This window comes from Kordiimonas lacus (assembly GCF_001550055.1).
GTDB classification, from domain to species: Bacteria; Pseudomonadota; Alphaproteobacteria; order Sphingomonadales; family Kordiimonadaceae; genus Kordiimonas; species Kordiimonas lacus.
The window spans coordinates 1-57,671 of sequence record NZ_LRUA01000003.1 but is presented as its reverse complement, the minus strand read 5'-3'; the positions used below and the strand labels follow the sequence as shown (position 1 = coordinate 57,671).

The following is a 57,671-nucleotide window of genomic DNA, read 5'->3' as shown; positions in this document are numbered from 1 at the left end:
TGATGGCATCGACGGCTTTATCTCGGTCGAGCGGTTCGAAAGCCTGAAGCGGCCGGGCAAATATCTGTCGCTCAGTTTCTGGCGCGATGAGGCGGCGGTTCAGGCGTGGCGCAACCTGGAAGCCCACAGGGCCGGGCAGGCCCGCGGGCGTGGGGGCATATTCAGGGACTACCGCCTGCGTGTGGCCCATGTGGTGCGGGACTATGGCCTGAACGCGCGGGACGAAGCACCCGCGGATTCCCGCCATCATCACGAATAGCTGGGCCTACAGAGTTATATCTTGCCCAACCATGGATAGTTGGGCATGGTATCCGCATGACCGAGCCGGCGGAAAAAATGGTGCCAGAAGAACGCCTTATCCAGTGGATGGAGGCGCTTGAAGCCTATGCGCGCGACTGGGACAAGGTGTTTGAAGGCCACCCGCATTATTTCACGCAGGAATATTGGTATCTATTCGTGGGCGTTGTCACCAGCGCGTGGGAAGGCCGGTCGCTGACCATCAATGCAGCCTGCCAGATGATGAAAACCGGTTCCGCTCGAACCCGGGAAGACAGGCTGAAAAAAGCGGTGCAGGACGGGTATCTGTTGAAGGTGCGCAGTGAAAGCGACCGCCGCACCACTTATGTGATGCCGTCAGAGATGCTTGAAAGCAAAATCCGCGGGCATCTGGAACGCACCTATCTGCGCACTGCAGAAGCTTTTCTGCCTCACCAGAAGAATGGTCAGGCCTGACGGAAAAATATCCGCAGCTTTTGCGGATAAAATTACCCCAATCTTTTCGATTTTTTTGTTGTTTCCAATATGCAGGCTTAGGCGTGGGAGAGGCCCCCAAGGCCAAGGAAGTATGTTGGGAGAAACAACCATGCCTAAATTATACCGGACTGCTGTGTTGGGCAGCGTATCGGCAATTGCACTTGTGTCAGCAGTGCCCGTATCGGCGCAGGACACGGAACAGGATACCGGTTTCCAGATGGAGGAAATCACGGTTACCGCGCGCAAGCGGGAGGAAAGCCTGCAGGATACGCCGGTGTCTGTGACTGCCCTTGGAGCGCGCGCGCTGGCGCGGCTGCAGGCCACGGATGTCGGCGATATCCAGAACAGTGTGCCGGGCCTGACACTGCATGTGGGTGATGCGTCGAACGCTGTGGTGTATGTGCGCGGTATCGGCCAGGTGGACAGCCTGGCGTTCGCGGACCCTGGCGTGGGCATTTATCTGGACGATGTGTATCTGGGGCGTGCCCAGGGCAGTTTCCTGGATATTTATGACGTGGAGCGCATTGAGGTGCTGCGGGGGCCGCAAGGCACGCTTTATGGCCGCAATACCATCGGCGGCGCGGTCAAATTTGTCTCGAAGGCGCCAGCGGATGAGTTTGGCGTGACGGCCGAGGTTGCGGGCGGCAATTATGGCCAGCGCCGGGCCAGGGTGGCGGTGGATGCCCCCCCTTGTGGAAGGCAAGCTGCTGACCAAGGCTGTGGTGGCCTATAATGGGCGGGACGGCTATGCCACCAACAGCGTGACGGGCGAGGATGACGGCGACAAGGAGGCCCTGAGCGCCCGGTTCGCGGTGCGTGCCCACCTGAGTGACCGTTTCATGTTCGACCTGAACGCGGACATCAGTGACGACGACAGCGATACATCGCGCACGCCAAACCGGGAAACCAGCGTGTTCGGCGTGGTGCCGGCGAGCGACGAGCCCTTTGAAGTGGACGCCGATTTCAATGATCTGAACAGGCTGAAAACCAAAGGCATTTCGGGTGTCGCCACCTATGACGTGAGCGACTCGATGACGCTCAAGTCCGTTACCGCCTACCGGACCATGAATTATGACACTCATCTTGACCTGGACGCCACGGCCCTTGCCTTCCTGGGTGTGTTTGTGGACGAGGACCAGAAGCAGTTCAGCCAGGAATTCCAGTTGTCGTACGAGGCCGACAGCGGCCTGTCGTTCGTGGGTGGGCTGTATCATCTGCGCGAGCATGACATCACCATGTCAGGCATTTTTGGCCCGGCGATCGCCTTCATCACCAATTCCGTCAATGATCAGATCAACCGTAGCTACGCGGCATACGGCCAGGCGGATATTCCGGTGACCGACAAGCTGACGCTGACAGCGGGCCTGCGCTTCACCTATGAAGAAAAGGAGTTTACCCGGGTTCAGGAATTCTTCGGTGCCGACACACCGCTGGTGCCCGAGATCGGCCAGGGCCTGCGCGTGACGGATGTGGTCGTGGAGGAAAACTGGAATAACCTGTCGCCAAAAGTTGGTATGAACTACCAGCTGGATGACGACCATATGCTGTACGCCAGCGCCAGCAAAGGCTTCAAAAGCGGTGGGTTTGACGGCCGGTCCAACAGTGATACGGAAGCCGTGCCCTATGACCCGGAAACCCTGTGGGCCTTTGAAGTGGGCAGCAAAAATACGCTGGCGGGCGGCAAGGCCACGCTGAACATCGCCGCCTTCTATAACGATTATAAGAACCTGCAGCTTTCAAGCTTTACGGCGGATGAAGGCGGCGCCTTCCAGGCCCTGTTCACCAATGCGGGTGCCGCCACCATCAAGGGCGTGGAACTTGAACTGGCTGCCCGGCCCATTCCCGCCCTCAACCTGCAGGCGTCTGTCAGCTACACCGATGCCCAGTATGACGAATATATTGGCGAAGGCGGCGTGGACATCAGCGATGAGCGGCATCTGGTGAACGCGCCCGAATGGACGCTTTTCGCCGCTGTCGACTATGATATCGACCTCGCGAATGGGGCATCCATCCTGCTGCATGGTGACGCGGCCTACCGCAGCAAGACCTATCCCACCGTCAGCAGCAGCGAAATCCTGGCTGAGGATGGGTACGGCCTGTTGAACGCCCGGGTTGCCTACGAGGCGGCAAGCGGCAGCTGGAGCCTCTATGCAGGCGTCAAGAACATCACCGACACGCGCTACCGCACGCACGGGTTTGACCTGTCTGCGAGCCTTGGGTTCCAGATGGGATATTATGGCGCGCCCCGCACCTGGGCCGCGGGCCTTGAGTTCCGTTTCTAGGGCCGGGTGTATGAATAAGCCAATATTGGACGCTGATACCCAGCAGCTGCTGGCTGAGCTTGCAGCTGCTGAGGGCCCCTCATTTGATGACATGACGGTGCCGGAAAGGCGCTTGGGGCTGGAAGCCATGTTTCTTGAAACAGGGGCCCAGGCCCCCACCGTCGCAGTGCGGGAGTTTCAACTGCCAAGCCGTCAGGGCGTGCCCATCCATGGGCTGGCCCTGCAGCCTGATGGCGAAGCTGATGCACCGCTGCCGGTTCTTTTCATGATGCAAGGCGGTGGCTGGGCACTGTCAGGCGCGCGGCCCTATGTGCCCCTCGGTGCCTTGCTTGCAAATGCCCTTGGGCGGCTGGTCGTTCTGGTAGACTTCCGTCTGGCACCCGAACACAAGTTTCCTGCCGGGCTTGACGATTGCACGGATACCTATGCCTGGCTTCGGGAGAATGCCGGACAGCTGGGAGGGGACCCGGACAATATTGCCCTTTTTGGGGACAGCGCAGGGGGAAACCTGGCTGCGGCGGTGGCGCTGCGCTGCGCCCGCGCGGGTGAGCGTTTGCCCGAGGCGCTTGTGCTTGCCTATCCGATGATCGATGTGCGCATAGGGGCCGACCGGCGTTATCCTTCCCGTCAGATGTATGGGGGCGGCGACTATTTCCTGACAGAGGCCTCTGTCCAGGCCGCAACCCTTGACTATCTGGAATTTGAAGGGCTCAGGGATCATCCCCTGGTGTCCCTGGCCGGGAACCCGGATTTGGCAAAGTTGCCCAAAACCATTCTCGTATTGCCGGGGCTGGACCCACTGCGGGATGAGGGCCTGGCCTTCGCGGACCGGCTTGAGGCCGAAGGTGTGGAGGTTCATTGCCGGGTTTTTGAAGGCACCATCCATGCCTTCCTGTCGTTGTTCCACAGGATCGCCATGGCGCGGGATGCCGTGGCTTTTATCAGGTCGTGTCTATAACCCCTCCGATAGACTCGACAAAAAAGCCCCGACCGTTATGGCCGGGGCTTTTGCTTGTCTGTTCGTCACTCACCGGCTTGACCGGTTAGTCTATTTCGGGGGCGGTGCCCCTGGCTGTAGATTCGCCGATCAGGTGGCGTACCACCAGCTTCGCAAACGGTGAATGACGATACTTGATCGCTTTGGCTTAAAGCTCGTCAGCGTGCTTGCCGAGGTATGCAGCAACGCCCGCGGCGTCGGCTTTCATGCCTTCGTCGCCTTTGTTCCAGCCAGCCGGGCATACTTCGCCGTGCTCTTCGTGGAACTGCAGCGCTTCAACCAGACGGACGAATTCGTCAACGTTACGGCCAAGCGGCAGGTTGTTCACAGTCTGGTGCCACACCAGGCCGTCTTTGCCGATCAGGAAGGTACCGCGCAGTGCGATGCCAGCGTCCTCAATGAGAACGTCATAGTCGCGGGCGATCTGCTTCGTGACGTCAGCAACCATCGGGAAATCAACCGGGCCCAGGCCGCCTTCTTTGGTCGGCGTGTTGCGCCATGCAACGTGGCTGAACTGGCTGTCGATGGAGCAAGCCACAACCTTCACGCCAAGCTCTTTGAACTTGTTCATGCGGTTGTGGAACGCCAGGATTTCAGATGGGCATACGAAAGTGAAATCCAGTGGGTAGAAGAACAGCAGACCATAGTCGCCGCCAAGGTAGTCCTTGAGGTTGAATTCTTCGTTGATGGAACCGTCTTCCATGACTGCGACGGAAGTGAAGTCCGGTGCTTGTTTACCTGCGAGAACGGCCATGTGCCCCTCCTTGATTATGGGTGATAAATTTTCAAATCTCATGCGCGCGCGGTGAATGAAGCGTGCCTGATGGGGCGTGGAATCACCCCCGCGCTGGTGGGCCATACTGTATGCTTCTGCGGGGCAATTGCAACCGTGCGTTCTCGATTTCTGTAATCGATAAATACGATTTATGTCTTTATAAATAAATGTCTTAACCGTTTACAGAATTCGCGACCGCCATGCAAGGATGAAGGTCAACCGTGTTCTGGTCTGATAATCGGGACTGGCAATTGGAAAATGCTTTCCCATATATATTTGCGGTTCCGCTTGGGGAGGGTCTGGCTGTTGGAAACACTCGACGATATCATCCGGTATAATGCTGTTGGCATGCTTGTATGGCTGTCGGTGCTGATGGTCCGCGACTTTTGTGACCGGCTGGCCTGCTGGCTTGGCAGCTTGTCGGCCATCTGTTCGGCGGCCTACCTGCTCGCATCAAAGCCTGGGCTGACGCTTTTCGGTGTGGATGCGGACTATCTGTTTTTTCCGTTTGCCTTCATCAGCCCCGTTGCAGCCTGGCTGTTTTCCCTGTCGCAGTTTGACGACCACTTCCGTATCCGGCGCTGGCATGTGGCAGTTGCGGTGGCGAAAGTGGTCACCGGTGGAGTTGCCTTCTATGAATGGCGACAGCTGGAAGGCATGGCGCTGCATACCCAGATGACAGTCGCAGGCGCGCTGACCATTGCCATCGTCATTGGCATCCTGGCGCACCTGACCTACGTTGCCTGGCGTGGCCGCAATGACGACCTTGTTGAAGCACGGAGGCGATTTCGCACCGTTTTCGTTAGCGGGGTGATTATCATCAGTGCGGGTGTGATGGTCGCGGAGGTATTCCTCATCGGCTACGGTTTTGAACCCTACCTGCTTTTGTTGCAGTCCAGCTCGTTCCTGGCAATCGCGCTTTACCTGCATTGGCGCCTGACTGCGAGCGGTGGACAGGATCTGTTCTTTGTGGACAAAAGGCCCGTCACGGTTCCCGAAGTGCGCCCGTCGAACGGCAATGGCGATGCTGCCGACGCTGTGGACCTGGCGGTGATCCGAAAACTTGAGGACACAGGCTTTATCCTGGAGCCGAGCCTGACCATCGCGCGCATGGCAGAACAGGCCGGCATGCCCGAGCACCGTTTGCGGCGCCTGATCAACCAGGGTATGGGGTACCGGAATTTTGCCGACTATGTGAACCATCACCGCATCGCTGCAGCCCAGGAACGCCTGGCGTCCGTTGAGGACCGCAATCTGCCGGTCCTGACAATTGCCATGGATCTGGGCTATGGCTCGCTCGGCCCCTTCAACCGTGCTTTCAAGGAACGCACCGGCCAGACCCCCACCGAATATCGCAAAAATACCATCGCCGCCACGTAGGTTGTGCTGCGCCCTAGGCGGGCTGGCCGAAAGGTGAAAAAGCTGGCTGATTTCTGAAATCATTAGCTGATTTCGAATTCGATAAGACCCAAACCCCAATTCCTGTTGTTGTTCAGCTCATTGGCAAAACCCCGGCACAGGGGTGCCATAAAATGACGACAGCAGGAGACACAAACCTTGAACTTTTCCACGGAAACCCAAACCCTGATTGAGGGACTGATCGACTGGTTCCAAGTGATCCTGACGATCGATTTCGCGCGCTACCTGTTTGGGGCAGGGGGCGTTTTCCTCCTGACCTTGCTCGGGCGGCAGTGGCTGGCGACGCGGAAAATCCGCACCAAGTCCCCGCGCAGGCGGCAGATGATGCGCGAGTTCCGTGCGTCTCTGATTACCGTTTTTGTATTCGGTGTGGTTGGGCTTTCTACCAAATTCGGGCTGGAAGCAGGCTGGATGGAAATCTATGGCGACATTGACGATTATGGCTGGGGCTATTTCGCCTTTTCGCTGATTGCCATCATCATCCTGCACGATGCCTATTTCTATTGGACGCACCGGCTGATGCACCTCAAGGGCATGATGAAGCATATCCACTGGCTGCATCACCGGTCTCATAACCCCAGCCCCTGGGCGTCCTATAGTTTCGATATGCCGGAGGCTGCTGTGCACGCGCTTTTCGTGCCGCTTGCCCTTCTCCTTCTTCCCATGCACGGCCTGGCGATGTGGTTGTTCCTTGGTCATATGATCATCCGGAACGCAATGGGCCATTCTGGCTATGAGCTCTTTCCGCGTCGCTGGGCCGTGCACCCACTATTGGGGTGGCTCACGCTTGTCACCCACCACGACATGCATCACGCCAATGGCAATTATAATTTCGGCCTTTATTTCAGCTGGTGGGACCGGCTTATGGGCACCGAGCACCCGGATTATCTGGCCCGGGTAACGGGTGATCCAGACCGCTGCCGGGCCCCGCTGGGCGTTACGGGGGCCAAAGAAAATGCATAGCTCATACATTAATGAAAGTTCAGCTATGCGTTTATTGGGGGTGGTATTAAAAGGTCGCCCCCGCCATATGCAGCACCATGTAACCGAGCGCGTAATGAGCTCCTTTGTTGGTGTCGCACAGAAACGGCCCGTGGCCGCAGACATATCCTTCCCAAAGAACGCGAGGACAAAGAGATGAAAACTTTTGTAAAAACACTGGGCGCAGCAGCCCTTCTGACCGGCCTGGCAACCTCAGGTGCCACTGCCGCAGACGCAGACCTGGTAAAAGGCTTCTGGCTGACTGGCGATAAGGGCCAGGTTGTTGAAATCAAAGCCTGTGATGAAGGCTCATCCCGCCTGTGTGGCGATGTGGTCTGGAGCCCAGCGGGCACGCCTGACGAAACCCTGGTACTGCTGGGCCTCAAGCCATCGCGCGCCAACCTTTCCAAAGGCCACTTCTGGAACAAAGGCAAAGTGATTGACCTCGAAAGCGGCAAGAAACGTGGGGGCAGCATCGAGCTTCTCGAAGACGGCACGCTGAAGGTTGCCTCCTGCAAGCGCAACCTGTGCAACAATCAGGTTTGGGAACGCCCAAGCGCTGAGATGGCTGAACTGCCAGAGCATATCCGTCTCGCCAGCCGCTAAGCAGGCCTGACAGGAATAGAAAAGGGCGGACCCCAGCCGGGCCCGCCCTTTTTATTTGTCCGAACCTGACGCGTTGCTATTGCCGCACTGCGGTCAGGCCGTATTTTTCTTTCAGCAGTTCCTGCACCGAATCCTGACCTGCCAGGTGCGCAGCGCCAACCGCGATGAAGATTTTGCCTTCGCCGTCCATCATGGTTTTGATCTGGTCTGCCCAGTCCATGTTGCGGTTAAGGAGGAGCGCGTTGGCCAGCGAGTCCTGGCCCACCATGGCGGCTTGCATCTTGTCGCCAAGCGCGTCCATATTGCCGGTGAGCCATAGGTCAACAATCTCATCCAGCATGTCCGGGTCTTCCACCATCTGACGCACACTTTCCTCAAAGAAAGCCAGCTCGTCTTCGAAGCTCAGGTTGCCGAAGACCTGCATCTGCTGGTCCAGCGTCTCAAGGTAAGCAAGAGACTTGCCTTTTGCCTTTGCTTCCCGCCACAGGATGCTGTCTACGCCAGCTTCCGGGCTGCCGCCACGGGCCTGCAGCATCAAGGCCTGAAGGCTGATGCCGGCCAACCAGGGCCGGTAGGGCGCGAAGTTGTTCACAGCGGCAGCGGGCTGCCCCATGGACGTGAGAACCGCCTCAAAATTGCTGCGTGCTTCGGGGCTCAGTTTGGTCAGGAAGGATGGGCCGGACAGGTTGATACCATATGTTTGCACAAGTTTCATCTGGGTTGCGGGCGCAATATCCACAGCTGGCGCTTCTGTCACTAGTGTGTCAGCGGCATCAAAAGCCGCGCTGATCTTGTCCGACCGCCACTGGATGGTTGGGTTCATGATGTGAACCGTGCCCAGGAGCCAGATTTCACCGTCCGCGTCCGACAGCTTCCACAAGGGAACGTCTGCGGCCTGTGCGCGGGCCGGGGATGCAAAGGCGAAAATTGCCAGCACCACCATAGGCGCCAGAAGGGCACCGATTGTGCGTTTAAGGGTCAATTCAAAAGTCATTATCGTATCCTCAAAGTCTGTGTGTCGTGACCGGGCCACGGTTTCGTGTGCCATTTGTCTGTTCAGTCTTATGACGGCGCCAAAGCTTACAGACCAGACCTAAAAAATTTAGGTCAGGCTGATTTTACCGTCTGCAGATGAACTGATGATGACTGCCCCGGAAGGACGGCAGGCTATTTCTTCAATTGGGATTTGAGGGCGCGGGCGCAGGCTGTTGCGATTTCCGACTGCAGCCGTACCTGTGCGATGGCGCCCTTTTCCCCGGCGTCCGTCAGACGCGCGAGGGATTCTTCCAGCAGCTGCAGGGTTGCCAGGATTTCTTCCTGTGCTGCATCTGTTTCAGGCGCTTGTGGTGATGTATCGTCGGGTTCTGCCGACTGCTTGCCATACCGCGTGGCTTCCTGCTGCGGGGACAGCGGCGAAAGCGCATCAGAGACCGCCTCGCGCACCATGGCGGCCGCCGTGCTGTTGATCATGTCGGCAATGGGGTTCCGCTTGGGGGCATCACCCGCCGTCTCACCAGATGTGGCCTCGCTTTCCGCCATGCGTTGGTCGGTGGCCAGATCTGCTTCCCGTGTTTCCACGGCAGACTGCAGCACACTCGGGCTATCCGTGAAGGCGGCTGGCGCTGGTGCAGGCCTACGCGTGGCTGGTGCGGCCGTATCGTGCTCGTCGTCAAGGAACAGAGGCTGGTCGTAGGTCAGCGTTTCTGTGCTTTTGGTTTCACTTGCGGGCTTCACCGGCGTCAGGATGCCTTCAAAGCCTTCAAAGATACCGCTTGTGGGGTTGAACACCGGCGCAGCTTCAAGCGTCCAGTGCTGTAGCTGTGTATCCAGTTGCGGCAGGCTGATGGGCGCATCATGGATAGTGCTGCGGCGCTGGAAGGCCCGGCTTACAGGATGGTCCAGCTTGGTATTCAGGCCCAGCATATCCAGCATGGCTGTGCCGATCAGGCGTGCGGCACCACCATAAATCTTGGCGGCGAACGGCGACACCAGGGTGATAAAGCCGTCCCGGTCACTGCGCCAGGCCCAGCCGCCAGGGCCCGGGTCGCGCAGGAAGCGCTGTTTCACCTGTTCGGCGCCGTCGGTGGAAGCCGCAGTATCCGGGGCTGTTTCAGTTAACTGCCCCGTGGCAACTGGGGTGCTTGACTGCACGACAGTGTCGGTCAGTTGGTTCGGGCGGCCATCAGCGCCCTGGTCCGATGTGCCAACCATCTTGGTCTCTGGCGCATTGATGCGGTCGCTCATGCGCTCGGCAATCAGGTCTTCGTCGGTGCGCAGAATTCTGAGGCTGGCAGCCTTCTTTTCAAAACTCTCGACAGGACCGAAGCCTTCCGGGCGCAGCCGGGTCACGGTGGCGGCAAAACCTGTGTTGTCGCCGGTTGACCCTGCGGTCATGACAGCAGCGCTGCCGCCGCCCGCCGCAACGCGGCGCGGTTCGATTTCCTCAATGTGGTGGGTGTCCTGCTGCTCGTTCACGGCTTCGCTGGCGTCAGCCGTATCTGGCTGTGCGCCCAGGTCATCACGCCAGAGCGCGAGCGTGGAGCGGCCTTCAAACGGCGGCGCGGCGGGAGCGGCGCGGGCAAGCGCTATCCACACATTGGCGGAAAGGTCAGAGCGGGTTGCCAGAATCTGGTGATGTTCGCGGCCGGTCTGGCCGATCAGCTCAATGATGTCATCTTCATCGAACGGGGCGTTTTTCAGCAGGTCTTCCATCAGGCTGGCGCGGTCACGCACAAGGCGGTGCACCAGGTCCATTGGCGGTTTGGCCTGGCCGGCCAGAATTTCGGAAACAGTGCGGCGGCTGTCGGGCTCAACGTGGGGGATCAGGGCTTCAATCACATCCAGAAGCTGCGCACGCGTGGGCTCTTTCACAGGCGCCTTGCCTGTGAGGAACATGTCCACCAGCGACCGGAAAAGGGTTGTGCGGTCTTCGCCGTCGCGCTCACGCGCGTAGGCCACCAACTCCCGAATCCGACTGTCCAGTGCGTTCATGTCGAATGCCGACACTTTGCCCACTTCGATACCCACTTCAACTGTCACGCATCACGAAGCATATGCCGCGCAACGCCATGGCCGTCCCAGCCAGGAAAATTTTGTTTTTAAGTGGGGTGAAAATAGCTCCCGAATCACCCTGACTTCTATACTACTCAAAAAGAATCATGATGCTAGTGATGATTAACATTAGAAATATAATTGTTTGAAATTGGAACTTTATTTTAAAAACGCCCTTCTGTAGTATGCGGGTCAGTCCCTCGGGGGGATGTTTCGGGGGTTATTCAAGGAGTATAAGTATGGGGCGTGTCAAACTTGATGCGGTCGACCGCAAAATCCTGTCGTGCCTGCAGGCCGAAGGACGTATCACGAATGTGGAACTTGCGGAACGGGTGGGGATTACGGCCCCGCCATGCCTGCGTCGCGTGCGCGCACTTGAGGAAGAAGGGTACATCCGTGGCTACCACGCTGACCTGAATCAGGAAGCGCTGGGCTATGGCTTGACGGTCTTCGCCATGGTTGGCCTGCATAGCCAGGCAGAGGCAGACCTTCAGAAGTTCGAGGAACAGTGCAAAGGCTGGCCGATGGTGCGTGAATGTTTCATGCTCAATGGCGAGATCGATTTCATGCTGAAAATCGTCGCCCACGACCTGGCGGCCTTCCAGCATTTCCTGACCAGCGAACTTACGCCGGCGCCCAATGTGGCCAGCGTGAAGACGTCGCTGACGATCCGGACATCCAAGCACACGCCGGGTGTACCGCTGCCGGAAGTGTCGTGAAATTAGTTAGAGGCGGTCTTTAAAGACCCATGAAAAAGCCCGCTGGTGTCAGCGGGCTTTTTGTTTGTCTGCTAGCTGGCGCGGCTACCTATTTGAATTCCACCTTGGAAATTTCATAGTAGCGTTCGCCGCCTGGCGTTTTCACTTCCACTTCAACGCCCACGTTGCGGCCAATCAGGGCGCGTGCGATCGGGCTTTGGTAGGAAATCTTGCCGGCTTTGACGTCACCTTCATCGGCGCCGACAATCTGGTAGATCACTTCTTCGTCGTCTTCATCGATAAGCGTGACAGTGGCGCCAAACACGACCTTGTCGCCTGAAAGGCTGGTCGGGTCGATCACCTGGGCGCGCGACAGCTTGCCTTCAAGCTCCATGATGCGGCCCTCAATGTGGCCTTGGCGCTCTTTTGCCGCGTGATATTCAGCGTTCTCGGAAAGGTCGCCATGGGCGCGCGCTTCTTCAATCGCCGCCACCACAGAGGGGCGCTCAACGCTTTTCAGATTTTTCAGTTCTGCAGCCAGACGGTCGTAACCGTCCTGAAGCATGGGCACTTTGTCGTTCATGTGTCCCGTCCGTTGTTATTTTTCATTACAGGGCCAGCACAGTGCCGACCGTATACAAAACAGGAGCGCCGACCCGTTGGGGCCGGCGCACTTATTTCCATTTAGTCACAATTTGGCAAAAAATCAAGCCAGATCGGATGGTCGCGCCTAGGCCGCGAAATCCTGCAGGCGTTTGACATCAAGCGTTTTGGCCTTCAGGGCCTTCAGGGCCTGCACCGATGCTGCCGCCGCTGCCATGGTGGTATAGTATGGCAGTTTCATCAGAAGCGCGGTGTTCCGAAGCTCGAAGCTGTCCTTGATGGCCTGTTTGCCCTCGGTGGTGTTGAACATCAGCTGCACTTCGCCGTTTTTCATGATGTCCAGCACGTGCGGGCGCTGGCCTTCTGTCACCTTGAACACACGCTTCACTTCAAGGCCGTTGGTCTTGAGGTAATCGGCGGTGCCGCCGGTGGCAATGACGTCATAGCCCATGTCCAGAAGGTCGCGCACCAGGGGTACCAGCGCGTATTTGTCACCGTCCTTCACGGATACGAACACCTGGCCGCTTTCCGGCAGTTTCACGCCCGCCGCAAGCTGCGATTTGTAGAAGGCCATCGGGAAGTTGTCGGCAATGCCCATCACTTCGCCGGTGGATTTCATCTCTGGCCCCAGAAGCACGTCCACGCCCGGGAAGCGCGCCCAAGGAATTACCACTTCCTTCACCGCGACATGTTCGGTGATTGGGTCCTTGAGGTCGAATTCCGTCAGCTTGCAGCCGGCCATCACTTGTGCTGCAATGGCAGCCACGGGGTAGCCCACGGCTTTGGCAACAAATGGTACGGTCCGGCTGGCGCGCGGGTTGACCTCAATCAGGTACACATCGCCTTCCTTGACCGCGAACTGCACGTTCATCAGGCCAACCACATTCAGCGCCTTTGCAAGCTCGCGCGCCTGACGCTTCACTTCATTGACGATGCCAACAGGCAGGCTGTAGGGCGGCAGGCTGCACGCGCTGTCGCCAGAGTGGATGCCCGCTTCCTCAATGTGTTCCATGATGCCGGCGATATGGATGTTTTCGCCGTCAGAAAGCGCGTCGACGTCTACTTCAATCGCGTCCTTGAGGAAGCCGTCGATCAGCACGGGGCTGTCGCCGGACACATGCACCGCTTCAGCGATATAGCGGTCCAGGCCTTCCTGGTCATAGACGATTTCCATCGCCCGGCCGCCCAGCACATAGCTTGGGCGGATCAGAACCGGGTAGCCAACGCGGTCGGCCACCTTGATGGCTTCTTCGTGGCTGCGCGCCAGGCCGTTGCTTGGCTGTTTCAGGCCCAGTTTTTCTACCAGTTCCTGGAAGCGCTCGCGGTCTTCCGCCAGGTCGATGGCGTCCGGGCTGGTGCCCAGGATCGGGATGCCGGCAGCTTCAAGCGCATGCGCCAACTTCAGCGGCGTCTGGCCACCGAACTGCACAATCACACCCTTCACGGTGCCGTTTTCCTGTTCCTTGCGGATGATCTCAACCACGTCTTCGGCCGTCAGGGGCTCGAAATACAGGCGGTCCGAGGTGTCATAGTCGGTCGACACGGTCTCCGGGTTACAGTTGATCATGATGGTCTCATAGCCCGCGTCAGAGAGCGAGAAGCAGGCGTGACAGCAGCAATAATCGAACTCGATGCCCTGGCCAATGCGGTTCGGCCCGCCACCCAGGATCACGATCTTTTCGCGGTCGGTCGGGTTGGCTTCGCATTCAGGCTTCTCGCCCGCCGCGAAGGTCTCGTAGGTGGAGTACATGTAAGGCGTTTTGGCTTCAAACTCGGCCGCGCATGTGTCGATGCGCTTGAAGCTTGGGCGCACGTCCATATCCAGCCGCGCTTTCATCACCGCCGCTTCCGGCACACCGGCCAGCTTGCCGATGCGGGCGTCGGAGAAGCCGTGCATCTTCAGTTTCCGAAGCTGGCGCGCATCTGTCGGCAGGCCGTCATCAGCGATGCGCTTTTCCATGCCCACCAGCATTTCAAACTGGCGCAGGAACCATGGCTCATAGTGGGTGATGCTGTGAATTTCCTCGAGCGTCATCCCCTCGCGGATGGCCTGCACGATGCGCAAGAGCCGGTCAGGCTTGGCCACGGCCAGGTCACGCACGATCGGCGCGAAATCACCGCTGCCGGGCACATAGCCGTCGAACTTCACTTCATCCAGCCCCGAAAGGCCGGTTTCCATGGAGCGCATGGCTTTCTGCAGGCTTTCGGTGAAGTTCCGGCCCACGGCCATCACTTCGCCTACGGATTTCATCGCGGTCGACAGTACCTGTTTGGTGCCGGCGAATTTCTCGAACGTGAAGCGCGGTACCTTGGTGACCACATAGTCGATGGTTGGTTCGAACGACGCAGGCGTCACGCCCGTGATGTCGTTATCCAGCTCATCCAGCGTGTAGCCCACGGCCAGCTTGGCCGCGACCTTGGCGATCGGGAAGCCGGTGGCCTTGGACGCCAGCGCGGACGAGCGGCTCACACGCGGGTTCATTTCAATCACGATCAGGCGGCCGGTTTCCGGGTTCACGGCGAACTGCACGTTCGACCCGCCGGTTTCCACGCCGATTTCACGCAGAACCGCAAGCGATGCGTTCCGCATCACCTGATATTCCTTGTCCGAAAGCGTCAGGGCAGGCGCGATGGTGATGCTGTCGCCGGTGTGCACGCCCATCGGGTCCACGTTTTCAATAGAGCAGACAATGATGCAGTTGTCGTTTTTGTCCCGCACCACTTCCATCTCATATTCTTTCCAGCCCAGGATGCTTTCCTCAACCAGCACTTCGTTGGTGGGGGATGCGTCCAAGCCCGCTTTGACGATGGCTTCGAACTCTTCCTTGTTGTAAGCCACACCACCACCGGTGCCGCCCATGGTGAAGGACGGGCGGATGATCGCAGGCAGGCCGGTGATCTCTTCCATCACGGCAATGGCTTCTTCGTAGCTGTGGGCTGTGCGGCCGCGGCAGACCTCAAGGCCGATCTTTTCCATCGCGGCATTGAAGCGGCGGCGGTCTTCGGCTTTGTCGATCGCGTCCTCGGAAGCGCCAATCAGCTGCACGCCGTATTTCTCAAGCGTGCCGTCCTGCGCCAGCGCCAGGCCTGTATTCAGGCCGGTCTGGCCGCCCATGGTGGGCAGCAGTGCGTCGGGGCGCTCTTTCTCAATGATCTTGGCAACTACTTCTGGGGTGATCGGCTCTACGTAGGTTGCGTCTGCCACCTCGGGGTCGGTCATGATGGTGGCGGGGTTACTGTTCACCAGAATCACCCGGTAGCCTTCTTCCCTGAGCGCCTTACAGGCCTGGGTGCCGGAATAATCAAATTCACACGCCTGCCCGATGATAATGGGGCCCGCGCCGATAATCAGAATGCTTTTGATGTCGGTTCTTTTTGGCATTGGTAGGTCCCTTGGCTTACGCGGCGTTTTTATGTTTTTGGATCAGATCCATGAAGTCTTCGAACAGGTAGAAGCTGTCCTGCGGACCGGGCGATGCTTCCGGGTGCTGCTGCACCGAGAAGATCGGCTTGTCCGTGCATTCGATACCGCAGACCGTGCGGTCGAAGAGGCTGATGTGGCTGATTTTCACGTTCGAAGGCAGGCTGTCGCCATCGACCGAGAAGCCGTGGTTCATGCTGGTGATTTCCACCTTGCCTGAGCGGAGGTCCTGAACCGGGTGGTTCGCGCCCCGGTGGCCCTGGTGCATCTTGTAGGTCTTGCCGCCGAACGCGAGCGCCAGCAGCTGGTGGCCGAGGCAGATGCCGAAGATCGGCAGGCCGGTTTCAATCAGCTTGTGGATAACGGGCAGGGCATATTCGCCGGTGGCTGCCGGGTCCCCCGGGCCGTTGGAGAGGAAAATCCCATCGGGCTTCAGCGCCATGATCTCGTCGAAGCTTGCGGTGGCAGGCACCACGGTCACTCGTGCGCCGGTCGCGGCCAGGCACCGCAGGATGTTATCCTTGGCGCCGTAATCCACGGCTACAACGTGGGCTTTCGGGTCCTTGAGTTCGGCGTAACCGTGGGCGATGGTCCAGCGGGCGCCGGTCCATTCCCGGTTTTCCTTGCAGGTCACTTCTTTTGCGAGGTCCATGCCTTTAAGGCCGGGCCAGTCTTCCGCTTGTTTCAGAAGGGCCGCGATATCGAACTTGCCGTCTTTATTATATACAACCACCCCGTTCGGGGCGCCGTTATCGCGAATGTGGCGGGTCAGCTTCCGCGTGTCGATGCCGGCGATGCCCACAAGGCCCATCGCGGCGCACCAGTCGTTCAGGTGCTTCACGGCGCGGAAGTTGGCGGGCTCGGTGATGTCCTCGCGGATCACCAGGCCGCGTGAGGCCGCCGTATCGCGTTCCATGTCTTCGATGTTGGTGCCGACATTGCCCACGTGCGGGAAGGTGAAGGTGATGATCTGGCCGGCGTAGGATGGGTCTGTCAGGATTTCCTGATAGCCGGTCATGGAGGTGTTGAAGCAGACTTCACCAACGGCGTCGCCTTCCCTTCCAAATCCATATCCCCAGAAAACAGTTCCGTCTGCCAACACCAGAGCGGCGGTGATATCCTCAGCGGGTCGCTGGGTGGGGAGTGTGGAGTCGGTCATGGGGGCGGGTTCCTCCTGCCTATGGTTTCACACATGTTCCCTTGCGTATCAAGGGATTAGCCGGTAAAAGAGCGCGCTGTGCGCCCTAGTGGGCGTCGGCCAAATTGACGGGACAATAAGCAAAAGGGCCCCGGGGGTCAAGTAAAGAATTTAAAAAAATACTCAATAAAATCAATGGGTTACGAGGTGTTTCCGATTTGCCAGCTGGTAGGCAATGCGGTATGATGTGCGCTTCCGACTCGTAAAATCAGGGTGGTGTTTATGTTGCGGGACGAACTCAATCAGTCAATGAAGGCGGCGATGCGCGCGAAAGAAACGCGTAAGCTCTCTACTGTGCGCCTGATTCTGGCTGCGATCAAAGAAAAAGATATAGAACTTCGGACAACAGATGGTGGCGACCGCGATGACGACGCCATGATCACCGATATTCTGTCGAAAATGGTCAAGCAGCGCCGGGACAGTATCAAGGCCTATGAAGAGGGCGGTCGGTGTGAATTGGCGGAGCAGGAGAAGGCCGAGATTGCAATCATCGAGGAGTTCCTGCCCAAGCAGATGTCCGACGATGAGATCAAGGCTGCGTGCGAAGCAATTGTGGAAGAGCTTGGCGCCGAAGGCCTCAAGGACATCGGTCGCTGCATGGCTGCCATGAAGGATAAATATGCCGGCCAGATGGATTTCGCCAAGGCCAGCAAGACCATCAAGGGCATGCTGAGCTAACAGCGACCAAAGCATGAATTCAAGGAGAAGGGCGGCGCCGGTTTGGCAGCCGCCCTTTTCAGTTGACCGGGCGGTGTCACACCCGGTGGGGTAAAAACGTGTGGGCAGAATAGTGAAGTAAGGGGGTCTCCCTGCCGTACCGCGTTCCTAGATTTTGATCACCTGCATGGGGCGGATTTCGGGGTATGGCCGCTTCCGTCGCGCAGGTTCCTTGTTTGTCTCTGTGTCAGACTGCTCGCTGGCGATTTTTCTGCTGCTGTACAGGATCTTCTCGTCAATCGGCGCCAGGAGGGTCGCCAGTTTTGAGAAAAAGCTTATCTTTTGGCTTTCTTTAGATTTGATTTTCTTAGGCATATCGTGACTCCGTTTTCTTATAGTTGTTGATATCGTGTATTTTTTTGAGTATTTCAATTTCGTAGTTTTAAGGCTTTGGCTTAGAAATATTAAGGAAATGATATGCGCTACAAGCTGCAGTCCCTGTCTGGTCTTCTGGCGTTCGATGCGGCGGCGCGCCACGGCAGCCTGACGCTGGCGGCAAAAGAGCTGGGGCGGACCCAGTCTGCAGTTAGCCAACAGGTGAAGGGGCTGGAGGAACAGTTGGGCTTCGCCCTGTTTGTACGCAAGCCGCGGGAGATCGAGCTGACATCAGCCGGCCGGTCGCTGGCGAAAGCGGTCAAGCAGGCGCTTGAAGGCATTGACGACAAGGTCACCACGCTGATGCGCCGACACGAGCCCAATGTGATCCGTCTGTCGGCCTATCATTCCTTCGCTATCCAGTGGCTCATTCCGCGCCTGCCGCGTTTTTCCATGGCACACCCGGAAATCGATATCCGGCTGAATGCGGACGATCACCAGGTTGATGTCGTCGCTGAAGGCTACGACCTGGCCATCCGGGGCGGCTGGCTTGGCAAGCTGCCAGCGGGCGTAACACCCATGCGGGTTGAAAAATATATGCCCGTGTATGCGCCGTGCCTTGCGGACGGGCGGGAGATCACTGTGAATGAGTTGGCGGACTATCCGCTGATCGGCTATGAGGACCGAAGCTATTGGAACGGCTGGCTGGAGCATAACGGGGTGGAGCTTGAGGACCCTGATTTCGGCAAGACCTACAGCCACTCTGGCCTCTTGGTGCAGGCGGCCGTGGTGGGCGCAGGCATCGGTATGGCACCACTGGCGACTGCGGCGCAGGCGCTGATCGACGGCAGGCTCAGGTGCGTGCCGGGCAAGCCATCCAGCAACGGCTTCTGTTTTCACGCCGTCACGGCGGGCGACCCGGTCAGTGAAAATGTTGCGCTGTTCATCGATTGGCTGCAGGAGGAGATGGACCAGATGGAGGTCGACCTGCAGCAATATATTGCATAATCGGCAGCAGGTGTTTCCTGATCGATTCCCTCTGTTCTCAGCCGGTGTGTTAGGCTAGAAGAGGTGTCTTCCGGTTTTTACTTTTAGTGGGTGGTTATGGCGCTTAGTCCGCAGTTTCTGGATGAGCTGAAGCACAGATTTACTCTGTCCGACGTGGTTGGACGGCATGTGAAGCTTGTGCGCCATGGGCGCGAGCATCAGGGACTGTGCCCGTTCCATAATGAAAAGACTCCTTCCTTCACCGTGAATGACCAGAAAGGCTTCTATCACTGCTTCGGCTGCGGGGCGCACGGCAGCGTGCTTGATTTCGTCATGGGCACCCAGGGCATGGAGTTCATGGAAGCGGTGGAAATGCTGGCGGGCGAAGCCGGTATGGAAATGCCGCGCCAGACACCTCAGCAGATTGAACGCGACAAGAAGCGTGGCACGCTTTCCGAGGCCATGGACACGGTGGCTAAATGGTATATGGCGCAGCTGAAGGGCCAGATTGGCCGTGGCGCGTATGACTATATCAAGGGCCGGGGCCTGACGGATGAGACGTTGGAGCGCTTCGGCATGGGTTATGCGCCCGCCGCCCGCACCGCCCTCAAGGACGCCATGATCGCGCGCGGCATTGGTGAAGACCAATTGATTGAAACCGGTATGCTGATCAAGCCCGAGGGCGGCGGCGCCAGCTATGACCGGTTCCGCGACCGGCTGATGTTCCCGATCACCGACAGGCAGGGCCGGGTGATCGCATTCGGCGGCAGGGCACTAAGTAAGGACGCCAAGGCCAAGTATCTCAACAGCCCGGAAACCACGCTGTTTCACAAAGGTGCGACCCTCTATAACTGGGCCAATGCCCGCGCGGCCTCCTATGACGCCGGGCAGGTGATGGTGGTTGAGGGCTATATGGATGTGATTGCGCTGGCACAGTCAGGCATCGATTATGCCGTCGCGCCCCTCGGCACTGCGCTCACGGAAGAGCAGATATCGCATCTTTGGCAAATGGCGGATGAGCCGATCCTGTCGTTTGATGGTGACAACGCGGGCCTGCGCGCCGCATCGCGGGCGGTGGAACGCTCGCTGCCGATGCTCAAGCCTGGCAAGTCGCTCCGCTTCATTATCATGCCAGAAGGGGACGACCCCGACAGCCTGGTGCAGCGCGAGGGTAAGCGCGCCATTGAGAAGCTGATCGACAAGGCTGATCCGCTGGTAAATGTGCTGTGGCGCAACCTCACAGAGGGCGTGCCGGTGGACACACCAGAGCGGCGGGCAGGGCTGGAGAAAAAAATCTTCGGAACGCTTTCCGAAATCGAAGATGAAAACGTCAAGAAGCTGTACCAGACAGAATTCAGGAACCGGATCTGGGAATTGTTCCGCCCGGCCAAGCGGCAGGGCGGTCAGGGTGCGCGCCGTACGGGTGGCCCTGGTGGCGGCAACCAGCGGTTCCAGAAGAAGAATGCGGGCGGCATGCAGCCATGGCAACAGGGCGGCGGTTTGAAACACACATCATTTGCACAGGGTGACAAGGGCCGGCCGGTAACGGACCGGATGGAGAAGACCATTATCCTGACGCTGGTGCACCACCCCGAAATCCTGATCAAGCATGAAGAAATGGTGGCGGGCCTCGAGTTCGGCACATCAGGACTTGACGATTTGCGCAATGCGTTATTAGAGAAGGCCGCTGCGGGTGAGACCCTTGACCATGAGGCGGTGATTGCCCATCTGGAAGACAGACCGGAGATGGCGACGCTTGAAAAGCTCCTGGCGGAACGGGCGCTGAGGGATGACTGGTTCGCCTGGACGGATGCGGCGCTATCGGATGCGCTGACTGGATTCGAGCATATTGTCTCGCGATTCCAGCATATTACGGCGGCAAAAGCGGCATATGAACAGGCTGAGGCTGAATTTGCGGCCGACATGACAGAAGAAAATAGAGACCGATTTATCGCGGCGCAGGAGGCATTCCGGGCGCTCGAGGAAAAAGTAGCAGACAAAGAAGGATACCGGCTCGAATCAGGCAGGTTTTCTTTCAATTAATATGGTATAGACTGCGATTCGCGCAGATCTGGAGAAAAAATACATGGCAAAAGATGCGAATCAGGAAGACGACAAGGCAACCGGCACTGAGGAAAGCGGCTCTCGCCCCCTTGGTGACACCACGGAGGCCGCCGTCAAGAAGATGATCGCAAAGGCCAAGGAGCGGGGCTACATCTCGTATGATGAGCTCAATGCTGCCTTGCCGACCGAGGAAATGTCATCCGAAAAAATCGAAGACATCATGACCATGCTGTCTGAGATGGGGATCAACGTGACCGACGGCGACGACCCTGACGAAGCCGAAGGCGACGAAAAAGAAGCCGAAGAGACCGAACAGGAAGAGTTCAAGACCACAGACAAGAAGGAAGCGAGCGATCGCACCGACGACCCTGTGCGCATGTATCTGCGCGAGATGGGCTCTGTGGAACTGCTGTCGCGTGAGGGCGAGATCGCCATCGCGAAGCGGATCGAGGCCGGTCGAGCCACTATGATCGAGGGCCTGTGCATGAGCCCGCTCACGTTCCGCGCCATCATCGAATGGGCCGAGCGTCTCGAGAATGAAGAGATGCTGCTGCGCGATATTATCGACCTTGAAGCCACGCTGGGCAAAGAACCAGACAGCGCCGACCTTGAAGACGAGGACGGCGGCGACGTGATGAAGGAAGGTGCCGAAGCCGCAGACGACAAAGACAAGAAAGACGATGAGTCCAAGAAGGATGACGAGTCTTCCGACGAGGCTGGCGACGGTAACAACGATAGTGACAGCAACAATGATGATGACGACGATGAAGACGAGGCAGCAATGTCTTTGTCGGCCATGGAAGCGCATCTGAAGCCAGAAACTATCGAAAAGTTCCGATTGATTACAGCGACTTACAAGAAATACGCCAAGCTTCAGGATGCCCGACTTGCGGCAGCTGTTCAAAGCGACACTCTGTCGACCGCGCAGGAGCGCCGCTTCAAGAAGCTGCGCGAAGACCTGATCGAGCTTGTGAGCTCCGTACGGTTCAACAACATGCGGATCGAAGAGCTGGTAGACGAACTGTACGGCCTGAACAAGCGCCTGATGAGCCTCTCTGGTCGCCTGCTGCGTCTGGCTGAAAGCCACAAGGTTTCCCGTACAGCTTTCCTGGACGAGTATCAGGGCAACGAACTTGAAGACGGTTGGGCTGAGCGCGTTGGCAAGCTCAAAGGCAAGGGTTGGGCGGCTTTTGTCCTCAACGAAGGCAGTGCCATCAACAACATTCGCGACCAGGTGAGCGACGTTGTCGGCCGCACAGGCCTGCATGTGAACGAATTCCGCCGTATTGTTCGCACGGTGCAGAAGGGCGAAAAAGAAGCCCGTATCGCCAAGAAGGAAATGGTGGAGGCCAACCTCCGTCTGGTGATCTCGATCGCCAAGAAATACACCAACCGTGGCCTGCAATTCCTGGATCTGATTCAGGAAGGTAACATCGGCCTGATGAAGGCGGTGGATAAGTTCGAATATCGCCGCGGTTACAAATTCTCGACCTATGCCACTTGGTGGATCAGGCAGGCCATCACCCGCTCGATCGCCGACCAGGCGCGCACCATCCGTATTCCGGTGCATATGATTGAGACGATCAACAAACTGGTGCGCACAGGCCGCCAGATGCTGCACGAAATTGGCCGCGAAGCCACGCCGGAAGAACTGGCGGAGCGTCTGTCCATGCCGCTTGAGAAAGTGCGCAAGGTGATGAAGATCGCCAAGGAGCCAATCTCCCTTGAAACGCCAATCGGCGACGAGGAAGACAGCCACCTGGGTGACTTTATCGAAGACAAGAATGCGATCCTGCCTGTGGATGCAGCGATCCAGTCGAACCTGCGTGAGACCACAACACGCGTGCTGGCATCGCTGACGCCGCGGGAAGAGCGCGTTCTGCGGATGCGTTTTGGTATTGGCATGAACACCGACCACACGCTCGAGGAAGTCGGCCAGCAATTCTCTGTAACCCGGGAGCGTATCCGTCAGATCGAGGCAAAGGCGCTCAGGAAGCTGAAGCACCCAAGCCGGTCGCGTCAGCTCAGAAGCTTCCTCGACACTTAGAGGCAGGCTTTGTGACTGGACTGAATAAAATCCGGGAAGGCAGCCGTGCATGGCTGCCTTTTCTGTTTTTGTGCATATGTCATGTGCTTCAGCCGCTGGTGGCCGCAGAAGATTCTGTGTCCGGGGCGCCGAAACTGCAACAGGATGAACATGGCCGCATGCTGGTGGATGTGCACGTAGGCGGTGAAGGGCCTTTCCCCTTCCTGCTGGATACCGCCGCCAGTCGCACGGTTATGTACCGCACGCTGGTCAGCCTTCTGGAACTGGAGGCTGTCCCGTTCAAATCCCGTCGTGTGATGACAGCGACCGGCGCGCGTGAGATGCAGCTGTACCGAGTTGGCGATCTTGAGGCGCTTGGCAAGACGCTGAGAGTCAATGAAACCGTAGCCATGCCCGACCCCGCCTTGGAGGGTACCTCCGGTATACTGGGGATTGATCTGTTGCGCGGGCACCAGTTGCTCTTGGACCGCACAGGCGCACGGCTGGATGACGACCGCAACCTGAAGCGTGAAGCGGGTTGGCTGGACCTCAAAGCCCGCGCTGTGGGTTATGGCTCGCTGGCGGTTACTGTGATCATCGAAGGCGTTGAAATTCATGCACTTGTCGATACGGGCTCGGGCCACACGGTGCTGAACGGCCCGGCGCTTCAGGCGCTTCAGGAGGTCATTCCGGAAGGCATGACGGATGATCAGGCCAGCGTGTCTGCCTCGGGCAGGGCGATGGCTGCCAGCGTGATTAAAGTGCCCGCCATGTCGATCGGCCCTTGGCGGCTGACAGACCAGCGGCTGGTATCCGCGCACCTTCCCGTCTTCTCAACTTTCGGCGCATCCCGTGCGCCCGCTATGATCCTGGGCATGGACGTGCTGTTGCAGGCCGATGTCGTTGCCATGGATTTCAGGCGCTGGCGCATGATGGTCAGGCCGAAGGACTAATTAGAAACCTGGGGTGCTTCGCTGTTGGAATTCAGCCTCTCGCGGTGTACCTCAGGAAGAGTAACCTGTAACACAGGCAGTCCAATTCGATGAATGAACCACGCAAACTTCACCTGGAGAAAATTTCCAGGGCCGAGCGCAGCGAAGACCAGTCGGCCTTGCGGGCGGCCTTTGCAGATGCCCTGCGGGAGCTGCCGGATGATCCGGTGGTGCTGGGAAAGTGGGCGGACTATATGTTCGGCATCGGGGAAAAGGATATTGCGCGCCAGGCGGTGCGGAAGGCCTTTAGCCTTACGCGGGACAATCAGCATCATTTGAAAATGGCCCTGTGCGACAAAATGTATGGCATGGGGATGCAGAAGATCGCGGCCAAGTCGTTGCCGAAGCTTATTTCCAGCGAACGCACGCTGGAAACATTGGTGAGGATCAAGATTCTGTCGGCGCGCAGGGACGAGATCAGCGTGCGCCAGGCTTGTGAACAGTTGGTTGAAAGGGCTGAGTTGGAGCCCGAGCAATGGCGTGAGATATCGCGCCTTGCGCTTGTCTGCGGCAATCCTGCTGTGGCGGTTAAGGCGTTCCTCAAGTGTATTAAGCTGGCCGATGCTCCGCCAAAGGATATGGCAAGGCTTGCGTCTCTGCACATCGAAAACAACGATCTGGATAGCGCCTGGAATGTTTTGAAGTCTTTGCCCCGTGAGGTTCTACAACAGCCGGACATGCTGGCGGTTCAGGGAAGTTGCCTGCGAAAGCGCGGCCAGAAGACCGAAGCCGTGGAAGCTTATCTGCAATTGCTGGATCATCGGCCCAGCCACCCTGCTGCCTGGAGCGGCCTTGCAAATCTGGCGGACAAGGCCGATCTTCCAGGTCTCGTGACTCGATGCGAAGACGTGTTGAATGGCAATCAAGTGGGGGGCGACAATGCTATGAGTCTTTGGTATGCCGCGGTCAGGTACATCCCTGCTGGAACGTGTTCTGGCCTCTCTGCCTGAGGTCCGGGCGGGCGGGGAATGCAAGGCGCTGGCACTTGTCGCGACAGGGCACCACCAGGACGTGCTTCGCAAACATGCGCCGGAACCACGGGCACTGGACAGTGAGGCATGGCAAGCCATGGCGAGCGATTATTGGAATGCCACATGGGTTCAGGGCCGGTTCGTAACGGATAAACTGCCACAAAATTATGCCAATTTGGGCTGGGGCATGAAGATGTTCCCTACAGCCCCGATCATTCACCTCAAACGTGACCCACGGGATATCGGCTGGTCAATCTATAAGCGCTTTATGCGGGTGACGTTTGCCTACGCGACCAAGCAGGAATCAATGGCCCATGCTATCAGGCAGTGCGAAGACTATATGGACTATTGGAAAAGTGTGGCACCAGGCCGCATTCTAACGGTTCAGTATGAGGGTCTGGTTCAAAACCCGGAATCCATGACCCGTAAGATCACAGAATTCTGCGGTTTGGAGTGGACGGACGCCTGCCTGTCACCCGAGAAGCTGGATATTCCCTCATTTACGCTGAGCGAACAACAGGTGCGGGAGCCCATCAATACGAAAGGTCTTGGGCGTTGGAAGGAATATGAAGAATTTCTTCAGCCCATGATCAGGGCCTTGGATGAATATGGCCTACTGACATAGAAAACGACCGGGCAAAGCTCCGGCCGTTTTTTCTGAAGCTGGTTATGGTGCCTAGCGGAACAGCGACAGGATCGCGCCCGGCGCCTGGTTCGAAATCGACAGGGCCTGAATACCCAGCGCCTGCTTCACCTGGTTGGCTTCGAAAGCGGCGCTGGTTGCGCCCAGGTCGGCATCAACAAGATTGCCGATCCCCTCTTCGGTGGCGTTCGAGAGCGATTCCGTGAAATCCTTGGTTTCCTGCAGCTGGCTGGCACCCGCGCCCAACTGGGACAGGGAGCTTGAGAGATTGCTGATCGAATCTTCAATCGCCGATACAGCCGCCTGCGCGTCCGCAACAGAGCTGATGCCCTGGCTGGCGCTCAGTGTTACATTCGGCCCGCCGAGCGACAGGTCCTGCGCGTCAATCTGGATCACGCCCTGGCCGTCAGCGCCGGTGACCGCAACGATATCATCGCCGCCGGATTTCACCGCGTTGGTGCCGTTGAATTCGGCATTGTCGACGATCGAGGTGATCTGGTCACGGAGCGCCCCGAATTCGTCATTCAGCGCCTGTCGGCTGACATCATCAAGGCCGGGATCAGAGGCCGTTACGGCCTTTTCCTTCAGCTCCAACAACAGGTCAGACACACCGTCCCCGGCGGCCAGCGCCACATCGGTGGTGGAGAGCGCCCGGTCAAGGGATCCCTTGACGCTGTTGAGGCCCGCGACATCGGCTTTGAGGAGTTGCGCGATCGACAGGATCGCGGCGTTATCTTTTACACTGTCGACTTTCTTGCCAGTGGAAATTTCATTTTGCGTTTTAGCCTGAAGCGAATTCGTACGCTGCAGGTTACGCACGCCCAGCAAACTGCTGGCGTTCGTATTGATCGAGTTTACCATTTTCAGCACCCATAGGTTCACCGGCGGACCCCTCCGCCAGTCGGCATTCTACCTGCAGGCAGTATGGCACAAATCAGGGGAAATATGAAGGAATGGATAAAATTGTCGGGGTCTGGCATCCCGGCGGGCATTACCCACCGGGACGGAGGCAGCCTTTAGTCTGCCTTGCTGATGAAGGCGCTGATGGCGTTCTTGAGCGCCAACACATCCATTTTGTCGGATACCGCCACTGGTGTGTGGATCGACAACAGGGGTACGCCGAAATCGATGGTGTCGATATTCAGCTTCGCCAGTTCCTTGCCCAGCGTCCCGCCGCCGGCGCGTCCCACCTTGTATGTGGTGGTTTGCCAGGCCACGTTGGCGTCATCAAGGGCCGCGCGTGTCCAGGCGATAAATTCGCTGTTGGCGTCAAAACCGCGGCCATAGAGCTTGATGTTCACACCAAAGCCAAGGCGCGGTGCGTTCGTCAGTTCCCATGCACTTGGGCTCATGGGGTTCACGCCGGGGTTGACGTCAATCGACAGCGCTTTTGACGCCCTCAGCGCGCGGGTGAACAGCGGCTGGCGATAGGCTTCGCCCAGCTCGGCATAGACAAGCTCGCTCACCAGATCCGGCAGGTAGGTGCTTGAGGCACCGGAGACATTCACATTGCCGCTTTCTTCATTGTCGGCAAACTGGATGATGGTGGTATGCGGCAGGCGCTTCGTGTCGAAGGCTGCCATCATGCTGGCGAAGGCCGCCAGCCTGTCATCCTGGCCGTAAGCGGCCACAAGGCGACGATCAAGGCCCATGTCGCGGGGCTTCATGGCGGGCACCAGCGACAGCTCAGCCGATACAAGATCAGCCGCCTCGATATCATAGTTGGACTTGAGGAAACGGAAGACCCATTCGCTGGCGCTGAATTTGCCGTCCTCGCCGTGCGGGCCGTGGGCCACAATGGGGTCGAGGTCTTCATGCTGAACCACGTCGCGGGCGTTTTTCTTCATCTGGTCGCGCGCCGTGTGCGGCGACAGGTCAGGGATCATCAGAATCGGGTCGTCACCCTTCAGGCCAATGGAAATCTGGACAGTCTTGCCGTCCTTGGTGTCCACGCGGCCGACAAGCGCCAGCGGGATGTTGGTCCATTGGTAGGTCTTGATGCCGCCGTGATAGTTGGTCTGGAACAGGGCAAAGCCTTGGGCTTCATCCACGGGGCGGCCCTTCAGCTCAAGGCGCGGGCTGTCGATATGGCTTGCGACAATCCGCAGGCCGGCGCTGGTGGGGGCGCTGCCGCCGATGATCAGCGCCATGGCACGGTCGCGGTTGATGTGGAAATATTTCGCACCCGGTGTCACGGGTGTGCCGGGCTTCCATTCCTCAAAGCCGTTGCGTTCGGCTTCGGCGCGGATCGCGGCCACGGTCAGCAGTTCCGTGCGGGCCTTGTCCAGGAAAGCCTTGTAGGTTTCACCGAACGCGTCGGCCTGGGCCTTGTCGTCCTTTGACGCTGTTTTCCACGCGCTGTCGCACGCGCCCTGGGGGCAGGTGGTGTCGGCGGCCCGGGCGGGCAGGGTTGCGATCAGGGCGCTGGCCATCAGGCCTGCAGCCAGCGCAGGCTTCAGGGCAGACTTGATGGCTGATTGGGGGCGCATCAACGATGACATTCTGTTTCCTCCAGTCGGTATGGGATTCTTGCTGAAGCAGACCCTAGAATGTGGCCGCATGCATTGCAAACCCTCTTCGCGCTCCTTATATCGGAAGATATAAAGATTTCGGGGCGGGCTTGCCCTGGCTATAATGAGACCGACGCGAGGAGTGGGGAATGAACCAATATTCAATGGTGGTGCTGATTGTTCTGGCCGTGATGTGCGCTGGCGCCTTTAAGCACTGGGCAAAACTGCAGCATGAAAAACTGAGGTCCCGGCAGGACAAGGCCGACGACGCGACAAGCAAACGCATCGCCGAGCTTGAAGACCGCGTCCGCGTGCTGGAGCGCATTGTCACCGACAAGAGCGAGCGCCTGAAACAAGAAATCGACGCACTGTAAGAACCGGGCAACCGGCTGCAGGACATTCATAAGGGGGGAAGACAGATGGGCGGACAAGACTTTGTTCTGGCGATCATTTTCGGATCGTTCATATTCGCGGGCGTGATGCACTGGATGAAAATCAAGGCGGATGCCGTCAAGGCAAAGGCCGCCGGGCTGGACGGTGACGCCCGGGCCGAGATCGCCGAGCTGAAGAAGCGCATTGACGTGCTGGAGCGCATCGTGACCGACAGAAGCACACGCCTGAAGGAAGAGATTGATGCGCTTTAACAACGCGCGTCATTTTTCACTACCCATCGGGGAAAGAGTTTGCTACCTAACGCTCCGTGGTTTGGGCCTGTAGCTCAGCTGGTTAGAGCCGGCCGCTCATAACGGCTTGGTCGGGGGTTCGAGTCCCTCCGGGCCCACCACTTTTATTATATGCATTCTCAGAGAAAGCTGGAAATTTCTCAGAAAAAGCTGGAAATGGACCGGGCAGAGTTCACGAGGACTCGTCCGGTTTTTTCTGTATAGCGGACCTTGATAGGTTACACAACTAAGGCCAGCTCTTCGCCAAAAGCGAACTTATGCGATCGGGCTAATATCCTATTGCCACATACAAGCCTATTAGGTGAGCGGTGAAGTTGGCGGGTTGGATGCCAAGATATATGTCGTTTCCGACAAGTGGTGAAGTGAAGCCTGAGTAATGATAATCATCTAACGCCTCATGCTCCAGGCGGTACCGTAGGTTCAGCCGCATGTGGTCAGAAATCCTGTAGCCGAGCCGGGCATTCAGGTGATGCATGAGGAAAGTCTGGTCGGGTAATCCAGTCCCGGCTACCTCGACGCTGACACGACCGTCAAAGGCACCAGTTGAAGCATAGCCATAGTCGAGCCGACTGCGGTTTCGCGAAAACATATAGGTCAGATCCAGGGTCCAGTCATCCATTTGCCGCTGATAGCCGCCGCCAAAGGCCCACCCTTTTTCTCCCTGGGTGGCGGACCATGCGTTGGCGAGCGGGTAATTCGTGCCGCCAGCTGTGCCGTCGGTGCTGTTGGGGCCGACATCCCGAATGCTGGCGACGTTGCGGTTTGCGCTGTCGTATGACGCAAAGGCATAGAGCGACGTGCGCGGCCCGCTCTGCCAGGTCAGCTCCGCATTCAGTTTTGAGCTTTTGCTATCCCGGAGGCCGAAATCCGCCCGGTAATCCTGTCGGCTGAGGGTGGCGGAGACGGCGAAGTCCACCGTTGGAGCCAGGATGAAATTCACCTGCCCCTTGAGGACATGGAGATGATGAGCTGCGAGGTCGAACTTGCGGAAGCTGGACAGGGTATGCGGGCTGTCTCCATCGTCATACAGCGGGAGATAACCGTCGAGTGACGACGTGTAAAAGGCCTCATAGGGGTTGGAAATATACGGGGTGCCACTGCGGTTGGTGTAGCGGTATGACAGGCGCGCGGTTGCGAAACGTACTGCCCGGGTCGAGACACCAAGTGAAAGCACAGTATCCCGCGTCGTCTCCACTTCCCGTGGCCTACGTGTTTCCTCAACATAAGAGGCTTTCATGGTCAGCTTGGTCTTGTGGGTAAAGCGGTAGTCAGCCTGCGCGGCGATCTTGAGCCGATCCTTGGTGAAAGGCATGTTGCGGAACCGCACCCGGCTGCCCGGACTGTCGGGTGTATAAAGTCCGGACAGGCGCGGCATAACGCCCCCAAGCCCGCCATCCAGAGCAATGTAGCCATGCTGGCCTGTGAGTGGATTGAAGGCCATATAATTCGTGTCGTAGCTTTCGTCCTGCAGGTTGAGCGCCAGCGTGACCCGCAACCGGCGGGCAGGGACGAGGAGGAGCTTGGAATTGAGCGTCAGTCGGTCTCGTTTGGCAGCGGTGGTGGTCTGGCTGAGCGCCCCTGTCGTGTTCCAGAGGCTGAGATCCAAGAGGCCGCCGGGCAGAGGCAGGACACCTTGATTGATGGTCGGGGGTAACAGGTCTTCGTCTTGGCGGGCTGTACTATAGTGCGCGGCAACGGTTACCCTGCCGTTCCAGAAGGACAAGGGCGCCGAGAGGTCCGCTGAAATCATATGATACCGGTTGTCCGGGGGAAGTGCCTGCCTGGCGAGAGGCGCCGTGAAGTTAGGCAGGAAGGGCGATAGGCCAGGGTTTTCCACCGTCAGCGCCGTATTGGCGTTGCGGAACAGGGACCCATGGTACTGGAGCCGCGCTGCCACCGTCTGCCCGGTGTAATCGAGCGCCAGGCGGAAATCGGTGGTTTGATAGTCGATGGGCTCAACCGTTTCCAGCGTTTGTCCGAAGGTCGGGAATGCGAAGCCGGTGCCGAAGGGGCGGCTGCCCTTGCGCCACTCATGTTGAACCGACGCTTCGGCGGCCAGTTGTTTGGTAAGCGACAGGCGGGCGACTAGCCCGCCTTTTTCACGCTTCAGGGAAAGGCGCGTGGGCGAAGTCTCGCCAAGGACGCCAAGCAGTTGATCGCGGCTGGCTATACCGGGCATCAGGTCGTTTGGGAGCCGTAGGTGTCCGGTTCCCACGCCGTCCCAGACAGGTTTGGCATTGGTCGCGAATACATGCCTGAGCGATTGGAAAAAGCCCGTCACTTCATAGTGACCTGTCCTACCCATGCTGGCTGTCACATAGCCGTCGTCTCGGTGCGGACTGCCGGCGACAAGGTTGAAAAATTGCCCAGTCGACCTGTTTTGGCCACTGATGACGGCCCGGCTTATGGAAGGCCCCTGGCTGCGGTCGGCATATTCCCCGAAGCCCTGAGCATCTGTAGTGCCGCTGGTGATCCGGGCGCCGGCCTCAATGAAGCCATGCCATTGCCAGCCTTGGTCTCCGGTACGGGTTTGAGGCGACCAGTTGCGGGGCATGCCATACAGAAAGCCGCTGGGCGTCCGCGGCGATGGGTTGATAAAACTCAGGCCATCCGGATGCGGTGCCCACCAGGGCGCAGTCGCATGGCTGTCGCTGTTCCCCTGCTGTTTGCTGCCGGGGGGCAATATCTGGGCAACTGCACCGGAACATGGGCCCAGGACAGCCACAAACACCATGCCGACGATAGGAGAAGCGAATTTTGTAACGTGCCCTCTCATGATTACCTCTGCAGCCGGGATCCGGCTGGGTGGTTCGAGCCATGAATCTGCGAATGGCAGTTTTGGCAGCTGCGGCTCACCAGGCGCGGGTCAGGGAAACGTGCATCGGGCAGGAAACCACTGGTGATCAGTTCGTTCATGTGGCCGCTCATGCTATGGCATTGCTGGCATAATAGCGGGCGGGCGGTGACCAGCAGTTTTTCATGGTTTGATCCGTGTGGACTGTGGCATGTCAGGCAATTGTCGCTTACGGGAGCGTGCTCGAACAGAAACGGCCCGCGTTTTTCTGCATGGCAGCTGTAGCAGGTTTCGTTCACCGTTGGTGTGTGCAACAGCATGTCGAAAGCCGAGCCATGCGGGTTGTGGCAGTCAAGACATCCAACTTTGCCTTCAAAGAGCGGCATATGGGACATGCGGTTGAAGTCGATCCGCGTTTCCCGGTGGCACATCATGCAGGTGTCATTGACACTTTCGCGGGCCAGCAGGTTCCGACCTGATATGCTTGCCATGGGATTGTGGCAGTCGCTGCAGGCGAGGTCGGCGGTTTCGTGCACTGACGCGTGCCAGTGAAGGCGTTTGCCGCCATCATGGCAGGCCAGACACTGACCGTTCTGTGTTTGGATGCTGTGTTCGCTGGTGCGGGAAAACCGGACGATGGATAAAGGGTCGTCCGGGGCTTGGATGTGTGCGGAACCTGGCCCGTGGCAGCTCTCACATTCGATCTGCGTGCCTGAGGGCCGGGCATGAACCGTGTGGGCCCAATGCTCTGCCGCAAGCGTGTGGCAGTCGGCACAGACGGCCATGCCGACAGGACGACTTTGGGAAAGAAGGACATCAGGCTGCGGTGACAATCGGTCCCGTGCGCCCACCGCCAACGCAATAAAGAGTGCTGCCCCCAGAGAAAAAATCAAAACGGGGGATGAGAGGAATACGCTCATACTACGGAAACCGAGCTTGGCCACACGCCGCTCCTGCCATAGTGATTGAGATCATTGACATGATCTCAGAGCCGCGTCCTTAATTCAAGGCCGTGACAAAGAATTGACCGGTCCTCGCCCCATGGTGATTTTGCGATCTAAGCATCTTCCGGTAAGATACTCGCCAGTCCTGCGTACGTTCGAAAACGGGTAGGAGGCCTTCATGGCGAATATCAACGGTACATCCGGCAACGACAATCTGGTGGGCGGCAGCGGCGATGATTCCATGCGGGGCATGCTGGGTGACGATGTTGTGTCGGGGGGTGATGGCAATGACACCGTGGTTGGTGGCAGAGGCGATGATCTGCTGCAAGGCCAGGCAGGCGATGACAATTTGCGGATTGACCGCGGCAATGACACGCTTGACGGCGGTGAAGGTTTCGACACCGCTGACTATGCTTTCTGGACCACGGGCGGCAGCGCACCGCTGAAGATCGATCTTTCGGCTGGCACCGTGACCGATTTTGAGGGCGGGGTGGATCGCCTGATTTCCATTGAAAAGATCCTCGGCCCCGAAGGGGCTGACACGCTTCAGGGCAGCGACGCCGATGAATGGCTGGATGGCGGCTTCGGTAATGACACCATCTCCGGCGGTGGCGGCAACGATACGCTGGAAGGCAGCGCGGGCAGTGACCTGTTCATCATTGACGGCTCCGGCGCCATCGTGATTGAAGACTTCAGCACATCCGGCGACAGGATAGACCTGCAGCAATTTTCCAATATGACCAGTCTGAGCGCCCTGACAAATGCCGCCAGCCAAAATGGAAACAATCTTGTCATCACGCTGGACGGCAACACCACACTGACCCTGAAAGGGATCGCGTCGGACGACCTGGGCGCCGAAGATTTTCTGTTTGCTGAGGCCCAGAGTGGCGATTTCACGGGTACCGATGCCGCTGAGACGCACACCGGCAGTGATGGTGCCGACGTTATCAAGGGTAATGGCGGGAACGATAGCCTGAATGGCGGCGCTGGCAGTGATTTCATGACGGGCGGCAGTGGCGACGACACAATTGACGGTGGTGCAGGCAATGACCAAATCTTTGCGGGCCCCGGGGATGCGGGCGCGGACCGGTTCGCCGGCGGTGACGGCAATGACGTGGTCGGCGCCGGAGCGGGCGACGACTTGGTATTCGGTGACAATTTCGTCAGTGGGGCTACCGGTAATCCCGGTGCGGACATCATCTTTGGCGGCACGGGCAACGATATCCTGATAGGTGGCAGCTGGTCTGATGCGGACGAAGACAATCAGTTTGATCACGGGGAGCAGGTTAGCAGTGGCAGCGCCACTGACCAGATCTGGTCAGGCGATGGTGACGATACACTTTATGGCGCTAATGGCGCGGACGCGCTTGGCGGTGGCCTTGGCGCCGACGTGATCTATGCAGGTGCTGGCAACGATATTGTCTATGGCGGCAAGGATGATGGGGCGGATGAAGTTCGGGCCGGGTTGGGCAATGACACGGTTTTTGGCGGTCTTGGCAACGATATCATCCTCGGTGGCAGCAATGATGATCAGTTGTTCGGCGGCAGTGGTGCCGACACCGTGGATGCCGGTGACGGTGTCGATGAGCTATTCGGCGGTGGTGGCGATGATCTGTTAACCGGTGGTCCGGGCGCCGATACCTTCTATTTCGCCGGGGATCACGGCACTGACACAGTCAGCGATTTCGAGCTGACGGACGATGCGCTGTATGTCGTCAATACCAACACTGATTTCGCCTCTGTGGCCGATGTGGCTTCCGCTAGCCAGGACACGACAGTGAACGGGCAAACGGGCCTTTTGATCGACACCGGGGGCGGTGCAACCATCTTCCTTGTGGGGCTTACCGTCTCCGACCTAGACAGCATGACTATAGTGTTTGACTAATAGGTAGCAGCCGAGTTCAGCCTGGATGCCAGCGTCGACCTGAGGAATTGGCAATTTCCTCCCAACGCGTGCCATCTTGGCCGCTTTGGGTCAGAAAGTGCACTCAGTTAGTGGGAGTAGAATGACTGTTTCCTGATCAAAAAGGAGACAGATCATGAAACTCTTCTTTCAACACGAAAATTCCCATCAGCCCTGGAACAAAGGAAAACTGATTGGGCAAAAGCCACCTCTCAAACTGAAGGAGATTTGGGCGATCCGCATTCGCCTGCAATTGAAGGCTTCGGTTCGTGATCTTGCCCTGTTCAACCTGGCGATCGATAGCAAGTTGCGCGCCTGTGATTTGGTGAAGCTGAAGGTCTCTGACGTGTGTGACGGATCGGAGGTGAAGCATCGCGCATCGGTGTTGCAGCAGAAGACAGGTAACCCGGTCCGATTTGAAATCTCGAAACAAGCTAGGGAATCGATTTTGAAATGGATCACGAAATCTGGATTGGGAAATTCAGGCTACCTCTTCCCTAGCAGGGTCGATCGAAACCGTCATCTTTCAACAAGGCAATATGCTCGAGCTTTGAAGTCATGGATAAGCGACATTGGCCTAGACCCAAGCAGATATGGAACGCACTCACTCAGGCGCACCAAGGCTTCGCTCATCTACAAGCAGACCAAGAACCTGAGGGTGGTACAGCTACTGTTGGGACATTCCAAAATGGAGAGCACGGTTCGCTATTTGGGTATCGATGTTGATGATGCCCTTGAAGTTGCGGAGCAACTGGAAATCTAAAAGCAGACGTTCAGAGCGACCACTTTGGTGGTCGCTCTCTCGCCAGAAGCAGGCTATGTCTGAATCGCCTTGGGGAAGGGTTGTGGTGAAGGCATCTTTCATGCGGACCGGGCGGCAGAAGCCTATGATGTATCCCGCTCGTGGCGGTAACAAAGCGTGGCCTGTGGCGGAAAGTTTGCTACCTTGTTTCAAGATTAGGCTTGGGAAAGGGGAGGATGACATGGCTGAAGCAGGCGAAACCGCGGGCGAGGCATATCTTGCTAAACGGCAGTTGCGTAAGGGCACCGCCGGTTGGCCGCTTTTGGTGGGGCTGGGTGTGGCCTATGTCATTTCAGGTGATTTTGCTGGCTGGAATTTTGGGCTGGCACAGGGCGGTTGGGGCGGTCTTGTGCTAGCCACGGCGTTGATGGCTGTCATGTATACAGCCATGGTTTTTTCGCTGGCTGAACTGTCTGCGACGATCCCATCTGCGGGTGGGGGATACGGCTTTGCCAGGCGCGCGTTTGGTCCGTTGGGCGGTTTCCTGACCGGAACGGCCATTCTGTTGGAATATGCCGTTGCTCCGGCTGCCATCGCTGTTTTCATCGGGGCTTATATGGACAGTTTGATGGGTATTTCAGGGTGGCCGGTGTCGCTTGGGTTTTACCTGCTTTTTGTTGGCATTCATCTCTATGGCGTTGGCGAAGCGCTGAAACTGATGTTCGTGATCACCGCGCTCGCAGTTGCGGCGCTGGTGGTCTTCATCATCGCCATGGTGCCGCATTTCGAGGTGGCTAATCTGTTTGATATCGCGCCCACCGGTGAGGCGGGCACTAGTGCCTTCCTGCCATTCGGAGTGTTGGGGATCTGGGCAGCAATCCCTTTTGGCATGTGGTTTTTTCTAGCTGTCGAGGGGGTGCCGTTGGCCGCGGAAGAAACCCGTGACCCGGCGCGCAACATGCCCAGGGGTATGATTGGCGCCATGCTGGTTCTGCTCGCGCTGGCGGCCCTGATCCTGGTGTTGGCGCCGGGCGGTGGTGGCGCAGCGGCTATCTCGAATGCCGGTGATCCGCTTATTGCCGCCCTGGAAAGCCCAGAAGCCTATGGTGGCCCAACAACCGTTGGCACCATTGTGAATATCACCGGGTTGGCGGGGCTTATTGCGAGCTTCTTTTCCATTATTTTCGCCTATTCCCGTCAGGTGTTTGCATTGTCGCGTGCGGGCTATATACCGCGCTTCCTGTCGCTGACATCCAGGCGGAAGGTTCCCCATTACGCGTTGATCATTCCCGGTACGCTGGGGTTCTTGCTGTCGCTGACCGGGGAAGGTGATCTTCTGATCCTGATAGCAGTCTTTGGGGCTTCCATATCGTATGTGCTGATGATGGCGGCGCATATTGTCTTGAGGATCAAGGAGCCTGAAATGGTGCGGCCTTACCGCACTCCGGGGGGCATGTTAACCTCTGGGACAGCCCTTGTTCTTGCTGCGTTGGCATTGCTTGCCGGTGTACTGGTGAACCCTGAGGTCATCCAATACGCTGCTGCTTTCTATGCCATCATGATTCTGTATTTCCTGTTGATCAGCCGGCACAAGTTGGTGGCCCATGCGCCTGAAGAGGAGTTCGCGCTGATTGAAGAGGCAGAGCAGGGACTGGCCGGTAACTAGGGCCGCTTCAGCACCAGGGGAGGTGCTCCCTCCATGCAGTACGCTGGCTTCCAGCCTATTCACGCATGTGTTTGGTGAAGAATTTGGCTGCGGGATCAGCGAGAGGAGGGGAGGAGTGCCCTACGCCGGCGATTTCCTCAATAGTCACGTTCAGGTCGTGGGATCGCCAGTTTTCATAAAGGGTGTATAGCCGGTCGATACGGGTGGTGCCGGCGCCGTTCGCCCCGGGCATCCATTTGCCTCGACCAGTCTGGTGCGTGATGGCCTGGGTATTGGTGTCTTCATTGCCGACAAGAAGCTGGGCTGGCACCTGTCTCATCGCAGGAAAATTAAGGGAGCAGCCGAACAGTTCTTCCATATTGCGCGTGCCGACCCACCAGTCTTGATCCGGGTTCATGAGGGTTACCGATCCTGGGGCCGCGATTGAAACAGCAGACAGGCGGGTGGGGTGAAGATAAAAAAAACGGTGGGCGAAATGGGCGCCACCTGAAAAACCAAACAACGCAAACCTGTCAACATTGATGTTATATAGTGCGGCGGCTTCCTCGATCATTTGCAAAAGAAGCAGGTCGAAGCGGATATCGCGGTAGGCGATATATTTATAGTTGTCGTTGTCGTTACGGTCGGCAATGCCGGATGGGAACAGGGGCGCAAGGATGATCAGCTTCTGCTCTTCCGCGAGATTGGCGAATTGCATTCTGATGTCTTGATAGTCCCGGTCGCTGCTGTGGACTGCGACCAGAAGGCGGTATTCTTCAGGTCCGTCCTTCAGGATCGACGGGGGTGCGTAGGTGCAAAACGAAAAGCGCTGGTCATGTTGGCAAGCGATGGTGGTAGATGCGCCAAGGTAATAACCGGATAATTGGAAATTGTTTTCTGTTGTCTGACCAGGCACAGCCGGTAACTCCCCAATAAAGAATAAAACACTAAACAGTTGCTCTTGATTCGAGCTTCCTCAAAATAGTCGCCAATAATGGCTTTAAAATCAAGAATATTTTGCAATTTTGACGATCTGATGCGGGCTATCTTCGTCGAAAAATAGCCAAATTCGGCAAGTTTCTGGGATTTTCTTTGGGCATAACTATTTGAAAAATATGAGTATTGTAATAATTTTTCGCAATTTTCGGATGCATCCCCAATTTGGCGTTGAAAAAGGCTACGAAAATGGCTACTATTTTATAAATCAGTTACGAGGAACCGCTTTCATGCGTGCTTGGGAATTTATAAATTGTTCTTTAGGGAGAAGAGACATGTTTTGTCTGTCAGGTGAAAAGCTGATGATGTCTGCATCAGCGATCGCCATTTCAATTGTGGGGCTATCTGCAAGCGTTTCGGCGCAAGATGCCGGGTCGGTTGACGGCGCGCTTATGGAGGAGATTGTTATCTCCGGTTCGCGCTTGCCAGCGTCTATTGAATCCATGCCAGGGTCGGTGACGATCATTGGTCAGGAAGAGCTGGGTAAGCAGCTTGCTGTAACAACAGACCTTGAGGCTATCTTGGGGCAGTTGGTGCCTGGCATGGGGACGAGTTCTGCGTCGCCCGCCAACTTTACCACCAGCCTGCGTGGTCGAAAGCCTGTGTTTTTCATCGACGGTGTGCCGATCACGCCGACGCTTAACGATGTCGGACGCGAGCTGCGCCTGATCGACCCCGCGGTCATTCAGCGTATTGAGGTGGTGCGGGGATCGTCTGCCCTTTATGGCAACAGCGCGGGCGCCGGCTTCATCAACTATATTACCGGCCCAGGGAAAAAGGGCGAGAACAGCTTCACCACAGAGGTTGGGACGCAGTTTTCTCTGACGGATCTGGGCAACGGCTTTCGTCCGTCGGTCAGGCAGTCCATGAGCGGCGGCAGTGACGCATTCGACTATGTGGCGTCAGGCTATTATGAAAAAGTCGGCGGTTTCTTCGATGCCGATGGCGACCGGATCGCGCCCATCCCAAATGGCTTCAGTGGTCTGGCCGATTCAGACATATACAGTCTTTACGGTAAGATTGGCTTTGATTTTGCTGAAGACCAGCGCCTTGAGGCCAGCATCAACAAATATCGCCAGAAACAGGATACGGACTATACGTTGCTCGCGGGTGACGTGTCCCAGGGGGTCAAGGCAACGGCCGTTCCAAAGGATGGGGTGGACGAGGAGGAATCTGATCAATTCCATAACAATCTTGTGGGTACACTTACCTATACCCATAACGATGTTATGGGCACGGGTCTAACGCTTCAGGGATATTATCAGCGATCGAAAAGTGTCTTTGGTTATTCGGCTAATCGCTTCCCGCTGACCGACAAGCCTTCGGCCCAGTCTGATACGGAATCCAAGAAATATGGCTTCCGGCTTGACCTGCGTACACCGCTTGCGTTCCTGTCGGATGGTGCAGAGCTTTTGTGGGGGGCTGACTATCTGCATGACGACACAGTTGCCGGCCTTGTTGATGGCCGCGAGTTTGCGCCCACTCAGGTTCTGAAAAGCCGTGCCGTATTCGGGCAGCTGTTTGTGCCACTATTTGACAAGTTCACGCTGACTGCAGGTGTTCGTCATGAAAAAGCTGATCTGACCATCAAGGACTTCACGTCTCTGTTCACCTTGGCGGAAATCACCGGCGGTACGCTTGAATATTCCGCAACGCCAGTAAATATCGGCCTGACCTATGATGTTTCCGATAGGGTCAGTCTGTTCGGTGGCTTCTCACAGGGGTTTGAGGTGGCCAGTGTGGGGCGTGTGCTTCGGTCCTATCCCGTAGACGTGAATGTGGAAATTTTGAGTCCGGAGCCAAACCTGATCGACAGCTATGAAGGTGGCGTGCGGACACATTTCGACAATATCACCACAGAGCTCGCAGTGTTCTATACGACATCAACGAATGCGCTGACTTTCAGCCCTGACCCCAACAATCCCGCGAACAATGTGATCGAGAGTCGGACCGCTGATGAGGTGTACGGTATCGAGTTTACCATCGCTGCGGATCTTTCTGACACCTGGCGGGCGGGAGGTAGCTACACCTGGCTTGAAGGTAAGGAAGATCGGGACCTGGACGGCACGTTCGAGCGCTATATCCAGCATCGTCGTATCCCGCCACGCAAGCTTACCGCGTATGTCGAGCATGATTTTGCCGACACCTGGCGGGTGCGTGTACAGGGGCTTTATTCCGGATCGCGGAAGAAATTCCCCGGCAGCACGGCTTTCTGGGAAGGCGACGTGAATGATTGGTTCCTGCTGGATGTAAGTGTTTCCGGCGATGTCGGACCGGGCACGCTTACGATTGGGGTCAATAACGCGCTGAATACAGACTATTTCACGCATATCTCCGAGACAGCACAGCGTAGTGATCGTTACTCGAAGGCACCCGGCGCTACGGCGTCGATCCGGTACCGTATCAGCTACTGAGGCAGTTCCTCACCCCTAACCCTCTAAATGAGGGCTCCTCCCCGTGCCCACCTCGATCATCATTGGGGTGGGCACTCTTTTTAGCAAGTGGAGAGTGCTAACCATGCGTCGCACGATTTATAAGTTTCACAAGTGGCTAGGTCTTGCCTTTGGCTTGTTGCTGATGGCGCAGGCGGGGTCTGGGGTGTTGCTGAGCTTCAGGCCGCAGATCCAGTCGCTTGAGCTTGCACATCATGCGGGGGGTGATGCAAAAATAGGTGTGAATGAGGCTGTGACGGCGGTTCTTGGGGCTTACCCTCAGGTGTGGCCGGAGCGCGCATATGTGGCGCCACAAGGTGACGCTGTTGTCGTTCGTTTAGCCGAGAATCATAATAGGCGATTTGTTGTTGTGTCCAGAAAGCATGACGGCGTCGTCCTGGCCGGGTTGCCACTTCACGGCACGTTTCAGTGGCTGTTCGAATGGCATGAGGGGCTTTGGTGGGGTGGCGCTGGGCGCTGGGTTTTGGTGTTTCAGGCTCTCCTCCTCGTCGGTTTTGTGGGCTCCGGCCTCTATTTCTGGTGGCCGCTTCGCCGCAAACAGGGGCTGAAGATCAAATGGCAGGCGCCACCTGTGCGTCTCTGGTATGATTTGCACCGGGTTATTGGTGTTTTTGCTGCGCCGTTTCTTGTTGTCTTGGTGCTTACAGGCAGTGTCATGGTGGTACGCGCGCTGGCGAGCGGCGGCGATTTGAAGCCACCCGTAAAGCAAGCGCAAGTCGCCAGGGTTGATGAAGCACTCAACTGCCAAGCTTGTGGGCGGTTGAAGGAATTCCGTTTCTCGCCAGATGGCGGCTACCACCTGATTTATGCTTCAAAGAGCGCCCCTTGGCCGCTGGCTGCTGACAGTATCGCAATATCGCCCGAGGGTCGGCCCAGCCCAAGGTTGGCGCAGGATGCTGCATCAGCTCAGAAAGTGTTGGGATGGATGTATCCGCTGCATACCGGGAAGGCTCTGGGGTGGTTCGGTCAAATGTTCGTACTTGTTGCCGGGCTTGCGCTGTTTGGGTTGCCTGTTTTTGGGGGGCTTTTGTGGTTGCGGCGACGGCCAAAAAAGAAAGCTGTTGCGCATGGCGCATAAATTGGCTACTATTTTTTAAATTGAGTCATTCATAGGAGGAAGCAGTGGAGCTTGGGAGTTTGAAGGGGGCGTTAGTAGCGTCTGCAATATTATGTGGAATATCCTTGGCCGAGGCTGGCGCGACTGACTTGCCTGACTATTATCCGGCGGACTATGACGCGATGGTTGAAGCTTCCAGGGCCGAAGAAAGCCTGCTGATATATTCGAATATCGCCGAATATAACTGGCGCGACATCTTTGACGGCTTTTCGGAAAAATATCCCTGGATCAAGATCGAGAGTATCGATCTGGGCCCATCCACCAGTTTTGAGCGCTACTATTCGGAAAACTCAGTGGGGAAACGCACGGCAGACCTGATCGTGACGGGCGCGCCTGACGGCTGGTACCGGTTCGCTGACAAAGGCGCGCTGGCGCAGTATTCATCTCCTGAAGCGGAAAAGATGCCGGAATGGAGCCGGCCCCTGCCGGGGCTCTATACGATCTCGGCCGACCCGATGGTGATCATCCATAACAAGCTTCTGCTGCGGGATGCGCCGGACAGTCTTGCCGATATTCGAGAGTTGACGGAGGAAGGCAGCAGGTACCGCGACAAGGTGACAACCTATAACGCCACCAGCCATTCTTTCGCCTATGATATTCACTGGTCGGTGACCAAGGCACTCGGTGACGCAGCCTGGCCGCTCTTTGATGACCTTGGCAGTCTTACGCGCTCTGAGAGCGGTGGCGCCGTGATGGTGGAGAAAGTCACGACCGGTGAATATGTGGCGGGCTATTTCGTATCGGGCATCACGGTGTTCCCGCGCATGAACCAGGCGGGCCGCGACAAGATCATGGGCTGGAGCCTGATCGAGGACGGTACCCCGATTTTCCATCGTAATATGGGCGTGACTGAGGGGGCGAAAAGTCCGAATTCCGCCCGGTTGATGCTTGATTATATCCTGTCGCACGAAGGCCAGGTGGCGGTCGGAAAAGGGGGGCTGACCCCATATCGCCCGGACGTCGGCGCAAACGAAGTGCCCTACCTGTCCTATGACATGATCGTCGACCAGATTGGCGAAGAGAATATCATTCATGTGGAATATGACCCGGAAGCTTATGAGCAGCGCGAGGCATTCCTCGCTCGCTGGAAACAGGCTTTCCGCATCAAAAACTGAGTAATTAACCTGGTTGGTCGGCGCCCATAGAAAAGCGCCGGCCCGGCGGAGAGTATGTTATGCAAAATGCAGCAGTATCTGACGAGCAGCCGTTCGGCGCAGCCTTTTCCAGAGCGAGACTGATCCAGTATTCGGTCGCGGTCGTCGCGCTCGTGCTGGTGGCGGCGCCCTTGGTGCCCATCATGTATCAAGCGGTACTGGATAAGCCGATCTATGACGGCCAGGCTATTCTGACGCTCGACAATTTCAGCCGGTTGTTCTCCAACCCCAAATTCTATGAAGCTTTCAAAAACTCTGTGGTCCTGTCGGCGGTGACAACGGTGATCGCGGGTATCATCGGTGTATCGACCGCCGTGTTCATCGGGCGCACCAACATCCCGGGGAAAAAGTTTTTTGGAGAGGTGGTGCTGTGGCCCATGTATGTGTCGCACCTGGTACTGGCCTTTGGATGGTTCATGATGTACGGCCCGTCCGGGTATGTGACGTTGCTGGTGGAAGGCTGGATCGGCGGCAAGCCTTGGGACCTTTATACAATGGCCGGTATGGCTGTCGTGGCAGGTGCAGCACAGGCGCCCCTGGTGCATCTATTCTGTGCGTCCTCGGTGGCGCGGGCGGATGCCTCGCTTGAGGATGCGGCAAGAACTGTCGGCGCGGGGCCGTTCACGGTACTGCGCCGGGTGACGGTGCCCCTGTTGCGCCCTGCCATTACCTACAGCGCCATGCTGAATTTCATCGGGTGCCTTGAAATGCTCTCGGTACCTCTCATCCTTGGTACACCGGTGGGCAAGGACTTTTTCACAACCTTCCTTTACACGCAGGGCTATAGCGGCTCCAATCCAGACTATGGCCTCATTGGCGCTGCTGCCTGTTTCCTTCTGGTGATGATCAGTATCCTTATCTATCTGCAAACCAAACTTCTGAAGAAGGCAGGGCGGTTCGTTACCGTAAAGGGCAAGGCCACGCGACCCAAAATCTTCGACCTGGGGCGATACCGCTGGGCGGTGTCTATCACGCTTGCAATCTATTTCGGTCTGACACTTTTCGTTACCGTTGGCGGGCTTGGGCTCAGGGCCTTCACCACCTTTCTGACGCCGCTTCTGGCGCCATGGGAATTGCTGACCTTTGATAATTTTGCCCTGATTTTCGAATATGACGCCTACCAGCGGTCCATCACCAACAGCCTGTTGGTCGCGGGTATCGGCGCGGCGGTCGCGGTCGCTTTTGTCAGCCTGATCACGGTGATCATCCACCGGTCCGGATTCCGGTTCCGGCGGGCGCTTGAATATGTTGCGCTCTATCCGCGGGCTGTGCCGGGGATCGTTGCCGGCATCGGTTTCTTCTGGGGCATGCTTCTGTTCCCGTTCATGGGACCGCTTCACGGCACCATCTGGATTTTGATCCTGGCATTCACCATGCGCACAATCCCGACGGCCTTTGGGGCCATTTCGCCGGCCCTGATGCAGCTCTCGCAAGACCTTGATCAAAGCTCGCGCACGGTGGGGGCCGACTGGTGGACCACGCAGCGCAAGATCATTCTGCCGCTGCTGCGCCCCGCGCTCTTCGGCGCCTATGTGCTGCTGTTCCTGTCCTTCCTGAAGGAATATGCGTCGGCTGCCTTCCTGTTCGCGCCCGGCAGCGAGATCATCGGTACCACCATGCTGCAATTCTGGGTCAATGGTGACAGTGGCCCGGTCGCGGCGCTGGCGGTCATTCAAATTATTTTGACAATCACTTTTGTGGTCTTTGCCCGCAAACTGTTGGGAGTGAAAGCTTATGGGTAAGCTGATTATTGATAACCTGTGCAAGCATTTCGGCGATGTGAAAGCCGTCGATAATGTCAGTATCACCGTTGAAGACGGAGAATTCTTGACCCTCCTGGGGCCATCCGGGTGCGGTAAGTCGACCACGCTTTTCGCTGTGGCGGGCCTTGATCGGCCGACTAGCGGGCGGATTCTTGTGGATGATGTGGTGTTTTACGATGGTGGCCAGCAGGCAATGATGCCGCCTGAAAAGCGTAACTGTGGCCTCGTGTTCCAGTCCTACGCCTTGTGGCCTCATATGACGGTTCGCGATAATCTGGCTTTCCCGCTGGAAATCAGGAAAATCGGAAAATCTGAACAGCAGAAGCGCATCACTGATGCCCTGGGGCTCGTTGAAATGGAAAACTATCAGGGTCGTTACCCACATGAGCTGTCGGGTGGGCAGCAACAGCGCGTTGCACTGGCCCGTACCCTGGTATACGAACCCCGTCTGATGCTGTTGGATGAACCGCTGTCGAACCTGGACGCCAAGCTGCGCATTCGGGCCCGTCGCTGGCTCAAGGAACTGCAAGGGCGGTTGGGCTTGACCACAATTTATGTCACGCACGATCAGATTGAGGCCCTGACGTTGAGCGACCGCATCGCTGTGATGGAAGGTGGCAAGTTGGTGCAACTGGGCACACCTGAGGAAATCTACAGCAGGCCGGTCTCCCCGTTCGTGGCTGATTTTATCGGTGCCAGCAACTTTATCGACGGGTTTGCAGGCGACGATGACGGTGACACTGTTAATATAACCTTGGCGGAAGATGTGTCCATTCGTGCAAAAGCTCGCCCCGGCGTTAAGAAAGGCGAGGCAGTGCGTGTGGCGGTACGACCGGAAAATATTCGTCTGGTGAACGGCAGTGGCGTGCCAGGTGGAAGTAATGCGCTTACTGCGTCAATCCGTGATCGTGATTATCTGGGTGCACGGTTTCAATATATTCTGGATGTCTGCGGTACCGAGCTGCGCATGGAGGCGGAACAAAACCTGGAGGGTAGCCAGGTGGATATCAGTTTCACCCCAGAAGATTGTATCGCGTTTCCCGCATAACCAGAGGAGGATGCCATGGCTCATATGCTCAATGTTGCATGTGTCCAGAACTGTGCAACAGATGATTTAACAGCAAACTTGGCGGAACTGAACGATTTGATTTCCCAAGCTGCAAGGGACGGTGCTGATATTGTGGCGTTGCCGGAGGCATGCGAATTTCTTAGCGGTGACAATCTAGCCATGAAGGCTCACGCAACCCCACTGGCAGAACACCATGCATTTCAGTTCCTTCGAGATTGTGCCGCGCATCACGGTATTTGGCTGCTAATTGGCTCCCTGACAACGCGCGACGACGCGGGTAGCATGGTCAATCGGTCTCTGCTCGTAGATCCAAAGGGTGATCTTGCAGCATCTTATGACAAGATTCATATGTTTGACGCCAAGGTGCCGGGGCAAAAGATGGAGCGGGAGTCTGATCTGTATCGGCCGGGTGGTACCGCGCAGCTTGCAGCATTACCGGGCGCTGTGTTGGGGATGAGCATCTGCTACGATGTCAGATTTCCTCATCTTTATCGTAGCCTGGCCAAGGCAGGTGCAACCATCTTGTCGGTGCCTGCCGCTTTCATGCAGGCGACAGGTGAAGCACATTGGCATGCCCTTTTGCGGGCACGCGCGATCGAAAACGGATGCTTTGTCATTGCCCCCGCGCAGACAGGATATCACTATGGCACCCGGTACAGCTTTGGCCACTCTCTGATCGTAGATCCGTGGGGAAGGGTCGTTGCTGATGCCGGCGCCAAGGTCGGTACCGTCCATGCGCAGATCAACTTGGAGGATATTTCCTGGGCGAGAAGCAGCATCATGAGCTTGAACCATGATCGGATCTTTGAGCCACCTTCACCTAAGCACGCACAAGACGTGTCAAAAGAGTTCGGGATGTGAAACGAGTAGCTGTGGCAGGTTTCCTTCATGAGACCAATAGTTTCGCCCATGGTTTGACGGGCTTGAGGGCATTTCAGGCTGCGGATGCCTGGCCTGGCATGCTGAGGGGTGATGAGGTCCTCACGGGTTTTGGCCCGGCCAATATTGCGATAGCCGGGTTTCTGGAGACTGCGAAGAACAAGGGATGGCAAATGGCGCCTCTCTTGTGGTGTTCGGCTGGGCCCTCAGGTGTGGTGGAGAGGGGCACGTTTGAAACGGTGGTGGCTGACCTTCTGTCGCGCCTGGAACAGGCGATGCCTGTAGATGCTGTGTTTCTTGATTTGCATGGCGCCATGGTCTCGGAAGCTGAGACTGACGCCGATGGTGCCCTGCTTGCTCGCGTGCGCGCCGTGGTGGGGCCCGATGTGCCGGTTGTTGCGGCGCTTGATTTTCACGCCAATGTCTCCGTCCGCATGGTGACTGAGGCTGATCTGCTTACATTTTACCGTACCTATCCGCATGTTGACATTGCCGACACCGGGCAGCGTGCTGCGGAATATTTGGCGACGTTCCTTGGCGGCGACCGGCCTATGAAAGCCTTGCGGTCAATGCCATTCCTTTTGCCACTTGGGACACAAGATACGATTGATGGCCCGCTTGCAGCGGTGATGGCGGAAATCAGGGAATTAGGGCATGCCGCCGGGGCCATAGTTGAAATTGCCGCCGGCTTCCCCCTTGCTGATACCTTTGAGGCCGGGCCTGCCGTATTGGTCTACGCACGAGAGAAAGCCGTAGCTGAGGTGGTTGCTGATGAGGCTGCCATGGCGTTTGGCAGGCGGGAAAACGAGTTCAGTCTTAAGATGATGTCGCCGCGAGAGGCTGTGGCGGTGGCGCAGGAGGCGAAGCATAGACATGGTCCCCTCCTGTTGATTGATACGCAGGACAACCCTGGCGGAGGTGCCACCGGAGATACCGTCGGATTGTTGCGCGCCATGATCGAAGGAGGTTGCCGCAAAGCCGCGCTGGGGGTTCTTTTTGATCCAGAAACTGCGCAGCAGGCCCACAAGGTGGGTGTGGGGAGTGATTTTGTGGTCTCCCTGGGGGCAGAGTCCCAACCAGGGCAGGAGTTGCCGTTTAAAGGGCGCGCAAAGGTAGTGGCGCTCGGGGACGGGCGCTTCACCGGAACCGGTCCCTTCTACCACGGCTGTGATTTTTCCCTTGGGCCGATGGCTTGTCTGGAAATTGGCGGGATGCGGGTCGTGGTTTCAAGTGTCAGGCAACAGGCTGCGGATCAAGCTATGTTCCGTCATGTGGGCGTGGAACCCGCCGATACCAAAATCCTGGCGCTGAAAAGCTCGGTCCATTACCGGGCGGATTTCGATGCCATCGCATGCGACACCATCATTGTGAAGTCGCCAGGGTTGAATACAGCCAATCCGGCTGACCTGACATACCGAAACTTGCGCCCTGGCGTACGCGTGGCTGGCGGTGACTTGATCAGAAGGGGTGCATAATGAAGTTGGGAGTATGGCTGGCCACTGCCAATACAGTCGCAATCGAAATGGCAAAAGATCTGCGGGCTGACTTCGCGGTGTTGGACCTGGAACACGGTATTTTCGACCCCACGGCCTTGGATGCCCTTGTTGGTTTTGCGACCGCTGAAGGCGTTTTGCCGATCGTGAAAGCCGGGGCGCCAGAGGGCCGGTTTGTGATGGAAGCGCTTGACCGGGGGGCGGCGGCTGTATTGATCCCGCAGGTGCGGGATCTTGGACACGCGCAGAATGTGACGGCCTATGCAAAATATCCGCCCATGGGGTGTCGGGGTGCTTCAGGAGGACGAGTGTTCGGGTATAAACCTGCGTCAGCTTCGTTCTACCGGAACGAAGACACCCGCAAGCCATGCTATGTCATGATCGAAACTGCGGGGGCACTGAAAGATGTGGATGCCATCGCGGCCTTGCCAACCGTGGATGGCTTGTTTGTGGGGCCAACAGACCTATCCCTATCGTGTGGTCGGCCCGCTTACGAACAGTCCGCCGCAGACTTTGAGGACATTGCCCGTATCGCTGCCGCCGCGGCTGCGAATGACAAACCCTGGATATTCCCCGCGTGGTCGGATGTCGAGCAGCGTTTCGCCCGTGACCATGGTGCCAGCATGATGGTTGTTGCCAACGAGCACGGTGCCTTGAAAACGGGGCTGCAGGCAGGGCTGGATAGTGCGCGCCAGCGCCTGATAGTGATCTGAAACATGACAGTGGCGCACCATACAGTTCGGTCTTGGGCCGCACACGAGCAACACTCGAAACATGATGAGCTAGCCTGGAAGCTGGCCGGTGTGGCGTTTGCCGCGCCGCCTGAAGATGCTGTGGCGGATATGGTGGTCAACCGCTTGATCGATAATACGGGTGTAGCCATGGCTGCGCTGAACCGGGCGCCGGTGACGGCCGCACGGGAACAGGCGCTTGCGTTTTCGCGCGCTGGGGGCGCCACACTTTTTGGTGTATCTCGTTTCGCCAGGGTCGATGCAGCGTGGGCGGCGTGGGCCAATTCTGTTGCGGTGCGCGAACTGGATTTTCACGACACTTATCTGGCGGCAGACTATTCCCACCCGGCAGACAATATTCCGGCACTTCTGGCTGTGGCCCAACAATGTGGCTCATCGGGGCAGGCGTTGCTGCGAGCTATTGCCATCGCCTATGAGGTTCAGATTGCGCTTACCCGTGGTATTTGCCTGCACGCCCATAAAATCGATCATATCGCTCACTTGGGGGCATCAGTCGCGGTGGGGCTTGGGGCATTGCTGGGGCTGGACCGGGATGTAATCTATCAGGCTGTTCAGCATGCGGTGCATGTTTCCTGTACCACACGGCAATCCCGCAAGGGGCACATTTCCAATTGGAAGGCCTTTGCGCCGGCCCACGCCGCCAAACTTGCTGTTGAAGCCGTGGATCGCGCTATGCGGGGGCAAACATCGCCATCCCCGATCTATGAAGGGGAGGACGGTGTCATTGCCCGGCTGCTTGGCGGGGTAGGGCAGGCCTATGATATCCAGTTGCCGGAAGAAGGGGCGCCCGTCAGATCTATTCTTGAAAGCTATACCAAGGCGCATTCGGCAGAATATCAAAGCCAGGCACTGATTGATTTGGCGCTACGGATGCGTGGCCGAATTACTGACCTGGAAAAGATTGCTGCCATCACCATTCACACCAGCCATCATACACATTACGTGATCGGCTCGGGTGCAGGTGATCCGCAAAAGATGGACCCCCAGGCCAGTCGGGAAACGTTGGACCATTCCATCATGTATATCTTTGCCGTGGCCTTGGAAGATGGGGAGTGGCACCATGAAAAGTCCTATTTGCCAGCACGCGCTACAAGATCTGCTACGGTGCGCTTGTGGCACAAGGTTTCAACCCTTGAGGATGCTGGCTGGACAGCGCGATATCATGCGACGGACCCGTTTGAACGCGCCTTTGGCGGACGCGTGGAAATTCAGATGAAAGATGGCAGCAGAATCGAGGATGAACTGGCCGTTGCCGACGCGCACCCCGCGGGTGCGGCGCCTTTCGGGCGGCCTGAATATATCGGCAAGTTCAAAAGCCTGACAGATGGGTTTCTCTCCATCAGTGCGCAGGACAGGTTTCTTGCGTCAGCGCAGGCGCTGAACAGCCTTAAAGAGACGCAGTTGGACGCATTGATGCCGGAACTGCCATCATCAGACCTTCACCGATGTAATAGGAAGGGAATATTCTGATGCTGCGGCCTTCCCTGAGTGTTGCGGAGAAACGTCAACGGTTCCAGACCGGGTTGAGGTCAGGCCAGTTGCTGCGGTTGCCGGGAGCCATTTCCCCCTTGTGCGCAAAGCTGATCGAGCAGAAGGGGTTCGACGGTTGTTATGTATCAGGAGCCGTGCTTTCTGCCCAGATGGCATTACCCGATATCGGCCTGACAACCTCGACAGAGGTGGTCGCTGCCAGTGGAGCCATTGCGGCCGCAATACCGTTGCCCACACTAGTGGACGCTGATACCGGTTTTGGGGAACCTGTGAATGTGGCGCGCACGGTTGCTGCCCTGGAAGGGGCGGGATTGTCAGGGTGTCATCTGGAAGATCAGCGCTTGCCCAAACGGTGTGGCCACCTGGACAACAAAGAGCTGGTGCCCGTTGATGAAATGTGTCGGAAGATACGTGCAGCGAAAGAGGTGTTGGCGGATGATAATTTCCTGCTGATGGCTCGTACTGATGCCCGCGCCACCGAAGGCCTGAGCGCGGCGACTGATCGGGCCAAGGCTTATGTGGATGCTGGCGCGGACGCGGTATTCCCGGAAGCCCTGGCGAATGAGGCTGAGTTTGAGGCTTTTCGAAGTGCCATTAGCGTGCCACTTCTGGCGAATATGACCGAGTTCGGAAAGTCGCCTTTGCTGTCGCTCGATCAATTGCATAATCTGGGGTACAATATGGCTATCTATCCGGTCACCCTGTTGCGGCTTGCCATGGAGGCGATGGCGCGAGGTCTTGACGCTCTTGCGCGGGACGGAAACCAGGAAAGCGTGGTCTCGGATATGCAGACACGTAGGCAACTATATGACCTGCTAAAGTATGACGATTACGACCGTTTTGACGACGGTATCACTAATTTTCGGCTGTAAAGATTACCCCCGCGTTTCCCAATGTTCAGTTAGCTGTTGCGGGCATTCTATAATTGGCGTACAAATTGGCTACTATTTTGAGGTTTTAGATTACGGAGGATAAAGCATGGTGAGCTTGGCAGAGGTCAAGACGATGATTTCCGCGAACAGAGATCGTCACGTGAAGGTTGGCCTGTTTGATATCGATGGCATCCTTCGGGGCAAGTATCTGTCGGCTGACAAATTTCTATCGGCGCTTGAGGGCGGGTTTGGCTTCTGTGATGTCGTGATGGGCTGGGATATGGATGACCAGCTTTATGACAACGTGTCGTTCACCGGCTGGCATACTGGCTATCCAGATGCACAGGCTCGCATCGTACCGGAAAGCTACCGCACGCTTGCGGCAGAGGGCGGCACGCCCTTTTTTCTAGCGGAATTTACGGGTAAGGCCGCAGAAATCTGTCCTCGCAACCTGCTGCAGCGTGTCCTCGATCGCGCGAAAAACATGGGGTACACAGTTAAGGCCGGTATCGAATATGAGTTTTTCGTGTTTGATGAAACGCCTGAAAGTGCGCGTGAAAAAGGGTTCCGTAATCTGACGCCTTTGTCGCCAGGCGCTTTTGGCTATTCCGCACTACGCTCGTGCGAGCATGCTGAATTTTACCAGGCCCTTCTGAAGGGTGCTGCCGATATGGGTATCCAGATCGAAGGGCTGCACGAAGAAACCGGCGCGGGTGTTCTGGAGGCCGCCATTACGGTGAATGACGGCCTTGCCGCCGCCGACAATGCAGCGCTTTTTAAGCTGATGGCGAAGGTGGTCGCCCGTGCCCATGGCAAAATGGTTAGTTTCATGGCGAAAACTTGTCAGGAATGGCCGGGTCAAAGCGGCCATATGCACCTGTCCTTATGGAAGGATGACCAGTCGGCTTTCTTTAAGGAGGAGGCTGAACACCGGATGAGCCCGGTGATGCGTCAATTCGTTGCGGGCCAACGGGATGGGATGCCGGAAATGCTGGCCATGATTGCCCCCACCATCAATGCTTACAGGCGAATGGTACCGGGTTTCTGGGCACCCACCACATCCACCTGGGGTGTGGAAAACCGTACGTGTGCCTTGCGGGTAATTCCCGGCAGCAAGAAAAGCCAGCGGGTGGAATACCGGATTTCGGCTGCGGACGCGAACCCGTATCTTGCGCTGGCGGCGGCGATCGCATCTGGTCTCTGGGGCGTTGAAAACGAGCGCGACCCGGGCCAACCGATGACCGGTAATGCGTACGACGTCCCTGTTGGCGACGAACACAAGCTGCCGCTGACACTGTGGGATGCGGCCCAGCGCCTGCGGGCAAGTACAGCGGCAAGGGATTGGTTTGGCGACGCTTTCGTTGACCATTTCGCGGCTACCCGCGAGTGGGAGGAACGCGAATTCCGCAAGCATGTCACCGATTGGGAACTCAATCGATATTTCGAAATTATCTAGGCGTGGTTCAGTAGGTATGTCAGTAAAAACAGTTTCCCCCATTGATGGCCAGATCGTAATCGAACGGCCATATATTGAAAAAGAGCAGGCCTTTGCGTGCATTGACGGTGCAGGCATTGCTCAGACTGCGTGGGCGAGTGTGCCAGTGAAAGAGCGTGTGAGGCTCCTTGAGAATGCCATTGACTATATGGTGGTCCAGGCAGATGACCTCGCCCGCGAAATCACCTTACAGATGGGGCGCCCCATCAGCCAGACACCGGGCGAAATTGCCGGGATGGCCGGGCGCGCACGCTATATGCTCTCCATTGCCGAAGAGGCACTCGCAGGCTTGTCGTGCGAGGCACCAGAGGGGCAGCATCATTTCATCCGTCGGGCGCCGCTTGGCGTGGTGCTTGTTGTCAGTCCCTGGAACTACCCCTATTTGACGGCGGTGAACGTTATCATCCCGGCACTTGCGGCGGGGAATGCCGTGGTGTTGAAGCCGTCTGCCCAAACCCCCTTGATTGGTGAACGCTTCGCTGAAGCCTTCGATGCGGCTGGCTTGCCTGCGGGCCTGTTCCAGTGCCTGCACTTGAGCAGGGAAACAACAACTGCAGTCGTGCGAGAAGCGGATATTCATCATGTAGCCTTCACCGGCTCTGTTGGGGGTGGCGCGCAAATGGAAACAGCGGCAGCCGGCCGGTTTCTCAGCATGGGGCTTGAGCTGGGGGGCAAGGACGCGGCCTATGTGCGCGCAGACGCCGATATTCAGGCCGCTGCCGAAGGGCTTGTGGACGGCGCCATGTTCAATTCTGGTCAGTCCTGCTGTGGTATTGAGCGCATCTATGTGGCGGCGGAGCGGTATGACGAGTTTGTCGAGGCATGCGCGACCATCGCCAAGGGATACCGCTTGGGAAATCCGCTGGACCCGACAACCACACTGGGGCCGGTTGTAAATGTTCAAGCGGCAGAGCATATCCGGAGTGAGATAGCCAAGGCAGTCTCTGCGGGCGCCAGGCCGCTGGTGGACGAGACTGTGTTTCAGGTGGCGAAACCTGGGACGCCCTATGTGGCCCCTCAAATCCTCGTGGATGTCGATCATTCCATGTCCATCATGACAGAGGAGACCTTCGGCCCGGTTGTGGGGGTTATGCCAGTGGAAGATGACGACGCAGCGATCAAACTGATGAATGACAGCCCTTATGGATTGACCGCCAGCATCTGGTCCTGTGATGAGGCTGCTGCGCTTAAGATTGCTGACAAGCTTGAAGTGGGTACTGTGTTCATGAACCGGTGTGACGCACTTGAACCCGCTCTGGCGTGGGCAGGTGTCAAGGATACCGGCAAGGGCTGCACACTGTCGCGCTATGGCTATGATGCTCTGACGCGGCCAAAATCTTTCAATTTCAAATATTCTTAGGGTCAATTTTCATGACATCGGAACAGGTAAATTTCTCTGCGAATTGGAACTATCCCACTGCGGTGCGCGTCGGCGCTGGTCGCATCCGCGAATTAGCGGGCTTGTGCGGGCAATTTGGTATAACCAAGCCGTTGGTGGTGACCGACCGGGGCACCGCGGGGCTTCCGTTCACCGCCGAGATTGTGACCCAGTTGGCTCAAGCCGGGTTGGGTGCGGCATTATTTGATGCGGTTGACAGCAACCCGACAGTCACGAATGTGGAAGATGGCGCGGTAGCCTTTCGCCAAGGTGGGCACGACGGTGTCGTGGCCCTTGGCGGCGGCAGCGGCCTGGATGCAGGGAAAGCGATTGCCCTTTATGCGGGGCAAGATCGCCCCTTGCGTGATTTCGAAGACGCGGGCGACAATTGGTTGCGGGTGAATGAAGCCGGTGTGTCGCCGGTGATCGCTGTGCCAACCACGGCGGGCACGGGGTCTGAAGTGGGGCGTGCATCTGTGATTACCTTCCCAGACACCCATGAGAAGAAGATCATCTTTCACCCCAAAATGCTACCGGTGGCAGTTTTGTCAGACCCTGAGCTGACAGTTGGCTTGCCGGCAGGCCTGACCGCCGCAACCGGGCTTGACGCTTTTACCCATTGTTTTGAAGCCTATTGCGCACCCGGTTATCATCCGATGGCGGACGGTATCGCCCTTGAAGGCATGCGCCTGATAAAAGAATGGCTGCCGGTTGCCTATAATGAACCCGGCCATATCGAGGCCCGCACCCATATGCTGGTGGCGGCCAGTATGGGGGCAACTGCTTTCCAGAAGGGCCTTGGGGCCGTGCATGCGCTTAGCCACCCTGTGGGTGCCTTTTACGGCGCACACCATGGGCTTGCGAACGCCGTGTTCCTGCCCTTTGTGATGCTCAGGAACAGGCCCGCCATCGAGGAGAGAATGATACGCCTTGGGGCGTTCCTGGGGCTGGAAAACCCCGGGTTTGATAGTGTGTTTGAATGGGTGATGGATTTCCGGCGGCAGTTTGATATCCCGAATACGGCCGATGTTCTGGGGGTGCGGGAAGAGGATATCCCCGCGCTTGCGACGGCTGCAGAAGCAGATCCGTCAATAGGCGGCAACCCGTGTTCCATCAGCAGGGAAGGGTTGGCTGACCTATTCCATAAGGCGCTAGCGGGGGACTTATCCCCCGCCTAAGGGCCTTCAAGTATTCTCGTCTGTTACGGGTTTAGAGAATTCCCGCCAGCGATTAAGGTGTCGATAAATGGTATAATTCAGCCCGTCGGCATCTTTGCGGCGCAGCATTTCAACCATCTGCCGGTGGTCTTCGTTACTGGCACGCAAGCTAGCCACGGTTTCCCAGCCACCTTCCCGGCCAGGCAGGCCTCGATCCCGCAGTTCCCGAATCTGGGTGATCAACAGGTCATTGCCACCAAGCGAGTAGAATTTGTTGTGAAACGCCATATTCAGCTCTATGAGCTCTGCACGGCTGGCGGTGTTGATGGCGGCTTCAAAGTCTTCCACCATCTGGCCTAATTCTGCGACATCGTCATCGGTGCATTTCTGCATCGCAAGTCGCCCGGCGGCGGTTTCCAGGATCGTTCGCACCTCATATAGTTCCGCTCGCTCGCGGTCAGACGGGTTAATAACCCGGTAGCCACGGTTTGGAACATGATCAATCAGGTGTTTGGCAGCGAGAGCCGACAGCGCCATTCTCACTTCAAACCGGTTCGCATTGTACCGATTTTCAATGTCAGCCTGCTTTAGCCACTCCCCCGGGCGAAAATATTCACTCAGAATATCCGCCTGTAACTGCTGTGCGACTCCATTTTCCGCCGCTTCTGCTGCATTTTTTCTTGTCATATGATAAAATAGTAGCCAATATTGTTTACAGATTTAATCGCCTATATTTTATAGCAGTTATCTGCGGGTAACGCTAGTGCCGTGTTCGGGCGATCTGGGTTTAGACAAGTGACTTTTTGGAGATGAAGATGAATGCGCCCAATAGCAAGCCAATAACGCCCGGACCAGAACGGGAACCCGACGATGTCATCCGCATTCGCCTTGAGGAAGGCTATGATGTGGTGGCCTACAGTTTCGGTACCGGAGATGAAGTATTGTTTTGTGCCAACGGGGGGCCGGGCCTGCCATGTGATTATGTGCGAGACAGTCACAGCCTGATGGCAGATCGGGGCTTCCGGGTGGTGGCCTGGGACCAGTTGGGGTGCGGCCGGTCGGATAGGCCGGATGATACAAGTCTGTGGACGCTTGAGCGTTATGTCGCAGAAGCTGAACAGGTCAGAAAAGCGCTGAACCTAGGGAAAATCCATTTTCTCGGCCAATCGTGGGGCACGTGGATGGGTACAGAGTACGCGCTGACGCACCAGGAGAACCTGAAGTCCCTGATCCTCGCGGATGGCAATTGTAATATTCCGCGCCTGGTTACGGACCTTCTCAAGATGAGGGAAGCTCTGGGCTCAGATACAGTAGCTATGATGAAACGCCGAGAAGCCGATGGAACAATTGACCATCCCGAATATGAAGCGGCTATCACGTTGTTGAATTACCGACATGTTTGTCGGCTGGATGAATGGCCTGCGGCGTTAAATCGGTCATTGGATGACTGGAATATGGGCCCCTATATGGCCATGCAGGGGCCAAATGAATTTACATATACCGGTAACATGAAAGACTGGAACCGTGTTCCAGACATGCCCAAGATACTGGTGCCCACGCTGTTGATGAGTGGTTTGTTCGACGAAGTCTCGCCTGCCTGCATCATGGAAATGCATGATGCACTGCCAAATTCTGAGGTGCGTGTGTTTCTTGAAAGTTCTCACATGCCGTTTTTCGAGGAACCAGAAGCCTATTATGAGTGCCTGGAAGGTTTCTTGCGCAGGGCGTCAAACGCCTAGGCTGACGCGATACACCCGTTAAATGGATTATATCAAGATGAGGAAACGATGATGCATACGGGCCATCGCAGGGGGGCTTGCGGCCTTTAGCGAGACGACCGAGGCGTCCGAGGTTGATTTTTTCGGTCAGCTTCAGTTGGACGCCACGGACGTGAGCCCTGCGGGTGCACCGATGTTGTCGGCGGGGGATGTGTTGCGCAGTCTGAAGGCCGGGGTTGGGGTTGAGGTGTCAGACCGGCTGGGCGGTCAGGTGGAACTGGCGATGCCCTCAGGCGGCAACGTCAGCCTGGATGACAGCTACCTGCACTATAGGGTGACGGAAAACACATCGCTGTCGCTTGGTCACTATAAGGTTTATCACACCATGTCTGCAGCCACGAGCGAACGCGATGGCGGCCTGCCGGAACGTAGCATGGTCTCGGACGCCTTTGAGGTAGGTACAGGGGGCCAGCTTGGGGCCTTCCTTCACAGCTACGGCGATAGCTGGAGCCTGCAGACAGGGGTGTCGCTTGATGACCTGAATGAGGATACCGAAGACACCGATGGCTGGGGCCTGCATGTCCGTGCCACCTATGCACCGATCCTGTCAGGCACCAGCTTCCTGCATGTTGGGCTGTCGGTCTATCACCGCAATGAGAAGGATGACATGCTGTCCCTAGCCGCACAGCCAGAAGCCTGGCTGGACGGGGATGACGTGTTCACAAGCAGCCTTACCCCGGCAGACCGGTATCGGCATGCGAATATTGAGGTGGCGGGCTCCCGTGGCCCTTGGCTGATACAGGCCGAATATGGCGGCCTCAGAACAAAGGGCACAGAGACCTACACCTATGATGGTGGCTATGTCGCAGCCAGCTATGTGCTGACGGGGGAGCATCGGCCCTATGACGCTGCATCCGGCACCGTTGCTGCGTTGGTGCCAGCCCAGCCCCTTGGCCACGGCGCAGGTGCGTGGGAGGTGTCCGTGCGCTATAGCCGCCTGGACCTGCAGGACAGGGGGCAGGGCACCTATGGTCATACGTGGGCTGCTTCCCTGAATTGGTACGCGACAGAGAGTTTGCGCCTGATGATTGGCGCTACCGACTTCAGCACCGATGGTGACACACACCAAAGAGGCAACACCTTTGGCATGCGTATGCAAATGGG

49 protein-coding genes and 1 tRNA gene (1 of these 50 running past the window's edge) are annotated in these 57,671 nt (G+C 57.3%); 37 read left to right on the top strand and 13 right to left on the bottom strand.

Annotation, left to right across the window (positions count from 1 at the left end; all coding sequences use genetic code 11):
* The 5 genes from KORLAC_RS03790 to KORLAC_RS03770 all read left to right on the top strand — a co-directional run.
* Positions 1-259, top strand: the 3' portion of a protein-coding gene (locus tag KORLAC_RS03790; RefSeq protein WP_068303309.1) for an antibiotic biosynthesis monooxygenase family protein. The gene continues 86 nt to the left of window position 1, outside the view; the window shows 259 of its 345 coding nt (coding positions 87-345); its start codon lies beyond the left edge, outside the window; it ends in the stop codon at positions 257-259.
* A gap of 56 nt (positions 260-315) precedes the next feature.
* Positions 316-732 carry a helix-turn-helix domain-containing protein gene (locus KORLAC_RS03785; RefSeq protein ID WP_068303306.1) on the top strand — a complete coding sequence of 139 codons (417 nt, stop codon included), beginning with the start codon at positions 316-318 and terminating at the stop codon, positions 730-732.
* 130 nt (positions 733-862) lie between these two features.
* Complete coding sequence (locus tag KORLAC_RS03780; protein WP_160328590.1) at positions 863-1,486, top strand: TonB-dependent receptor; 624 nt, start codon at positions 863-865, stop codon at positions 1,484-1,486.
* Positions 1,434-3,035, top strand: coding sequence for a TonB-dependent receptor (locus KORLAC_RS03775; protein ID WP_068303300.1), 1,602 nt, complete (start codon positions 1,434-1,436; stop codon positions 3,033-3,035). Before KORLAC_RS03780 ends, KORLAC_RS03775 begins: the two co-directional genes overlap by 53 nt.
* A gap of 10 nt (positions 3,036-3,045) precedes the next feature.
* A complete protein-coding gene (locus KORLAC_RS03770) occupies positions 3,046-3,993 on the top strand; it encodes an alpha/beta hydrolase (protein WP_068303298.1) in 948 nt (315 codons plus the stop codon).
* Between the two features lie 187 nt (positions 3,994-4,180).
* Here KORLAC_RS03770 and KORLAC_RS03765 read toward each other — a convergent pair whose 3' ends face one another.
* Positions 4,181-4,786, bottom strand: a complete 606-nt coding sequence (locus tag KORLAC_RS03765; RefSeq protein ID WP_068303295.1) for a peroxiredoxin — start codon at positions 4,784-4,786, stop codon at positions 4,181-4,183.
* Between the two features lie 327 nt (positions 4,787-5,113).
* Here KORLAC_RS03765 and KORLAC_RS03760 point away from each other — a divergent pair, with 327 nt between their 5' ends.
* The 3 genes from KORLAC_RS03760 (at position 5,114) to KORLAC_RS03750 (ending at position 7,813) form a co-directional block, all read left to right on the top strand.
* A complete protein-coding gene (locus tag KORLAC_RS03760) occupies positions 5,114-6,187 on the top strand; it encodes a helix-turn-helix domain-containing protein (RefSeq protein ID WP_068303292.1) in 1,074 nt (357 codons plus the stop codon).
* A gap of 177 nt (positions 6,188-6,364) precedes the next feature.
* Complete coding sequence (locus tag KORLAC_RS03755; RefSeq protein WP_074519548.1) at positions 6,365-7,189, top strand: sterol desaturase family protein; 825 nt, start codon at positions 6,365-6,367, stop codon at positions 7,187-7,189.
* 174 nt (positions 7,190-7,363) lie between these two features.
* On the top strand, positions 7,364-7,813 hold the full coding sequence (locus KORLAC_RS03750; protein WP_068303289.1) for a DUF2147 domain-containing protein: 450 nt from the start codon (positions 7,364-7,366) through the stop codon (positions 7,811-7,813).
* Between the two features lie 76 nt (positions 7,814-7,889).
* On the opposite strand, the gene KORLAC_RS03745 is transcribed toward KORLAC_RS03750, so the two are convergent.
* Positions 7,890-8,807, bottom strand: coding sequence for a TraB/GumN family protein (locus KORLAC_RS03745; protein ID WP_068303286.1), 918 nt, complete (start codon positions 8,805-8,807; stop codon positions 7,890-7,892).
* Positions 8,808-8,980: 173 nt separating this feature from the next.
* Complete coding sequence (locus KORLAC_RS03740; RefSeq protein ID WP_160328589.1) at positions 8,981-10,840, bottom strand: hypothetical protein; 1,860 nt, start codon at positions 10,838-10,840, stop codon at positions 8,981-8,983.
* Positions 10,841-11,103: 263 nt separating this feature from the next.
* On the opposite strand from KORLAC_RS03740, the gene KORLAC_RS03735 reads away from it, so the two are divergent.
* Positions 11,104-11,583: an Lrp/AsnC family transcriptional regulator gene (locus KORLAC_RS03735; protein ID WP_068303281.1), complete on the top strand. Its 480-nt coding sequence runs from the start codon at positions 11,104-11,106 to the stop codon at positions 11,581-11,583.
* 88 nt (positions 11,584-11,671) lie between these two features.
* Here the strand turns inward: KORLAC_RS03735 and greA are convergent, their stop codons facing one another.
* The 3 genes from greA to carA form a co-directional block, all read right to left on the bottom strand.
* Positions 11,672-12,145, bottom strand: coding sequence for a transcription elongation factor GreA (greA, locus tag KORLAC_RS03730; RefSeq protein ID WP_068303279.1), 474 nt, complete (start codon positions 12,143-12,145; stop codon positions 11,672-11,674).
* Between the two features lie 147 nt (positions 12,146-12,292).
* Positions 12,293-15,547: a carbamoyl-phosphate synthase large subunit gene (carB, locus tag KORLAC_RS03725; protein ID WP_068303276.1), complete on the bottom strand. Its 3,255-nt coding sequence runs from the start codon at positions 15,545-15,547 to the stop codon at positions 12,293-12,295.
* 16 nt (positions 15,548-15,563) lie between these two features.
* Complete coding sequence (gene carA, locus KORLAC_RS03720; RefSeq protein WP_068303272.1) at positions 15,564-16,745, bottom strand: glutamine-hydrolyzing carbamoyl-phosphate synthase small subunit; 1,182 nt, start codon at positions 16,743-16,745, stop codon at positions 15,564-15,566.
* 261 nt (positions 16,746-17,006) lie between these two features.
* Here carA and KORLAC_RS03715 point away from each other — a divergent pair, with 261 nt between their 5' ends.
* Entirely contained in the window at positions 17,007-17,462 is a 456-nt protein-coding gene (locus KORLAC_RS03715) for a GatB/YqeY domain-containing protein (protein WP_068303270.1), read from the top strand.
* A gap of 147 nt (positions 17,463-17,609) precedes the next feature.
* On the opposite strand, the gene KORLAC_RS03710 is transcribed toward KORLAC_RS03715, so the two are convergent.
* The gene (locus KORLAC_RS03710) at positions 17,610-17,816 is read right to left on the bottom strand and encodes a hypothetical protein (protein WP_068303266.1); all 207 of its coding nucleotides are present in this window, start codon (positions 17,814-17,816) and stop codon (positions 17,610-17,612) included.
* A 102-nt stretch (positions 17,817-17,918) separates the two neighbouring features.
* On the opposite strand from KORLAC_RS03710, the gene KORLAC_RS03705 reads away from it, so the two are divergent.
* The 6 genes from KORLAC_RS03705 to KORLAC_RS03680 all read left to right on the top strand — a co-directional run bounded on the left by KORLAC_RS03705 (position 17,919) and on the right by KORLAC_RS03680 (position 25,481).
* Positions 17,919-18,824 carry a LysR substrate-binding domain-containing protein gene (locus tag KORLAC_RS03705; RefSeq protein WP_068303263.1) on the top strand — a complete coding sequence of 302 codons (906 nt, stop codon included), beginning with the start codon at positions 17,919-17,921 and terminating at the stop codon, positions 18,822-18,824.
* 96 nt (positions 18,825-18,920) lie between these two features.
* Positions 18,921-20,846 (top strand): DNA primase, encoded by a 1,926-nt coding sequence (dnaG, locus tag KORLAC_RS03700; RefSeq protein ID WP_068303260.1) that lies wholly within the window; start codon positions 18,921-18,923, stop codon positions 20,844-20,846.
* 43 nt (positions 20,847-20,889) lie between these two features.
* The gene (rpoD, locus tag KORLAC_RS03695; RefSeq protein WP_068303257.1) at positions 20,890-22,914 is read left to right on the top strand and encodes an RNA polymerase sigma factor RpoD; all 2,025 of its coding nucleotides are present in this window, start codon (positions 20,890-20,892) and stop codon (positions 22,912-22,914) included.
* Between the two features lie 83 nt (positions 22,915-22,997).
* On the top strand, positions 22,998-23,846 hold the full coding sequence (locus KORLAC_RS03690) for a retropepsin-like aspartic protease (RefSeq protein ID WP_139167686.1): 849 nt from the start codon (positions 22,998-23,000) through the stop codon (positions 23,844-23,846).
* An 89-nt stretch (positions 23,847-23,935) separates the two neighbouring features.
* Positions 23,936-24,835, top strand: coding sequence for a tetratricopeptide repeat protein (locus tag KORLAC_RS03685; RefSeq protein ID WP_068303251.1), 900 nt, complete (start codon positions 23,936-23,938; stop codon positions 24,833-24,835).
* Positions 24,783-25,481 carry a sulfotransferase family protein gene (locus KORLAC_RS03680; protein WP_068303248.1) on the top strand — a complete coding sequence of 233 codons (699 nt, stop codon included), beginning with the start codon at positions 24,783-24,785 and terminating at the stop codon, positions 25,479-25,481. Before KORLAC_RS03685 ends, KORLAC_RS03680 begins: the two co-directional genes overlap by 53 nt.
* Positions 25,482-25,532: 51 nt before the next feature.
* Here KORLAC_RS03680 and KORLAC_RS03675 read toward each other — a convergent pair whose 3' ends face one another.
* Together KORLAC_RS03675 and KORLAC_RS03670 are read right to left on the bottom strand one after the other, a co-directional pair.
* A complete protein-coding gene (locus tag KORLAC_RS03675; RefSeq protein WP_068304628.1) occupies positions 25,533-26,360 on the bottom strand; it encodes a flagellin in 828 nt (275 codons plus the stop codon).
* 155 nt (positions 26,361-26,515) lie between these two features.
* Complete coding sequence (locus KORLAC_RS03670; RefSeq protein ID WP_241493366.1) at positions 26,516-28,000, bottom strand: zinc-binding metallopeptidase family protein; 1,485 nt, start codon at positions 27,998-28,000, stop codon at positions 26,516-26,518.
* A gap of 158 nt (positions 28,001-28,158) precedes the next feature.
* Between KORLAC_RS03670 and KORLAC_RS03665 the strand changes: the two genes are divergently transcribed.
* The 3 genes from KORLAC_RS03665 (at position 28,159) to KORLAC_RS03655 (ending at position 28,793) form a co-directional block, all read left to right on the top strand.
* Positions 28,159-28,383: a hypothetical protein gene (locus KORLAC_RS03665; protein ID WP_068303245.1), complete on the top strand. Its 225-nt coding sequence runs from the start codon at positions 28,159-28,161 to the stop codon at positions 28,381-28,383.
* Positions 28,384-28,428: 45 nt separating this feature from the next.
* On the top strand, positions 28,429-28,653 hold the full coding sequence (locus KORLAC_RS03660; protein WP_068303242.1) for a hypothetical protein: 225 nt from the start codon (positions 28,429-28,431) through the stop codon (positions 28,651-28,653).
* Between the two features lie 63 nt (positions 28,654-28,716).
* Positions 28,717-28,793: transfer RNA gene (locus KORLAC_RS03655), tRNA-Ile, on the top strand.
* Positions 28,794-28,960: 167 nt separating this feature from the next.
* Here the strand turns inward: KORLAC_RS03655 and KORLAC_RS03650 are convergent.
* Together KORLAC_RS03650 and KORLAC_RS03645 are read right to left on the bottom strand one after the other, a co-directional pair.
* On the bottom strand, positions 28,961-31,468 hold the full coding sequence (locus KORLAC_RS03650) for an MtrB/PioB family outer membrane beta-barrel protein (protein ID WP_082714495.1): 2,508 nt from the start codon (positions 31,466-31,468) through the stop codon (positions 28,961-28,963).
* Between the two features lie 2 nt (positions 31,469-31,470).
* Positions 31,471-32,430 (bottom strand): DmsE family decaheme c-type cytochrome, encoded by a 960-nt coding sequence (locus KORLAC_RS03645; RefSeq protein WP_082714494.1) that lies wholly within the window; start codon positions 32,428-32,430, stop codon positions 31,471-31,473.
* Positions 32,431-32,608: 178 nt separating this feature from the next.
* On the opposite strand from KORLAC_RS03645, the gene KORLAC_RS03640 reads away from it, so the two are divergent.
* The 3 genes from KORLAC_RS03640 to eat all read left to right on the top strand — a co-directional run bounded on the left by KORLAC_RS03640 (position 32,609) and on the right by eat (position 36,741).
* Positions 32,609-34,315, top strand: coding sequence for a calcium-binding protein (locus tag KORLAC_RS03640; RefSeq protein WP_068303234.1), 1,707 nt, complete (start codon positions 32,609-32,611; stop codon positions 34,313-34,315).
* 154 nt (positions 34,316-34,469) lie between these two features.
* Positions 34,470-35,096 (top strand): tyrosine-type recombinase/integrase, encoded by a 627-nt coding sequence (locus tag KORLAC_RS03635; RefSeq protein ID WP_068303231.1) that lies wholly within the window; start codon positions 34,470-34,472, stop codon positions 35,094-35,096.
* Between the two features lie 220 nt (positions 35,097-35,316).
* Positions 35,317-36,741 (top strand): ethanolamine permease, encoded by a 1,425-nt coding sequence (gene eat, locus KORLAC_RS03630; RefSeq protein ID WP_068303229.1) that lies wholly within the window; start codon positions 35,317-35,319, stop codon positions 36,739-36,741.
* A 55-nt stretch (positions 36,742-36,796) separates the two neighbouring features.
* Here the strand turns inward: eat and KORLAC_RS03625 are convergent, their stop codons facing one another.
* Positions 36,797-37,438 carry an alpha/beta hydrolase family protein gene (locus tag KORLAC_RS03625; protein ID WP_153012236.1) on the bottom strand — a complete coding sequence of 214 codons (642 nt, stop codon included), beginning with the start codon at positions 37,436-37,438 and terminating at the stop codon, positions 36,797-36,799.
* A 553-nt stretch (positions 37,439-37,991) separates the two neighbouring features.
* Here KORLAC_RS03625 and KORLAC_RS03620 point away from each other — a divergent pair.
* The 13 genes from KORLAC_RS03620 (at position 37,992) to KORLAC_RS03560 (ending at position 54,810) form a co-directional block, all read left to right on the top strand.
* Positions 37,992-40,130 (top strand): TonB-dependent receptor, encoded by a 2,139-nt coding sequence (locus KORLAC_RS03620; protein ID WP_068303223.1) that lies wholly within the window; start codon positions 37,992-37,994, stop codon positions 40,128-40,130.
* Positions 40,131-40,233: 103 nt separating this feature from the next.
* Entirely contained in the window at positions 40,234-41,247 is a 1,014-nt protein-coding gene (locus KORLAC_RS03615) for a PepSY-associated TM helix domain-containing protein (protein ID WP_068303215.1), read from the top strand.
* 104 nt (positions 41,248-41,351) lie between these two features.
* Positions 41,352-42,401, top strand: coding sequence for an ABC transporter substrate-binding protein (locus KORLAC_RS03610; RefSeq protein ID WP_068303212.1), 1,050 nt, complete (start codon positions 41,352-41,354; stop codon positions 42,399-42,401).
* A 59-nt stretch (positions 42,402-42,460) separates the two neighbouring features.
* Positions 42,461-44,182: an ABC transporter permease gene (locus tag KORLAC_RS03605; protein ID WP_068303210.1), complete on the top strand. Its 1,722-nt coding sequence runs from the start codon at positions 42,461-42,463 to the stop codon at positions 44,180-44,182.
* On the top strand, positions 44,175-45,251 hold the full coding sequence (locus KORLAC_RS03600; protein ID WP_068303207.1) for an ABC transporter ATP-binding protein: 1,077 nt from the start codon (positions 44,175-44,177) through the stop codon (positions 45,249-45,251). Before KORLAC_RS03605 ends, KORLAC_RS03600 begins: the two co-directional genes overlap by 8 nt.
* Before the next feature lie 15 nt (positions 45,252-45,266).
* Positions 45,267-46,133 (top strand): carbon-nitrogen hydrolase family protein, encoded by an 867-nt coding sequence (locus KORLAC_RS03595; protein WP_068303202.1) that lies wholly within the window; start codon positions 45,267-45,269, stop codon positions 46,131-46,133.
* Positions 46,130-47,626 (top strand): M81 family metallopeptidase, encoded by a 1,497-nt coding sequence (locus KORLAC_RS03590; protein WP_074519547.1) that lies wholly within the window; start codon positions 46,130-46,132, stop codon positions 47,624-47,626. The genes KORLAC_RS03595 and KORLAC_RS03590 overlap by 4 nt, the downstream gene beginning before the upstream one ends.
* Complete coding sequence (locus KORLAC_RS03585) at positions 47,626-48,357, top strand: aldolase/citrate lyase family protein (protein ID WP_068303197.1); 732 nt, start codon at positions 47,626-47,628, stop codon at positions 48,355-48,357. Before KORLAC_RS03590 ends, KORLAC_RS03585 begins: the two co-directional genes overlap by 1 nt.
* Positions 48,358-48,366: 9 nt before the next feature.
* Complete coding sequence (locus KORLAC_RS03580; protein WP_139167698.1) at positions 48,367-49,866, top strand: MmgE/PrpD family protein; 1,500 nt, start codon at positions 48,367-48,369, stop codon at positions 49,864-49,866.
* Positions 49,866-50,759 carry a methylisocitrate lyase gene (prpB, locus tag KORLAC_RS03575; RefSeq protein ID WP_068303187.1) on the top strand — a complete coding sequence of 298 codons (894 nt, stop codon included), beginning with the start codon at positions 49,866-49,868 and terminating at the stop codon, positions 50,757-50,759. Before KORLAC_RS03580 ends, prpB begins: the two co-directional genes overlap by 1 nt.
* A gap of 106 nt (positions 50,760-50,865) precedes the next feature.
* Complete coding sequence (locus KORLAC_RS03570) at positions 50,866-52,215, top strand: glutamine synthetase family protein (protein WP_068303185.1); 1,350 nt, start codon at positions 50,866-50,868, stop codon at positions 52,213-52,215.
* A gap of 16 nt (positions 52,216-52,231) precedes the next feature.
* A complete protein-coding gene (locus KORLAC_RS03565) occupies positions 52,232-53,614 on the top strand; it encodes an aldehyde dehydrogenase family protein (protein ID WP_068303183.1) in 1,383 nt (460 codons plus the stop codon).
* 11 nt (positions 53,615-53,625) lie between these two features.
* Positions 53,626-54,810, top strand: a complete 1,185-nt coding sequence (locus tag KORLAC_RS03560) for an iron-containing alcohol dehydrogenase (RefSeq protein ID WP_068303180.1) — start codon at positions 53,626-53,628, stop codon at positions 54,808-54,810.
* A 6-nt stretch (positions 54,811-54,816) separates the two neighbouring features.
* Here KORLAC_RS03560 and KORLAC_RS03555 read toward each other — a convergent pair whose 3' ends face one another.
* The gene (locus KORLAC_RS03555; RefSeq protein ID WP_068303177.1) at positions 54,817-55,476 is read right to left on the bottom strand and encodes a GntR family transcriptional regulator; all 660 of its coding nucleotides are present in this window, start codon (positions 55,474-55,476) and stop codon (positions 54,817-54,819) included.
* 128 nt (positions 55,477-55,604) lie between these two features.
* Here KORLAC_RS03555 and KORLAC_RS03550 point away from each other — a divergent pair, with 128 nt between their 5' ends.
* Together KORLAC_RS03550 and KORLAC_RS03545 are read left to right on the top strand one after the other, a co-directional pair.
* Positions 55,605-56,528, top strand: coding sequence for a proline iminopeptidase-family hydrolase (locus tag KORLAC_RS03550; RefSeq protein ID WP_068303174.1), 924 nt, complete (start codon positions 55,605-55,607; stop codon positions 56,526-56,528).
* 193 nt (positions 56,529-56,721) lie between these two features.
* On the top strand, positions 56,722-57,671 hold a 950-nt coding region (locus tag KORLAC_RS03545), incomplete at its 3' end, for an OprO/OprP family phosphate-selective porin (protein WP_160328587.1).

Excerpts from the sequence above, each read along its gene's own strand:
- KORLAC_RS03785 (WP_068303306.1), top strand. The coding sequence starts at position 316 with ATGACCGAGCCGGCGGAAAAAATGGTGCCAGAAGAACGCCTTATCCAG.
- KORLAC_RS03780 (WP_160328590.1), top strand. The coding sequence starts at position 863 with ATGCCTAAATTATACCGGACTGCTGTGTTGGGCAGCGTATCGGCAATT.
- KORLAC_RS03775 (WP_068303300.1), top strand. The coding sequence starts at position 1,434 with ATGCCCCCCCTTGTGGAAGGCAAGCTGCTGACCAAGGCTGTGGTGGCC.
- KORLAC_RS03770 (WP_068303298.1), top strand. The coding sequence starts at position 3,046 with ATGAATAAGCCAATATTGGACGCTGATACCCAGCAGCTGCTGGCTGAG.
- KORLAC_RS03765 (WP_068303295.1), bottom strand. The coding sequence starts at position 4,786 with ATGGCCGTTCTCGCAGGTAAACAAGCACCGGACTTCACTTCCGTCGCA.
- KORLAC_RS03750 (WP_068303289.1), top strand. The coding sequence starts at position 7,364 with ATGAAAACTTTTGTAAAAACACTGGGCGCAGCAGCCCTTCTGACCGGC.
- KORLAC_RS03745 (WP_068303286.1), bottom strand. The coding sequence starts at position 8,807 with ATGACTTTTGAATTGACCCTTAAACGCACAATCGGTGCCCTTCTGGCG.
- KORLAC_RS03735 (WP_068303281.1), top strand. The coding sequence starts at position 11,104 with ATGGGGCGTGTCAAACTTGATGCGGTCGACCGCAAAATCCTGTCGTGC.
- greA (WP_068303279.1), bottom strand. The coding sequence starts at position 12,145 with ATGAACGACAAAGTGCCCATGCTTCAGGACGGTTACGACCGTCTGGCT.
- carB (WP_068303276.1), bottom strand. The coding sequence starts at position 15,547 with ATGCCAAAAAGAACCGACATCAAAAGCATTCTGATTATCGGCGCGGGC.
- carA (WP_068303272.1), bottom strand. The coding sequence starts at position 16,745 with ATGACCGACTCCACACTCCCCACCCAGCGACCCGCTGAGGATATCACC.
- KORLAC_RS03715 (WP_068303270.1), top strand. The coding sequence starts at position 17,007 with ATGTTGCGGGACGAACTCAATCAGTCAATGAAGGCGGCGATGCGCGCG.
- KORLAC_RS03710 (WP_068303266.1), bottom strand. The coding sequence starts at position 17,816 with ATGCCTAAGAAAATCAAATCTAAAGAAAGCCAAAAGATAAGCTTTTTC.
- KORLAC_RS03705 (WP_068303263.1), top strand. The coding sequence starts at position 17,919 with ATGCGCTACAAGCTGCAGTCCCTGTCTGGTCTTCTGGCGTTCGATGCG.
- dnaG (WP_068303260.1), top strand. The coding sequence starts at position 18,921 with ATGGCGCTTAGTCCGCAGTTTCTGGATGAGCTGAAGCACAGATTTACT.
- rpoD (WP_068303257.1), top strand. The coding sequence starts at position 20,890 with ATGGCAAAAGATGCGAATCAGGAAGACGACAAGGCAACCGGCACTGAG.
- KORLAC_RS03685 (WP_068303251.1), top strand. The coding sequence starts at position 23,936 with ATGAATGAACCACGCAAACTTCACCTGGAGAAAATTTCCAGGGCCGAG.
- KORLAC_RS03680 (WP_068303248.1), top strand. The coding sequence starts at position 24,783 with ATGCCGCGGTCAGGTACATCCCTGCTGGAACGTGTTCTGGCCTCTCTG.
- KORLAC_RS03675 (WP_068304628.1), bottom strand. The coding sequence starts at position 26,360 with ATGGTAAACTCGATCAATACGAACGCCAGCAGTTTGCTGGGCGTGCGT.
- KORLAC_RS03670 (WP_241493366.1), bottom strand. The coding sequence starts at position 28,000 with ATGTCATCGTTGATGCGCCCCCAATCAGCCATCAAGTCTGCCCTGAAG.
- KORLAC_RS03665 (WP_068303245.1), top strand. The coding sequence starts at position 28,159 with ATGAACCAATATTCAATGGTGGTGCTGATTGTTCTGGCCGTGATGTGC.
- KORLAC_RS03660 (WP_068303242.1), top strand. The coding sequence starts at position 28,429 with ATGGGCGGACAAGACTTTGTTCTGGCGATCATTTTCGGATCGTTCATA.
- KORLAC_RS03650 (WP_082714495.1), bottom strand. The coding sequence starts at position 31,468 with ATGAGAGGGCACGTTACAAAATTCGCTTCTCCTATCGTCGGCATGGTG.
- KORLAC_RS03640 (WP_068303234.1), top strand. The coding sequence starts at position 32,609 with ATGGCGAATATCAACGGTACATCCGGCAACGACAATCTGGTGGGCGGC.
- KORLAC_RS03635 (WP_068303231.1), top strand. The coding sequence starts at position 34,470 with ATGAAACTCTTCTTTCAACACGAAAATTCCCATCAGCCCTGGAACAAA.
- eat (WP_068303229.1), top strand. The coding sequence starts at position 35,317 with ATGGCTGAAGCAGGCGAAACCGCGGGCGAGGCATATCTTGCTAAACGG.
- KORLAC_RS03625 (WP_153012236.1), bottom strand. The coding sequence starts at position 37,438 with ATGCAATTCGCCAATCTCGCGGAAGAGCAGAAGCTGATCATCCTTGCG.
- KORLAC_RS03620 (WP_068303223.1), top strand. The coding sequence starts at position 37,992 with ATGTTTTGTCTGTCAGGTGAAAAGCTGATGATGTCTGCATCAGCGATC.
- KORLAC_RS03615 (WP_068303215.1), top strand. The coding sequence starts at position 40,234 with ATGCGTCGCACGATTTATAAGTTTCACAAGTGGCTAGGTCTTGCCTTT.
- KORLAC_RS03605 (WP_068303210.1), top strand. The coding sequence starts at position 42,461 with ATGCAAAATGCAGCAGTATCTGACGAGCAGCCGTTCGGCGCAGCCTTT.
- KORLAC_RS03600 (WP_068303207.1), top strand. The coding sequence starts at position 44,175 with ATGGGTAAGCTGATTATTGATAACCTGTGCAAGCATTTCGGCGATGTG.
- KORLAC_RS03595 (WP_068303202.1), top strand. The coding sequence starts at position 45,267 with ATGGCTCATATGCTCAATGTTGCATGTGTCCAGAACTGTGCAACAGAT.
- KORLAC_RS03585 (WP_068303197.1), top strand. The coding sequence starts at position 47,626 with ATGAAGTTGGGAGTATGGCTGGCCACTGCCAATACAGTCGCAATCGAA.
- prpB (WP_068303187.1), top strand. The coding sequence starts at position 49,866 with ATGCTGCGGCCTTCCCTGAGTGTTGCGGAGAAACGTCAACGGTTCCAG.
- KORLAC_RS03570 (WP_068303185.1), top strand. The coding sequence starts at position 50,866 with ATGGTGAGCTTGGCAGAGGTCAAGACGATGATTTCCGCGAACAGAGAT.
- KORLAC_RS03565 (WP_068303183.1), top strand. The coding sequence starts at position 52,232 with ATGTCAGTAAAAACAGTTTCCCCCATTGATGGCCAGATCGTAATCGAA.
- KORLAC_RS03560 (WP_068303180.1), top strand. The coding sequence starts at position 53,626 with ATGACATCGGAACAGGTAAATTTCTCTGCGAATTGGAACTATCCCACT.
- KORLAC_RS03555 (WP_068303177.1), bottom strand. The coding sequence starts at position 55,476 with ATGACAAGAAAAAATGCAGCAGAAGCGGCGGAAAATGGAGTCGCACAG.
- KORLAC_RS03550 (WP_068303174.1), top strand. The coding sequence starts at position 55,605 with ATGAATGCGCCCAATAGCAAGCCAATAACGCCCGGACCAGAACGGGAA.